The organism is Citrobacter sp. Cpo071 (assembly GCF_030332765.1).
Lineage (GTDB): Bacteria > Pseudomonadota > Gammaproteobacteria > Enterobacterales > Enterobacteriaceae > Citrobacter > Citrobacter portucalensis.
In genome coordinates, this window is the sequence record NZ_JAOWHE010000087.1 from 274,027 (window position 1) to 331,697 (window position 57,671).

General features: G+C 51.4%; 43 protein-coding genes and 2 pseudogenes (2 of these 45 only partly in view). 25 read left to right on the forward strand and 20 right to left on the reverse strand.

Annotation, left to right across the window (positions count from 1 at the left end):
- The 3 genes in view from torC to torD are tightly spaced (each overlapping or abutting the next) and all read left to right on the forward strand, a layout consistent with a single transcriptional unit that may run on beyond the window.
- Window positions 1-977, forward strand: partial view of a pentaheme c-type cytochrome TorC gene (gene torC / locus OGY09_RS24200; protein ID WP_003831126.1) — the 3' portion only. The gene continues 202 nt to the left of window position 1, outside the view; the window shows 977 of its 1,179 coding nt (coding positions 203-1,179); its start codon lies beyond the left edge, outside the window; its stop codon occupies window positions 975-977.
- The gene (gene torA / locus OGY09_RS24205) at window positions 967-3,507 is read left to right on the forward strand and encodes a trimethylamine-N-oxide reductase TorA (RefSeq protein ID WP_032942595.1); all 2,541 of its coding nucleotides are present in this window, start codon (window positions 967-969) and stop codon (window positions 3,505-3,507) included. Before torC ends, torA begins: the two co-directional genes overlap by 11 nt.
- Window positions 3,504-4,118 carry a molecular chaperone TorD gene (gene torD / locus OGY09_RS24210; protein ID WP_032942598.1) on the forward strand — a complete coding sequence of 205 codons (615 nt, stop codon included), beginning with the start codon at window positions 3,504-3,506 and terminating at the stop codon, window positions 4,116-4,118. The genes torA and torD overlap by 4 nt, the downstream gene beginning before the upstream one ends.
- Before the next feature lie 55 nt (window positions 4,119-4,173).
- On the opposite strand, the gene uspF is transcribed toward torD, so the two are convergent.
- Complete coding sequence (gene uspF / locus OGY09_RS24215; protein WP_003831130.1) at window positions 4,174-4,602, reverse strand: universal stress protein UspF; 429 nt, start codon at window positions 4,600-4,602, stop codon at window positions 4,174-4,176.
- Window positions 4,603-5,132: 530 nt separating this feature from the next.
- Here uspF and OGY09_RS24220 point away from each other — a divergent pair.
- The gene (locus OGY09_RS24220; protein ID WP_032942600.1) at window positions 5,133-6,227 is read left to right on the forward strand and encodes a NapC/NirT family cytochrome c; all 1,095 of its coding nucleotides are present in this window, start codon (window positions 5,133-5,135) and stop codon (window positions 6,225-6,227) included.
- A 20-nt stretch (window positions 6,228-6,247) separates the two neighbouring features.
- Complete coding sequence (locus tag OGY09_RS24225; RefSeq protein ID WP_032942601.1) at window positions 6,248-8,692, forward strand: trimethylamine-N-oxide reductase 2; 2,445 nt, start codon at window positions 6,248-6,250, stop codon at window positions 8,690-8,692.
- Between the two features lie 69 nt (window positions 8,693-8,761).
- Here OGY09_RS24225 and OGY09_RS24230 read toward each other — a convergent pair whose 3' ends face one another.
- The 5 genes from OGY09_RS24230 to cusR form a co-directional block, all read right to left on the reverse strand.
- The gene (locus OGY09_RS24230) at window positions 8,762-9,565 is read right to left on the reverse strand and encodes an MBL fold metallo-hydrolase (protein ID WP_275399114.1); all 804 of its coding nucleotides are present in this window, start codon (window positions 9,563-9,565) and stop codon (window positions 8,762-8,764) included.
- A gap of 83 nt (window positions 9,566-9,648) precedes the next feature.
- Window positions 9,649-10,152 (reverse strand): hypothetical protein, encoded by a 504-nt coding sequence (locus OGY09_RS24235; RefSeq protein ID WP_032942605.1) that lies wholly within the window; start codon window positions 10,150-10,152, stop codon window positions 9,649-9,651.
- 372 nt (window positions 10,153-10,524) lie between these two features.
- Window positions 10,525-10,851: a PcoE/SilE family metal-binding protein gene (locus tag OGY09_RS24240; protein WP_020996562.1), complete on the reverse strand. Its 327-nt coding sequence runs from the start codon at window positions 10,849-10,851 to the stop codon at window positions 10,525-10,527.
- Between the two features lie 125 nt (window positions 10,852-10,976).
- On the reverse strand, window positions 10,977-12,428 hold the full coding sequence (locus OGY09_RS24245; protein ID WP_032942607.1) for a Cu(+)/Ag(+) sensor histidine kinase: 1,452 nt from the start codon (window positions 12,426-12,428) through the stop codon (window positions 10,977-10,979).
- Window positions 12,418-13,101, reverse strand: coding sequence for a copper response regulator transcription factor CusR (gene cusR, locus OGY09_RS24250; RefSeq protein WP_003831137.1), 684 nt, complete (start codon window positions 13,099-13,101; stop codon window positions 12,418-12,420). Before cusR ends, OGY09_RS24245 begins: the two co-directional genes overlap by 11 nt.
- Before the next feature lie 195 nt (window positions 13,102-13,296).
- Here cusR and OGY09_RS24255 point away from each other — a divergent pair, with 195 nt between their 5' ends.
- From OGY09_RS24255 to OGY09_RS24270, 4 genes are all read left to right on the forward strand, one after another.
- Window positions 13,297-14,679, forward strand: coding sequence for an efflux transporter outer membrane subunit (locus tag OGY09_RS24255; RefSeq protein ID WP_008784022.1), 1,383 nt, complete (start codon window positions 13,297-13,299; stop codon window positions 14,677-14,679).
- 32 nt (window positions 14,680-14,711) lie between these two features.
- On the forward strand, window positions 14,712-15,059 hold the full coding sequence (gene cusF, locus OGY09_RS24260) for a cation efflux system protein CusF (protein ID WP_032942611.1): 348 nt from the start codon (window positions 14,712-14,714) through the stop codon (window positions 15,057-15,059).
- A 75-nt stretch (window positions 15,060-15,134) separates the two neighbouring features.
- The gene (locus OGY09_RS24265; protein WP_008784024.1) at window positions 15,135-16,427 is read left to right on the forward strand and encodes an efflux RND transporter periplasmic adaptor subunit; all 1,293 of its coding nucleotides are present in this window, start codon (window positions 15,135-15,137) and stop codon (window positions 16,425-16,427) included.
- Window positions 16,428-16,438: 11 nt separating this feature from the next.
- The gene (locus OGY09_RS24270) at window positions 16,439-19,582 is read left to right on the forward strand and encodes a CusA/CzcA family heavy metal efflux RND transporter (protein ID WP_032942612.1); all 3,144 of its coding nucleotides are present in this window, start codon (window positions 16,439-16,441) and stop codon (window positions 19,580-19,582) included.
- A 52-nt stretch (window positions 19,583-19,634) separates the two neighbouring features.
- On the opposite strand, the gene rclR is transcribed toward OGY09_RS24270, so the two are convergent.
- Window positions 19,635-20,489: a reactive chlorine-specific transcriptional regulator RclR gene (rclR, locus tag OGY09_RS24275; protein ID WP_032942614.1), complete on the reverse strand. Its 855-nt coding sequence runs from the start codon at window positions 20,487-20,489 to the stop codon at window positions 19,635-19,637.
- 237 nt (window positions 20,490-20,726) lie between these two features.
- Here rclR and rclA point away from each other — a divergent pair, with 237 nt between their 5' ends.
- The 6 genes from rclA to OGY09_RS24305 all read left to right on the forward strand — a co-directional run bounded on the left by rclA (window position 20,727) and on the right by OGY09_RS24305 (window position 25,764).
- Complete coding sequence (gene rclA, locus OGY09_RS24280) at window positions 20,727-22,052, forward strand: reactive chlorine resistance oxidoreductase RclA (protein ID WP_032942615.1); 1,326 nt, start codon at window positions 20,727-20,729, stop codon at window positions 22,050-22,052.
- 172 nt (window positions 22,053-22,224) lie between these two features.
- On the forward strand, window positions 22,225-22,455 hold the full coding sequence (gene rclB / locus OGY09_RS24285) for a reactive chlorine resistance periplasmic protein RclB (RefSeq protein ID WP_032944326.1): 231 nt from the start codon (window positions 22,225-22,227) through the stop codon (window positions 22,453-22,455).
- 11 nt (window positions 22,456-22,466) lie between these two features.
- Entirely contained in the window at window positions 22,467-23,027 is a 561-nt protein-coding gene (gene rclC / locus OGY09_RS24290) for a reactive chlorine resistance membrane protein RclC (RefSeq protein ID WP_032942617.1), read from the forward strand.
- A 570-nt stretch (window positions 23,028-23,597) separates the two neighbouring features.
- Window positions 23,598-24,293: a flagellar brake protein gene (locus OGY09_RS24295; protein WP_008784030.1), complete on the forward strand. Its 696-nt coding sequence runs from the start codon at window positions 23,598-23,600 to the stop codon at window positions 24,291-24,293.
- A 21-nt stretch (window positions 24,294-24,314) separates the two neighbouring features.
- Entirely contained in the window at window positions 24,315-24,896 is a 582-nt protein-coding gene (locus OGY09_RS24300; RefSeq protein WP_003831148.1) for a helix-turn-helix transcriptional regulator, read from the forward strand.
- Window positions 24,897-24,996: 100 nt separating this feature from the next.
- A complete protein-coding gene (locus OGY09_RS24305) occupies window positions 24,997-25,764 on the forward strand; it encodes a putative bifunctional diguanylate cyclase/phosphodiesterase (RefSeq protein WP_003831149.1) in 768 nt (255 codons plus the stop codon).
- A gap of 144 nt (window positions 25,765-25,908) precedes the next feature.
- On the opposite strand, the gene OGY09_RS24310 is transcribed toward OGY09_RS24305, so the two are convergent.
- The 3 genes from OGY09_RS24310 to OGY09_RS24320 form a co-directional block, all read right to left on the reverse strand.
- On the reverse strand, window positions 25,909-35,253 hold the full coding sequence (locus OGY09_RS24310; protein WP_032942618.1) for an autotransporter outer membrane beta-barrel domain-containing protein: 9,345 nt from the start codon (window positions 35,251-35,253) through the stop codon (window positions 25,909-25,911).
- A gap of 197 nt (window positions 35,254-35,450) precedes the next feature.
- A complete protein-coding gene (locus OGY09_RS24315) occupies window positions 35,451-36,029 on the reverse strand; it encodes a helix-turn-helix transcriptional regulator (RefSeq protein WP_008784033.1) in 579 nt (192 codons plus the stop codon).
- A 617-nt stretch (window positions 36,030-36,646) separates the two neighbouring features.
- On the reverse strand, window positions 36,647-37,822 hold the full coding sequence (locus OGY09_RS24320) for a coiled-coil domain-containing protein (protein ID WP_032942620.1): 1,176 nt from the start codon (window positions 37,820-37,822) through the stop codon (window positions 36,647-36,649).
- A 299-nt stretch (window positions 37,823-38,121) separates the two neighbouring features.
- Between OGY09_RS24320 and OGY09_RS24325 the strand changes: the two genes are divergently transcribed.
- The 6 genes from OGY09_RS24325 to OGY09_RS24350 all read left to right on the forward strand — a co-directional run bounded on the left by OGY09_RS24325 (window position 38,122) and on the right by OGY09_RS24350 (window position 45,420).
- Entirely contained in the window at window positions 38,122-39,207 is a 1,086-nt protein-coding gene (locus tag OGY09_RS24325) for a YncE family protein (RefSeq protein WP_032942622.1), read from the forward strand.
- A gap of 146 nt (window positions 39,208-39,353) precedes the next feature.
- Window positions 39,354-40,748 carry a phenylalanine transporter gene (gene pheP / locus OGY09_RS24330; RefSeq protein ID WP_008784036.1) on the forward strand — a complete coding sequence of 465 codons (1,395 nt, stop codon included), beginning with the start codon at window positions 39,354-39,356 and terminating at the stop codon, window positions 40,746-40,748.
- A 180-nt stretch (window positions 40,749-40,928) separates the two neighbouring features.
- The gene (locus OGY09_RS24335) at window positions 40,929-42,170 is read left to right on the forward strand and encodes an MFS transporter (protein WP_032942623.1); all 1,242 of its coding nucleotides are present in this window, start codon (window positions 40,929-40,931) and stop codon (window positions 42,168-42,170) included.
- Between the two features lie 15 nt (window positions 42,171-42,185).
- The gene (locus OGY09_RS24340) at window positions 42,186-43,214 is read left to right on the forward strand and encodes a sugar phosphate isomerase/epimerase family protein (RefSeq protein ID WP_032942624.1); all 1,029 of its coding nucleotides are present in this window, start codon (window positions 42,186-42,188) and stop codon (window positions 43,212-43,214) included.
- Complete coding sequence (locus OGY09_RS24345; RefSeq protein ID WP_111465954.1) at window positions 43,211-44,362, forward strand: Gfo/Idh/MocA family protein; 1,152 nt, start codon at window positions 43,211-43,213, stop codon at window positions 44,360-44,362. Before OGY09_RS24340 ends, OGY09_RS24345 begins: the two co-directional genes overlap by 4 nt.
- A gap of 77 nt (window positions 44,363-44,439) precedes the next feature.
- Window positions 44,440-45,420, forward strand: a complete 981-nt coding sequence (locus OGY09_RS24350; RefSeq protein WP_003831159.1) for a LacI family DNA-binding transcriptional regulator — start codon at window positions 44,440-44,442, stop codon at window positions 45,418-45,420.
- A 3-nt stretch (window positions 45,421-45,423) separates the two neighbouring features.
- On the opposite strand, the gene OGY09_RS24355 is transcribed toward OGY09_RS24350, so the two are convergent.
- The 4 genes from OGY09_RS24355 to OGY09_RS24370 form a co-directional block, all read right to left on the reverse strand.
- Complete coding sequence (locus OGY09_RS24355; RefSeq protein ID WP_032942630.1) at window positions 45,424-46,668, reverse strand: mechanosensitive ion channel family protein; 1,245 nt, start codon at window positions 46,666-46,668, stop codon at window positions 45,424-45,426.
- Between the two features lie 65 nt (window positions 46,669-46,733).
- Window positions 46,734-47,387, reverse strand: a complete 654-nt coding sequence (gene nfsB / locus OGY09_RS24360; protein ID WP_003831162.1) for an oxygen-insensitive NAD(P)H nitroreductase — start codon at window positions 47,385-47,387, stop codon at window positions 46,734-46,736.
- A 119-nt stretch (window positions 47,388-47,506) separates the two neighbouring features.
- The gene (locus OGY09_RS24365; RefSeq protein ID WP_008784040.1) at window positions 47,507-47,875 is read right to left on the reverse strand and encodes an MmcQ/YjbR family DNA-binding protein; all 369 of its coding nucleotides are present in this window, start codon (window positions 47,873-47,875) and stop codon (window positions 47,507-47,509) included.
- Entirely contained in the window at window positions 47,875-48,456 is a 582-nt protein-coding gene (locus tag OGY09_RS24370) for a TetR/AcrR family transcriptional regulator (protein WP_032942632.1), read from the reverse strand. The genes OGY09_RS24365 and OGY09_RS24370 overlap by 1 nt, the downstream gene beginning before the upstream one ends.
- Window positions 48,457-48,646: 190 nt before the next feature.
- On the opposite strand from OGY09_RS24370, the gene OGY09_RS24375 reads away from it, so the two are divergent.
- Window positions 48,647-49,759, forward strand: a complete 1,113-nt coding sequence (locus tag OGY09_RS24375; protein WP_008784042.1) for an MBL fold metallo-hydrolase — start codon at window positions 48,647-48,649, stop codon at window positions 49,757-49,759.
- A gap of 17 nt (window positions 49,760-49,776) precedes the next feature.
- On the forward strand, window positions 49,777-50,118 hold the full coding sequence (locus OGY09_RS24380; protein WP_003021996.1) for a RamA family antibiotic efflux transcriptional regulator: 342 nt from the start codon (window positions 49,777-49,779) through the stop codon (window positions 50,116-50,118).
- A 21-nt stretch (window positions 50,119-50,139) separates the two neighbouring features.
- Here the strand turns inward: OGY09_RS24380 and OGY09_RS24385 are convergent, their stop codons facing one another.
- Entirely contained in the window at window positions 50,140-50,388 is a 249-nt protein-coding gene (locus tag OGY09_RS24385) for a DUF1158 domain-containing protein (RefSeq protein ID WP_032942634.1), read from the reverse strand.
- 67 nt (window positions 50,389-50,455) lie between these two features.
- Window positions 50,456-51,574 carry a YbdK family carboxylate-amine ligase gene (locus OGY09_RS24390; RefSeq protein ID WP_008784045.1) on the reverse strand — a complete coding sequence of 373 codons (1,119 nt, stop codon included), beginning with the start codon at window positions 51,572-51,574 and terminating at the stop codon, window positions 50,456-50,458.
- A 142-nt stretch (window positions 51,575-51,716) separates the two neighbouring features.
- Between OGY09_RS24390 and OGY09_RS24395 the strand changes: the two are divergent.
- Window positions 51,717-52,406: pseudogene (locus OGY09_RS24395) on the forward strand (GNAT family N-acetyltransferase); the annotation flags it as partial.
- A 294-nt stretch (window positions 52,407-52,700) separates the two neighbouring features.
- Window positions 52,701-53,414 (forward strand): annotated as a pseudogene (locus OGY09_RS24400) (alpha/beta hydrolase); the annotation flags it as partial.
- 51 nt (window positions 53,415-53,465) lie between these two features.
- On the opposite strand, the gene OGY09_RS24405 reads toward OGY09_RS24400, so the two are convergent.
- The 4 genes in view from OGY09_RS24405 to OGY09_RS24420 are tightly spaced (at most 32 nt apart) and all read right to left on the reverse strand, a layout consistent with a single transcriptional unit that may run on beyond the window.
- Window positions 53,466-54,974, reverse strand: a complete 1,509-nt coding sequence (locus tag OGY09_RS24405) for an FGGY family carbohydrate kinase (RefSeq protein WP_150388334.1) — start codon at window positions 54,972-54,974, stop codon at window positions 53,466-53,468.
- 32 nt (window positions 54,975-55,006) lie between these two features.
- Entirely contained in the window at window positions 55,007-56,425 is a 1,419-nt protein-coding gene (locus tag OGY09_RS24410) for an L-fucose/L-arabinose isomerase family protein (RefSeq protein WP_032942637.1), read from the reverse strand.
- A gap of 26 nt (window positions 56,426-56,451) precedes the next feature.
- The gene (locus OGY09_RS24415) at window positions 56,452-57,408 is read right to left on the reverse strand and encodes a transketolase family protein (RefSeq protein WP_032942639.1); all 957 of its coding nucleotides are present in this window, start codon (window positions 57,406-57,408) and stop codon (window positions 56,452-56,454) included.
- Window positions 57,401-57,671, reverse strand: partial view of a transketolase gene (locus tag OGY09_RS24420; RefSeq protein WP_032942640.1) — the final stretch only. Its footprint extends 560 nt past the window's final position; 271 of the gene's 831 nt are visible here — the last part of the coding sequence; the start codon falls outside the window, past its right edge — the gene reads right to left on this strand; the stop codon is at window positions 57,401-57,403. Before OGY09_RS24420 ends, OGY09_RS24415 begins: the two co-directional genes overlap by 8 nt.

Sequence of the window (57,671 nt, forward strand, 5' to 3'; positions counted from 1 at the left end):
AGAATGCCTCCGGGGTGCGCGCAGAATGCCATGACTGCCACATTCCATCTGATATTCCAGGCATGGTGAAACGTAAGCTGGAGGCCAGCAACGATATTTACCAAACCTTTGTTGCCCACTCTATTGATACTCCAGAGAAATTCGAAGCTAAACGCGCAGAGCTGGCGGAGCGCGAATGGGCGCGAATGAAGGAAAACAACTCCGCGACCTGTCGTTCTTGTCATGACTATGATGCGATGGACCACGCGAAACAACATCCTGAAGCTGCGCGCCAGATGAAGATTGCGGCCAAGGACAACCAATCCTGTATCGACTGCCATAAAGGTATTGCGCACCAGCTTCCCGATATGAGCAGCGGTTTCCGCAAGCAGTTTGATGAGTTACGCGCCAGGGCGAACGACGATGGCGAGACGCTCTACTCTCTGGACATCAAACCTATTTATGCCGCCAAAGGTGATAAAGAACCTGCAGGCTCACTGCTGCCCGCTTCTGAAGTGAAAGTGTTAAAGCGTGACGGTGACTGGCTGCAAATTGAAATTGTGGGCTGGACCGAGAGTAATGGGCGTCAGCGCGTGTTGGCGCAACTGCCTGGCAAGCGCATTTTTGTGGCTTCCATTCGTGGCGACATCCAGCAGCACGTGAAGACGCTGGAGCAAACCACCGTTGCGGAAACGAATACGCCATGGAGTAAATTGCAGGCCACTGCCTGGATGCAGAAGGGCGATATGGTCAACGATATCAAACCTATCTGGGCTTATGCCGACTCGCTCTATAACGGAACCTGTAACCAATGCCACGGTGCACCAGAGAAAGAACACTTTGATGCTAACGGTTGGATTGGCACGTTGAACGGCATGATTGGATTTACCAGTCTGGATAAACGTGAAGAACGTACCTTGCTGAAATATCTGCAAATGAATGCCTCTGACACTACGGATAAGCCGCATGGCGATAAGGGAGAAAGCAATGAAAAATAACGTTCTCTTTCAGGCATCGCGCCGACGTTTTTTGCTGCAACTGGGCGGCTTGACCGTAGCTGGTATGTTAGGGCCTTCGCTGCTCACGCCGCGTAACGCTAATGCCGCAGAGGTGCAGGGGGCAGGCGTCAAAGAGGGGATTCTGACCGGTTCTCACTGGGGGGCCATTCGTGCCACCGTGGTTGACGGTCGTTTCATTGAAGCCAGGCCGTTCGAGCGCGATAAATACCCGTCAAAAATGATCGCCGGACTCCCGGATCACGTACATGGTGGAGCGCGTATTCGCTACCCGATGGTCCGCGTGGACTGGTTGCGTAAACGCCATCAGAGCGATACCTCGCAACGTGGAGATAACCGCTTTGTGCGCGTTTCGTGGGATGAAGCGCTGGATTTCTTCTATCAGGAGCTGGAGCGCATTCAGAAGACTTATGGTCCGAGCGCGCTGCTAACGGCCAGCGGCTGGCAATCGACCGGGATGTTCCACAATGCTTCCGGGATGCTGGCGCGTGCCATTGCGCTGCATGGCAACAGTGTGAGTACGGGGGGCGACTATTCCACCGGTGCCGCTCAGGTCATTCTGCCGCGCGTGGTGGGTTCAATGGAGGTATATGAACAGCAGACCTCCTGGCCACTGGTACTCGAAAACAGCAAAACCATTGTGCTGTGGGGTTCTGACCTCATCAAAAACCAGCAGGCGAACTGGTGGTGCCCGGATCATGATGTCTACGAATACTACGAGCAACTGAAGGATAAAGTGGCGCGGGGCGAGATTTCGGTCATCAGCGTTGACCCGGTCGTCACCTCGACTCATGACTACCTGGGCCGCGACAAGGTTAAGCACATCGCCGTAAACCCGCAGGCTGATGTGCCACTACAGCTGGCGCTGGCACACACGCTGTATACCGAGAAGCTCTACGATAAGCATTTCCTCGAGAACTACTGCGTTGGGTTTGAGCAATTTCTGCCTTATCTGCTGGGAGAAAGTGACGGACAGCCTAAAGATGCTCAGTGGGCGGAAAAAATCTGCGGGATTGATGCTGAGGCAATCCGTGAACTGGCTCGGCAGATGGCGGGGGGCAGAACGCAAATTATTGCTGGCTGGTGCGTGCAGCGTATGCAGCATGGGGAACAGTGGGCGTGGATGATCGTAGTGCTGGCCTCAATGCTTGGGCAAATTGGCTTACCCGGGGGGGGATTTGGCTTTGGCTGGCATTACAACGGCGCGGGCACCCCAGGTCGTAAAGGCGTTATCCTGAGCGGATTTTCTGGTTCTACCACCGTTCCACCGGTACATGACAGCACCGATTATAAGGGCTACAGCAGTACCATTCCAATCGCGCGTTTTATCGATGCGATTCTGGAGCCGGGCAAGAGCATTAACTGGAACGGTAAAACCGTCAAGCTGCCACCGTTGAAGATGTGCGTTTTTGCCGGGACCAATCCGTTCCATCGTCACCAGCAGATCAACCGTATTATTGAGGGCTGGCGGAAGCTGGAAACCGTTATCGCCATCGACAATCAGTGGACCTCGACCTGTCGATTCGCTGATATCGTATTGCCGGCGACGACCCAGTTTGAACGTAACGATCTCGACCAATATGGCAACCACTCCAACCGCGGCATTATCGCTATGAAGCAGCTGGTGCAGCCGCAGTTTGAAGCGCGTAATGATTTCGATATTTTCCGCGATCTTTGCCGCCGCTTTAACCGTGAAGAAGCGTTCACAGAAGGGTTGGATGAGATGGGCTGGTTGAAGCGCATCTGGCAGGAAGGAAGCCAGCAAGGGAAGGGACGCGGTGTTCATCTTCCGGCTTTCGACGTTTTCTGGAATCAGCAAGAGTACGTTGAATTCGAACATCCGCAGATGTTTGTCCGTCATCAGGCCTTCCGCGAAGATCCCGACCTTGAGCCTCTGGGGACGCCGAGCGGTTTGATCGAGATCTATTCGAAAACTATTGCCGATATGCAATATGACGATTGTCAGGGGCATCCGATGTGGTTTGAGAAAATCGAACGTTCACACGGTGGGCCTGGATCGCAACGTTGGCCGCTGCATCTGCAATCCGTCCACCCGGATTTCCGTCTGCATTCACAGCTCTGCGAGTCCGAAGCGCTGCGTAAGCATTACGCGGTAGGTGGCAAAGAACCGGTGTTTATTAACCCGCAGGATGCCAGCGCCAGGGGGATCCGCAACGGCGATATAGTTCGTGTATTTAACGCGCGTGGACAAGTGCTGGCCGGAGCGGTTGTCTCCGATCTCTACTCGCCGGGCGTGGCGCGCATCCATGAAGGTGCCTGGTACGATCCTGATAACGGCGGAGAAATCGGAGCGCTGTGTAAATACGGCAATCCGAACGTGTTAACCCTAGATATCGGCACGTCTCAGCTGGCGCAGGCGACCAGTGCGCATACTACGCTGGTGGAAATTGAGAAATATACCGGTAAGGTGGATAACGTGACGGCGTTCAGCGGCCCGATAAAAATGGTGGCGCAGTGTGAATATGTCCCGGCACAGAAGGTGACGTCATGATGAAACACACCTCCCTGACGACAGAACAGATGGCCTGTGTTTATGCATGGTTGGCGCAAATGTTTTCCCGGGAGCGTGACGGTGAGGGATTAGCGCAATTGCAGTCCAGCGAAATGACTGAGTGGTTCACCGTACTCAAAGGTGAACCGTCGCTTGAGGCGGATGTTCTTTTGCTGGAAGCGAAAATTGCCGCGCTCAAGGTACGTGAAGACGCTACCCTGGAACTGGCGGCTGATTTTTGCAGCCTGTTCCTGATGTCGGATAAACACGCCGCGTTACCCTATGCGTCGGCTCATCTTGAAGAAGGGCCAAACTACGGGGTCATTAAACAACTGTTATCTGATGCGGGCATGCAGGTAAGCGATACGTTTAGCGAATCAGCCGATCATCTGGCGATTTTTATCGAATTGCTGAGTCATCTGCATTTTTCTCTTGGTGAGCCAGGGGGTAGCCGTCAGCGTATTGATGCGTTGCGCAGAGAAACGCTGGAGGGGCTGTTACGCTGGTTACCGGAGTTCACCGCTAAATGCCGCCGATATGATGACTTTGGTTTCTACGGTGTGTTGAGCCAGCTACTGCTGGCATTTGTCAGGCTGGATCATCAGAACTGAGTGATGGCCTGAGCCATAGAAAAACGGGAGCACATTCGCTCCCGTTTTAACCTTATCACCGCACAACCAGCACCGGGCATTTCGCGTGGCGGACTACGGCTGCCGCCGTTGAACCCAGTAAATAAGTGCTAAACCCCGGCTTGTGTGAGGCGATGACGATAAGCTCGGCGTCAACCGCCTCCGCCAGCTTGAGGATCTGATCCTTCGGCGGGCCGTAAACAACGTGGGTCTGAGTCCTGCCGGCAGGAATATTGAACTGCTTAATAATCTCTTCGAGTTTTTCGCTGGCCTTGGCCTGCAGACCACTTCTGTCCGGAAATTCGGTAGAGTAGGCCAGTCCCAGCGAGGCATAGAACGGAACGGTAGGAATAACTGCTAAAAAGTGGACCTTCGCGGTTTTGGCATGCGCCTGGACCTGCGGCACAACATGACGAGTGAGATCGGCTTCAGAGATATCAATGGGCACCAGAATTGAGCGATACATATTCACTACCTCCTGTTTGTTTTACCTCTACCCTGAGTGTAGCGAAAGTTGTTTCTGTATAATAAGTGACCAGATCAAGGATGTGTGCATCAGTGCGGGCCAATGAAATGTGTGTGTGTCGTATGTCTGGCCGTAATGTATATGTGAGCGAAATAGTAAGACAGGTATCTTCATTAATACGTGTAATCGCAAAATAGAAAAGGGTTCTTTTTTATATGCTTTCATTGTATATTTAATTATATAGCGAGTGTTAACGCGGGATTAACTTCAGCGACTTTTACTGTTTATAGAATTTTTATTCTGAAGTTTGTGTGGTTAATGGATAATCAAACCTTGCATGTAGAATAAAACTCTAATTTTAAACGAAATTTGATATTTACATTTCATTCTCACTAATTATGCGAGCCCCTTCAAACTTACCCATTGGCTGATTCTTATTTCTCTCTTTGCTTGATGAATATCAATAAATAGCTGCTTTAGGATATTTATTGTCTACCTCTAAAAGGGTATTCGTCTGATGGAAATAAAAGATGAGAAAAATAAATAAAACTATCCTATGGACGATGCTGCTGTGCATTGTTCTTGGCGCAGTTATTGTTTTGGCGGGGCAATGGACATTACATAAAACCTCGAGTACAGAATTCTGTTTGTCTTGTCATACGATGCAGGCGTCCTACGAAGAATATACCGGCTCGGTTCACTTCCAGAATCAGAAAGGCATTCGCGCAGAGTGCGCGGACTGTCATATCCCGGAGGGCGGTCTGGATTTTCTGGTGGCTAAGCTGCGGGCCTCAAAAGATGTTTATCATCAGTTCATAACCAAAAAAATCGATACCCCGGAAAAATTTGAAGAACACCGTCTGGAGATGGCGCAAACCGTTTGGGCACAGCTCAAGGCTAATGATTCTGCGACCTGCCGTAGCTGCCACAGTATGGACGCCATGGATCTTGCCGAACAAAGCGCGGATGCTCAGAAGATGCACAAAATGGGCATCGCGGAAAAGCAAACCTGTATTGATTGCCATAAAGGCGTCGCCCATTTCCCACCTGAAATAAAAATGGATGACAGTGCGCTTAAAGGACTTGAAGCGCAGTCAGCCTCCACCCCAGCTTCAGCAACTGAACTTTATGCTGTAAGCAACACCGCGTTGGGCGATCTGGGAACTGTTTACCCGGCAACCAAAATGCAGGTCCTGAAAACAACGGACAATGCGCGACTGGTCGAGATTCGCGGTAGCCAGATGCAAGGAAGTGAACAGGTTATTTACTACGCAGCAGGGCAGCGTTTGATTCTTGCCAGCCTGAGTGAAAAAGGTCAACAGTCGCTGAAGATCCTCTCCGACTGGAAAAAAGATGACTACGGCAATGCGTGGCGAGATGTCGTGCTGCAGGGCGAATGGAGCGGTTCCGCACTCGCCAGCCGTGAACCTATGTGGGATTACGCGCGCAAACTCGACAATGTTTACTGCGCGGGCTGTCATGCGCCAATTCCGGCGAATCACTTCACGCTCAACGCCTGGCCTTCAGTAGCCAAAGGGATGGGCGCTCGCACCAATATCAGTGAAACCGAACTGGATATCCTGAGCCGTTACTTCCAGTACAACGCTAAAGACATGAATAAATAAGCGATCAATCAGGAGAAATCATGAAACTCACAAGACGTGACTTTATTAAGACGGCTGGCGCGGCAACCGGGACAATGGCGATTTCTTCGGTGATCCCAATGCCAGCCTGGGCCGAAGGCCAGAATGGCGGAGCAATCCTGACGGCAGCACGTTGGGGTGCGGTATACGTGGAAGTAAAAGACGGAAAAGTGGTTTCCTCAAAAGGCGCGTTGCCGAAAACGGTGCCGAACTCATTACAGCAAACCGCGCCAGATCAGGTTCATACCAATATCCGCGTTAAGTATCCGATGGTGCGCAAAAGCTATCTGGAAAACCCGGGTAAAGCGGATGGCAAGCGCGGTAACGATCCCTTCGTGCGGGTCAGCTGGGAGCAAGCGCTGAAGCTCATTCATGAACAGCACAGCCGGATCCGCAGCAGCTATGGTCCGGCTTCGATATTTGCCGGTTCTTATGGCTGGCGATCCAGCGGCGTTCTGCATAAGGCGCAAACCTTACTGCAACGCTATATGAGCATGGCCGGTGGCTACGCTGGGCATACCGGAGATTATTCAACCGGTGCCGCGCAGGTGATCATGCCTTATGTTGTGGGATCGGTTGAGGTTTATGAGCAGCAAACCACCTGGCCGATGGTGCTTGAGCACAGTCAGGTCGTGGTGCTGTGGGGGATGAACCCGCTCAACACCCTTAAGATTGCCTGGAGCAGCACGGATGAACAAGGGATCGAATACTTTAATCTGCTGAAGAAATCAGGGAAAAGCGTCATCGCCATCGATCCGATGCGTTCTGAAACCATCGAGTTCTTTGGTGATAATGCGACCTGGATTGCGCCACATATGGGGACCGATGTGGCAATGATGTTAGGGATCGCCCATACGCTGGTGAAGAAAAACCTTCACGACAAAGCCTTCCTGGAAAAATACACCACCGGATATCCGCAGTTTGAAGAGTACCTGCTCGGCAAGAGCGATAAAGTAGAGAAAACCGCCGAATGGGCATCTGGCGTGTGTGGCGTGCCTGCTGAGCAACTGGAAAAGCTGGCGGAAATTTTCTCCAGCAACAAAACCATGCTCATGGCAGGTTGGGGGATTCAGCGCCAGCAATACGGTGAGCAAAAACACTGGATGCTGGTGACTCTGGCGGCGATGCTGGGGCAAATTGGTACCGAAGGCGGCGGCTTCGGGTTCTCTTATCACTATTCCAACGGCGGTAATCCAACGCGCATCGGTGGGGTCTTACCGGCGATCTCCGCCAAAATTGAGGGTGGGTCATCGGCAGGTAATGACTGGGCGGTTTCCGATGCGGTGACCAGCCTGCCGGTAGCGCGAATTGTCGAAGCGCTGGAAAACCCAGGCGGCAAATATCAACATAACGGTAAAGAGCAAACCTTCCCGGATATCAAAATGATCTGGTGGGCGGGCGGCGCTAACTTTACCCATCATCAGGATACCAACCGCTTAATCAAAGCCTGGCAGAAGCCTGAACTGGTTGTCATCTCTGAATGCTACTGGACCGCTGCGGCCAAACACGCCGATATCGTTCTGCCAATCACCACCTCGTTTGAGCGTAACGATCTGACCATGACCGGTGATTACAGTAACCAGCATCTGGTACCGATGAAGCAGGTCATTGAGCCGCAGTTTGAAGCGCGTAGTGATTTTGACGTATTTGCCGATCTGGCTGAGATGCTCAAGCCGGGGGGGAAAGCTGTCTACACCGAAGGCAAAGACGAAATGGCGTGGCTGAAGCAGTTCTATGACGTCGCGCAAAAAGCCGCCCGCGCCCAGCGTGTCGCCATGCCTCAGTTCAACGCGTTCTGGCAGCAGAATAAACTGATCGAAATGCGTGAGAATGAAAAGAATAACAAATATGTGCGCTACGCGGATTTCCGCAGCGATCCGGTGATGAACGCACTCGGAACGCCGAGCGGCAAGATAGAAATCTACTCGAAAACGATTGAAGGCTATCAGTATAAAGACTGTCCGCCGCATGCGTCCTGGATTGAACCGGATGAATGGAAAGGAACTGCGGATAAAGATCAGCTGCAGCTACTGACGGCGCACCCGGCACATCGTCTGCATAGCCAGCTGAACTACGCGTCGCTACGTAAAGAGTACGCAATTGCCAATCGTGAACCGGTGACGATTCATCCGGATGACGCAAAAGCCAGAGGGATTGCCGAGGGCGATCTGGTCCGCGTATGGAATGCTCGTGGACAGGTTCTGGTTGGGGCGCACGTCAGCGACGGCATCAAACCGGGCATCATCTGTATTCATGAAGGCGCATGGCCGGATATTGAAAACGGTATCTGTAAAAATGGCGGCGCGAACGTGCTGACGGCGGATATCCCGACTTCAAGACTGGCGAACGGCTGTGCCGGGAATACCAGCCTGGTATACGCAGAAAAATACACCGGTGAAGCGCCAAAACTCACCGTCTTTGATGAGCCAGCAATTGTCACCATGTAATGATGACTGATAAACGGGGGCCGTAAGGCTCCCGTTTTTTATTGCTGTTTGGGCAACGTTTTACTGTTGTTACTCAGCCAGCACTATCACATCTCCCGTTGCCGGGGCGTCAGTTCCCGGTAGCCACAATCGCCCCCACGAACCGGTGCAATGACAGCCGAGCAGTTTTTCGGGTTGCTGTTGCTGAATAAATTGTCGGGTCCGCCATAGCTTAGCGGGGGAGGCGGCGCGTAAATGAAAGCCACCGATCAGGGCGTGAATTTTGGTAACCCCGGTGATTTTCTGGCAATGGCGTACGATGTTCTCTATTCCCCGATGCCCGCAACCGGTAATGATGACTAACCCGCGTGCAGATTTATAGATCAATACGCCTTCGTCACTGATGTAATCTGGCTGGAGTGTTTTCTCGCTAATCACGCCATAGGACTGTGGCGTGGGGACACTGATTTCCCCGGACCACAAAAAACGATCGCTGATAGCCAGCGGCTCGCGGGTGTATTCCATTATGAATCGAGAGTAGTTGTTATCACGCGAGAGTTTTTTAATTTTTCGTGGTATTCCCGCAACCGTTATCGATGCGTAACGCTCGCAGGCCAGTTGAGGATGGCAAATGATACGGCTGTTATCCGCAAGCCACGGCACGCCGCTGCAGTGATCATAATGACCGTGCGACAGCACTACGGCGGTTAATTGGGTCAGGTCCACGCCCATTTGTGCAGCGTTATGCATGAAGCTGCCGTCCGGCCCGGTATCAAACAATATTGTGGTTGTTTCATCCTGAACTAACAGACTTAATCCAGGCTTGGCCAGTATTGATTTTTCTGCGCCAGCAGCGCGTCGGTTTTCAAGCAGCACTGTGAGGGTTAAAGCCATGCCTGACTCCCGTATTAAAACGGCATACTGTAATGCATCGCTTTTGAGAGCGCTGTGATCGCAGCGCTCTTTAGCGTTATCCGTTATTCACGCACAATTTTGCCTGCGTTTCCTGCATCGCTGTCATTCCAGCTACCGTGACCATTTGTTTTAATGGTGTAAGTGGCATAACCGACGCGGAAGGTCATCGTATCCTTATAGGTATTTACGTCACGCACTTCATTACCATTGACGTAAACGCCGGAATCTTCGACGTGAATATCAACGCTGCGTTGACCACTGGCAAATTTGGCTATGTAATTTCCGCTGAATTTGCCATCAATACCGGCATTATCGTGGTTATCCGTGTTAGTGGTATTTTGCTGTTTTTCACCATGATGATGACGATTCTGCTGGCCGTTACTGTTCTCAATAAAGCCATGATCGCGGTTCCACTGATAGGATTTATTCACATCGCAGCCATTGAGTTCACTCATCTGCGTACAACCTGAACGTTCATACTTTTTCTGCATTGCCGGGGTAATTGCACATGCTGTTGTGGCAGTTGTCAGGCCAAGGACAAGGAGGGTTAGCAGACGTTTATTCATTTTTTACTCACTATCATCATTAAATTTATTTATAGGAATGCGAACTTTTTGACTGTCATGTTTACGACGACGGCAGTCTCCCATTAAATATTAATGAAGCATACCAGGGGGAATCCTAATTTATAATTAGGGTGGGGTGGTGAATGCTGTAATACGCAACATAATAAGCTGTTTATTTACTTATTTTATACAATCCGGGTAGAGAGCTAAGATGTATTTACTTTTAGAAGAAGGATTTAATGAGTTATTAATATTGACATTAACGATGAAGTGGGACGCGGGCTTGTATATAAACAGGCCCGCGTGGGGAGAGTAGTCCACAATATTCAAACTTCGCGTATTTATGGATGTCGTTGTCAATATAGTTCGTCTTTACCCCTGAGTGGAGATCTGCGCGCGGTGCTGCTCGGCCTGTACCTCATGAGCAAATGAATGGCCGTTGTTTACCGATTGGTGAACAACCATCGCTTTTTCATGTTCATTCATTTGTGAAAATGATTGCGCATTGGTTGATGTTGACGATGAATTATTTGCCTGCGCGGCGTGTGCTTGTGCCATTTGTTGATGTGCAGGAGCGTCGCTGTTATTCATCATTTCATGAGCCATTGCGGCCTGCTGATGCATTTTGGGTGTTTCTGCCGCATTAACGCCAGCTGAAATAAAAAACGCGATAGCTAAAAAAGAGGACATCTTATTCATCATATTTCTCCTGTTTGGGTTTACGAAAGAAAGTATAATTAATAGGGGCTGTCAGTGGCGTGACAGGATTATGACGGTTGTGTCAGACAACAGGTGATGACGGGTATAAGCGTCATCACCATAAATTAAATCGCGTGCTTGGGCAGCGTCAGAATAAAGCGAGTGGCATGAGGGTCGGAAGTCACCGAGACTTTTCCTTGATGGGCAGTCACAATTGATTTCACAATCGCCAGACCAATGCCGCTGCCTTCGCCCTTACGCTGTCGTGAAGGGTCCACTCGATAAAAGCGGTCAAAGAGTCGCGGAAGATGTTGCGGGGGAATGGGGTTTCCGGGATTCTCAACGACTATCTGCACCTGGCCATCCGCCTCTTTCACCCGCACGGTTACCGACTCGCCTTTTGGCGTATAGCGCATGGCATTTGACAGCAGATTACTCATTGCCCGGCGTAACATTAATGGGTCGCCTGAAACCCAGCATGCGCGTCCTTCAAACCGTAAACCAACCTCACGCTCTTCAGCCCAGGCTTCGAAAAAGTCGAACACTTTACCGACCTCATCAGCCAGATTGAGCGCTTTTTTTTCTGGGATCAGCTGATTGTTATCCGCCTGCGCCAGAAACAGCATATCACTCACCATCTTCGACATACGGCCAAACTCTTCGAGATTGGAATACAGCACATCTTCCAGCTCTTTTTGGCTGCGGGTCTGGCTGAGCGCAATCTCCGTTTGGGTGACGAGGTTAGTTATTGGCGTGCGGATCTCATGGGCAATATCCGCTGAGAAGTTCGACTGGCGTTTAAATACGTCTTCGATGCGTTCGATCATATGATTAAACGAACTCACCAGTTGTTCCAGTTCAATAGGAACAGCTTGCGGATCGAGGCGTACATCGAGATCTTTCGAGGTGATATTTTGGATGCGACGACTGACGTTACGAATCGGTTCATGACCTTTGTATACGGCGAACAACACGATAAAAACAATCATCATGCTAATCAGCGATGCTGTCATAATCAGCTTGTTTTTCAGATCGTTAATATAGTGCAGATGAAAGTCGATCGATAATGCCAGATACAGCGTATACGCTGGTTTTCCATCGGCAAGTTGTCCTACCGGCAGGCGAATCATTCGCCAGTTAGACGATGTTTTCTGTCCGTGGATATGTTTGGAGGTTTGCAGTGTGGGGCCTGAGATAATAAAAACATCGCTGGCATGAGCATTTTTATCCGGCCTTGCACTGGCGATAAACTGCCGGAGATCCGGCGCATTGGGCGAATGGAAAATGGCCTTTTGGTTGTTATCTTCCAGAGAAATAATGACGTTCGAATAACCCGCCACCACATTTTTTAGCGTTTCCAGGCGGCGTGATTCTGGCTCGTTGGGTTGGTTAATAATCCTCTCCAATGTGGCGCTAATCTCTTGTAAATCGTTGATGTCCTGCTCGGCGAAGTGGACTTTCACGGAGTGGATCATTATCCATGCAAAGGCGAAAAATGAAGCAATTGTCGCCAGGCTGATAAAAAAGGTCAGTCGTGTCGCCAGTGAAAAAGGGCGCCGCCATCGTTTACTGGTCATCAGGAACCTCAAGCATATATCCCACACCGCGCACGGTCTGAATCAGTTTCGGCTCAAAATCGTTATCAATTTTGGCGCGCAGACGCTTAACGGCGACGTCGATGGCATTAGTATCGCTGTCAAAATTCATATCCCAGACCTGGGAGGCGATCAGTGAGCGGGGTAAAACTTCCCCCTGATGGCGCAGGAAAAACTCAAGCAGCGTAAACTCTTTGCTGGTCAGGGTGATGCGCGTACCGCTGCGGGTGACTTTCCTGCTGACCAGATCGACCATTAAATCCGCGACCTGAAACTGGCTTTCAACAATCACCGCAGCGCCCCGGCGCAGCAGCGTTCTGACCCGTGCCAGCAGTTCGGCGAAGGCAAACGGTTTAACCAGGTAATCATCAGCACCTAATTCCAGACCTTTAACCCGATGTTCAATGGTACCCAGTGCGGTGAGGAGAAGAATGGGCATTCCTTTGTTGGCGGAACGCAGCATCCGCACGATATCCCAGCCGTTTACATCCGGCAGCATGATGTCGAGTATGAGCAGGTCGTAATCGCCGGTCATCGCCAGGTGATACCCGTTCAGGCCGTTATCCGCCAAATCCACAACAAAACCCGCTTCCGTCAGGCCTTTCGTCAGGTATTCACCGGTTTTTTTCTCATCTTCGACTATCAAAACCTTCATCGCATTCTCCTTCTCGCACTGGTTGTGCGGACTTTCAATTCTAGGGAAGCGGGATCGGATAGCAATCTGTTATTGGGAAAATGACAGTATTGTCATTTTCCTGTCACCGGTTAAACAGAGTCACTTCGTTAAAGTACAAGACTATAAATTCCTACTTATTTTAGGGACATCAGTCCGGTCAGGACGAGAAGAACTATGAGCAAATTTAAGCTTCTTACTCTCAGCGCTATATTCGTGCTCGCTGGTTGTTCATTGGCGCCGGACTATCAGCGCCCGGCCTTGCCGGTGCCACAGCAATTTTCTTTAAGCCAGAATTCCCTGGTGTCGGCTCCTGGTGAATACCAGGACACGGGGTGGCGAACCTTTTTTGTTGACGACCAGGTGAAGGCGTTGATTGGTGAGGCGCTGATCAATAACCGCGATTTACGCATGGCGACGCTGAAGGTTCAGGAAGCGCGAGCGCAGTATGGCGTCACGGACGCTGACCGTTATCCGCAAATCACGGCAGGCTCCAGCGGTACCTACAGCGGTAAATTAAAAGGTGATAGCAGCACCGATCGTGAATTCGAGGCCGGGCTGAATCTCAGTTTCGACCTGGATTTCTTTGGGCGGCTTAAAAATATGAGTGAAGCCGAACGGCAGAACTTCTTCGCCAGCGAAGAGGCGCGTCGGGCGGTGCATATCTTATTAATTTCCAACGTGTCGCAAAGCTATTTCAACCAGCGTCTGGCTTACGCGCAGTTGCAAGTTGCCGAAGAAACGCTGCAAAACTATCAGCGCTCTTATGCTTTTGTAGAGAAGCAACTGATAACCGGTAGCACCAACGTACTGGCGTTGGAACAAGCGCGCGGTGTGATTGAAAGTACGCGTAGCGAAATTGCCAAGCGTAAAGGTGAGTTGGCACAGGCCAATAACGCGCTGCAACTGTTGCTGGGTACATACGGGAAATTACCCGATGACCAGGCGCGCAGCCGTGGGGATATTAAACCGGTAACGCTGCCGCCATCGCTTTCGTCGCAAATACTGTTGCAGCGCCCGGATATTATGGAAGCTGAGCACGGATTATTGGCGGCAAATGCCAATATTGGTGCTGCGCGGGCGGCATTTTTTCCGTCGATAACGTTGACCAGTTCCGTGTCCAGTAGCAGTAGCGATCTTTCCAATTTATTTAATGCCTCCAGCGGCATGTGGAATTTTGTCCCCAAAATAGATATTCCAATCTTCAATGCCGGACGTAATCAGTCCAATCTCGACCTGGCAGAAATTCGCCAGCAACAGTCGGTAGTGAATTACGAACAAAAAATTCAGAACGCGTTTAAAGAAGTGGCGGATGCACTGGTGTTACGCCAAAGCATTGCCGATCAAATTAGTGGGCAGCAGCGTTATCTGGATTCATTGCAAATCACACTACAGCGCGCCAGAGCGCTTTATCAGAATGGCGCAGTTAGCTATATCGAAGTATTAGACGCAGAACGTTCTTTATTCGCTACGCGGCAATCGCTGCTCGATCTTAATTACGCCCAACAGGTTAATGAAATTAAACTGTTTGCTGCCTTAGGCGGCGGTTGGGTGGAGTAATCCTTAATATTAACTTTTCAGGAGCATGATGTATGAATACTACCGCCAAAGCCGTACTGTTTAGCCTTTTCTCTGTGGTTATGTTTAACGCTCAGGCCAGTGAGAATCAGCATGGTGAGATGATGAATATGCAGCCAGCGGCTCAACAGGAACAACGCATTAGCGCTACCGGGGTGATTGAAGCTGTTGATATGGAGAGTAAAAAAATCACGATTAAGCATGACCCTATTCCAGCGGTGAACTGGCCGGCCATGACGATGCGCTTTACGCTGGTTGCTGATACGAAGGCTGATGATATTAAGCCAGGCGATAAGGTCGCGTTTACGTTTGTTCAGCAGGGAAATCTCTCTGTGTTACGCGATATTCACATCAGTAAATAACGTTCTCGCTGGTCTCTTTTATTCTTGCCCAGGTTTTTGCGAACGCGGGCAAGACATCGCGCAATGGAAATCACTATGGCGTCTTTAAATATTAAAAATACCGCGCTTATTCTCGGTAGCATGATTGCCGGCGGGATTATTTCTGTCGGTGTTTATACTTATTATTCATCGGCAAAAATATCGTCTGTAGCCGGGCCAGTTCAGCAAAAAGAAGCCAGAAAAGTGTTGTTCTGGTATGACCCCATGTATCCGAACACGCGCTTTGATAAACCGGGTAAATCGCCGTTTATGGATATGGATCTGATCCCGAAATATGCCGATGAAGAGACCGCGAACGCGTCATCGCCTGGCGTGCGCATCGATCCTACACAGACCCAGAACCTGGGGCTGAAAACAGAGCCAGTGCGTCGTGGACCACTGCACTACGCGCAAACTTTCCCGGCCAACGTTAGTTATAACGAATACCAGTTTGTTATTGTCCAGGCACGCTCTGCGGGCTTTATCGAGAAGGTTTACCCGCTGACCGTGGGGGACAAAATTAAGAAGGGTTCGCCGCTGATCGACCTGACTATTCCTGATTGGGTTGAGGCGCAGAGCGAATATTTATTGCTGCGGGAAACGGGTGGTAGCGCGACGCAGGTGGAAGGGATTCTGGAGAGATTACGTCTGGCTGGAATGCCTGAAGCAGATATCCAGCGCTTAAAATCGACGCGTAAAATTCAGACTCGCTTTACCCTGAAAGCGCCTATCGATGGGGTGATCACCGCATTCGATTTGCGTACCGGTATGAACATTTCCAAAGACAATGTGGTCGCGAAAATTCAGGGTATGGACCCGGTATGGGTTAGCGCGTCGGTCCCGGAATCTATCGCCTGGCTGATTAAAGATGCCTCGCAATTTACCATCACCGTGCCCGCCTGGCCGGATAAGCCTTTCACCATCAGCAAGTGGAGTATCTTACCAAGCGTTGATGCTACCACGCGTACGCTCCAGCTCCGTTTACAGGTCGATAACCCCGACGAGGCGCTCAAGCCCGGGATGAATGCTTACCTGCAACTGAAAACACAAAGCGAGCCAATGCTGCTGATCCCGTCTAAAGCACTGATTGATACGGGTACCGAGCAGCGGGTCATCACCGTTGATAACGAAGGCCGATTTGTGCCGAAACAGGTTGCGGTATTCCATGAATCCCAGGGGCTGACGGCTATCCGCTCCGGCCTGACCGAAGGCGAAAAAGTGGTGTCCAGTGGCCTGTTCCTGATTGATTCCGAAGCGAATATCTCTGGCGCACTGGACCGTATGCGCGCCCAGAACAGTAAGGCGCAAGACGCAGCCGCCATGCCAGCCCAGGCGACCCATTCACACTGAGGACATGATAAATGATTGAATGGATTATCCGTCGTTCGGTGGCAAACCGTTTTCTGGTGATGATGGGGGCGCTGTTTCTTAGCGTCTGGGGAACCTGGACCATCATCAATACGCCGGTTGATGCGCTGCCCGATCTCTCTGATGTTCAGGTGATCGTCAAAACCAGCTATCCGGGGCAGGCGCCGCAAATTGTTGAAAATCAGGTGACCTACCCGCTGACCACCACCATGCTGTCGGTACCGGGTGCGAAAACCGTGCGCGGTTTCTCGCAGTTTGGTGATTCCTACGTGTACGTCATTTTCGAAGATGGTACCGATCCTTACTGGGCGCGCTCGCGCGTACTGGAGTATCTCAACCAGGTTCAGGGAAAATTACCGGCTGGCGTTAGCGCGGAAATGGGACCGGACGCCACGGGCGTCGGCTGGATATTTGAGTACGCGCTGGTGGATCGCAGTGGGAAACATGATCTGGCGGAATTACGCTCTCTTCAGGACTGGTTTTTAAAGTATGAGTTAAAAACGATTCCTAACGTGGCGGAGGTCGCTTCGGTAGGCGGCGTGGTTAAACAGTATCAGGTCGTTATCGATCCGATGAAGCTGACGCAATATGGCATCAGCCTGGCGGACGTGAAATCGGCGCTGGATACGTCGAATCAGGAAGCGGGCGGCTCATCTGTTGAGATGGCTGAAGCGGAATATATGGTCCGCGCCAGTGGATATCTGCAAACTCTCGATGATTTCAATAACATCGTCCTGAAAACAGAGGCCGACGGTGTACCTGTTTACCTGCGCGATGTGGCGCGCGTACAGATTGGGCCGGAAATGCGCCGTGGGATCGCCGAACTGAATGGCGAAGGCGAAGTCGCGGGCGGGGTGGTTATCCTGCGTTCCGGTAAAAATGCGCGTGAGGTGATCTCTGCCGTTAAAGCCAAACTCGACACGCTGAAAAGCAGCCTGCCGGAAGGCGTAGAGGTAGTTACAACATACGATCGCAGTCAGCTCATCGATCGCGCCATTGATAACCTCAGCTACAAGCTGTTGGAAGAGTTTATCGTCGTGGCGCTGGTGTGCGCACTGTTCCTGTGGCATCTGCGTTCGGCGCTGGTGGCGATTATTTCCCTGCCGCTGGGGCTGTGTATCGCGTTTATCGTGATGCATTTCCAGGGTTTGAACGCCAACATCATGTCGCTAGGGGGAATTGCCATTGCCGTCGGGGCGATGGTTGATGCCGCAATCGTGATGATTGAAAACGCCCATAAGCGGCTGGAAGAGTGGGGGCATCAGCATCCGAATGAAAAGCTCGATAACGCAACGCGCTGGAAGGTTATTACTGACGCCTCGGTAGAAGTCGGCCCGGCATTGTTCATCAGCCTGTTGATCATCACGTTGTCGTTTATCCCCATTTTCACGCTTGAGGGGCAAGAGGGGCGACTGTTCGGCCCGCTGGCGTTCACCAAAACGTATGCCATGGCAGGGGCGGCATTTCTGGCGATTGTGGTTATTCCTATCCTGATGGGATTCTGGATCCGTGGAAAAATACCGGCCGAAAGCAGCAACCCGCTTAACCGTTTTCTGATCCGTATTTACCATCCGTTGTTGCTGAAGGTGTTGCACTGGCCCAAGACCACCATTCTGGTGGCGGTGCTTTCAATACTGACGGTTGTCTACCCGCTGAATAAAGTCGGTGGTGAATTCCTGCCGCAGATTAACGAAGGCGATCTGCTGTATATGCCTTCGACATTGCCGGGGATCTCAGCGGCGCAGGCAGCGGATATGCTGCAGAAAACCGACAAGCTGATCATGACCGTTCCGGAAGTGGCGCGCGTGTTTGGTAAAACCGGTAAGGCAGAAACCGCAACAGACTCCGCGCCGCTGGAAATGGTTGAAACGACGATCCAACTGAAGCCGCAGGACCAGTGGCGTCCGGGGATGACAATGGACAAAATCATCGCCGAGCTGGACAAAACCGTACGCTTGCCGGGGCTGGCGAATCTGTGGGTTCCACCGATTCGTAACCGTATCGACATGCTCTCTACGGGGATCAAAAGCCCAATTGGCATTAAGGTGTCGGGTAATGTTCTGGCAGATATCGACGCCACGGCGGAGCAAATTGAAGAGGTGGCCAGAACCGTGCCGGGTGTCTCTTCGGCGCTGGCCGAGCGTCTGGTGGGCGGACGCTATCTCAACGTAGATATTAATCGTGAAAGAGCGGCCCGGTACGGCATGACCGTAGGTGCTGTGCAGCTGTTTGTCACTTCAGCGGTAGGAGGGGCAATGGTGGGCGAAACGGTGGAAGGGATTGCACGCTATCCTATCAACCTGCGCTATGCGCAGAGCTATCGTGATAGCCCGGAAGCATTGCGTAATCTGCCGATTCTGACGCCCATGAAACAGCAAATTACGCTGGCGGATGTCGCCGATGTGACGGTGGTTTCGGGGCCTTCGATGCTGAAAACCGAAGATGCGCGACCAACCAGTTGGATTTACATCGACGCCCGAGATCGTGACATGGTCTCAGTGGTGAACGATCTGAAAAAGGCTATTGCTGAAAAGGTCCAGTTAAAGCCGGGGACCAGTGTGGCGTTTTCGGGGCAATTCGAGCTGCTTGAGCGCGCCAGCCATAAGCTCAAGTTGATGGTGCCAATGACGCTGATGATTATCTTCGTCTTGCTTTATCTGGCCTTCCGTCGCTTTGGCGAAGCGCTGCTGATTATCACCAGTGTGCCTTTTGCGCTGGTGGGCGGCATCTGGTTCCTTTACTGGATGGGGTTCCATATGTCGGTTGCAACCGGAACCGGATTTATCGCCCTGGCAGGTGTTGCTGCGGAGTTTGGCGTGGTGATGCTGATGTACTTGCGCCACGCTATTGAAGCCGAACCCGCGCTGGAAAATCCGCAAACCTTTACGGCGGACAAGCTGGATGAAGCGTTATATCACGGTGCCGTGCTGCGCGTGCGGCCAAAAGCGATGACCGTGGCGGTGATTATCGCGGGTCTGTTACCTATCTTGTGGGGGACGGGAGCAGGCTCAGAAGTCATGAGCCGCATAGCCGCGCCGATGATTGGCGGCATGATCACCGCGCCATTGCTGTCGCTATTCATTATTCCGGCTGCGTATAAGCTGATGTGGTTGCACAGACACCGCGGTCAAAAATAATGCTCTAAAGCGCGCGCCTGCATTCGGATTTGTTGCCGAAGCAGGCGCCGCGTTATACCTCCAGTGCCTTCACGCGTTTGCGGTACTCACCCGGCGTGCAGCCAAATTCCCGTAAAAAGACTTTATGGAATGACGATTCGCTGGCGTAGCCTACCGACTCGGCCACCACAACCAATGGCTGCGACCCGCGAGACAGCATCTGGGCAGCGAATTGCAGGCGTAAAGTGGTTAATACTGCGAGCGGCGTGGAGTTTGAGACTTCACGAAATAACTGCGCGAAGCTGGCCCGTGACATATGCGCACGTTTCGCCAGTTCTTCGACGGTCCAGGCAAACGCCGGTGACTCCAGCATCATGAAGACGACAGCCCCTAGTTTGGGATGAAGCAGTAGATTCAACACGTTTTGAACGGGGGTCGCCCTGGTTAACCATTCGCGAACGGCTAAGGCAAACAGTGTGGCGCATTGTTGACTGCAGACTACACTGGAACCTGGTAGCGTACTCATGGATTCCTGTTGCATCAGCTCAATCATAGCCTTAAGCCAATGGCCGACAGGGCTATTTTCATCAGGTGCCAGAACTAATACTTCCGGTAATGCAGTTAAAAAATAGCGTGAGGAAGCGTGCAATCGAAGGCTGCCACAAACAATGTGTGTTTGTTCATCGCCAGACTGGCAGAGCCGATGTGCGGAGTTTTGCGGCAAGAGCATGATAGTACCGGGCAGCAGAGTAAAAGATGTCCCATCGGGCATGTCCAGTTGGGCTGCCCCTTGTGTGACCGTATGCCAGCGGATAATGGACAATTCACCTGCTGCGTGCGGCAGTTGCCAGTCCCTGCTCAGCAGGCAATTTTGATCGATCGAGCCTTGTGGGTCGTTAAGCATCAGTAATCGGCTAAGGGCATCCATGGAGACTCCTGAACATTTTTTGTTGTCGTTTATTGAAACGATATTATCTCTTTATTTTATTATTATATTAATACCTTCAAAGTGTTAGTGTAATAATTCATTCTCGAAATGTTAGTCATCTTTAAGGCTAATTTAGACGATCTGACAGTTATTGGCGAGTTGTGGATACATTGTTCTGGCAGAGTTAGAGCTATATTTCAGTTCATCAAACGAACAGTGACTTGGCGGAGAGACAGCATGAATCAGTATCAGGCGATTATTATTGGATTTGGCAAAGCGGGTAAAACGCTGGCGGCAACACTGGCCAAAACGGGTTGGCGGGTAGCGATTATTGAACAGTCAAACACCATGTATGGCGGGACATGCATCAACATCGGCTGTATCCCAACCAAAACCCTGGTACATGATGCTGAACTTCAGCATGACTTTGCCGAAGCAATGCAACGCAAGGCCTCTGTTGTCAGTTTTCTGCGCGATAAAAATTTCCATAATCTTGCCGATCTGGAAAACGTGGATGTGATTGAAGGTCGTGCTGAATTCGTTGATAACCATACTGTGCGAGTCGTGCAGTCAACAGGCGAGATTGAGCTGAGCGGCGAGAAAATCTTTATTAATACTGGCGCCCAGTCAACGATTCCAAACGTTGAGGGATTAACCACGACACCTGGCGTATTTGACAGCACCGGGCTGTTGAATTTGGCGCAACGTCCAGAGCGTCTGGGCATTTTGGGCGGTGGGTATATCGGCGTTGAATTCGCATCGATGTTTGCCAACTTTGGTAGCAAAGTCACTATTTATGAAGCAGCTCCGCAGTTTTTGCCTCGTGAGGACCGGGATATTGCTGACGCTATCGCCAACATTTTACGCGACAAAGGCGTCGAGCTGATCCTCAATGCCAACGTGCAGTCGGTCTCCTCTCATGATGGTGCAGTACAGCTGCACATGCCGGAGGGTGCCCAGACGGTGGATGCGCTGTTGGTAGCATCAGGTCGCAAACCGGCGACAGAAAACCTGCAATTGCAGAAAGCGGGTGTGGATGTAAACGATCGTGGTGCCATTGTTGTGAATAAATATTTGCGTACATCGGAAGATAACATTTGGGCAATGGGCGATGTCACTGGTGGATTACAATTTACCTATATCTCACTGGATGACTTCCGTATTGTGCGTGACAACCTGCTAGGCGAGGGGTTACGTAATACGGGCGATCGCCAAAACGTACCGTATTCCGTCTTTATGACGCCGCCGCTTTCCCGCGTCGGAATGACTGAAGAACAGGCTCGCGCCAGCGGTGCGGCGGTGCAAGTCGTGACGTTGCCGGTAGCGGCTATCCCGCGAGCGCGGGTGATGAATGATACGCGTGGTGTTCTTAAAGCGGTGGTGGATAGCGAAACGAAACAAATATTAGGCGTGTCGCTGCTGTGCGTGGATTCTCATGAAATGATTAATATCATCAAGACGGTTATGGATGCGGGGTTACCTTATACCACATTGCGTGACCAGATATTTACCCATCCAAGTATGAGCGAATCATTAAACGATCTCTTTTCTCTCATAAAATGATAATAGCGTAGTCTGCATATTTGCCCCACCCGTGTGGGGCTTTTTTTTATTTGTTTTTTATATTCCTGATACTAATTGACAGTTATTCTGGCGTTACGGATGAAATAAAATAAGGTGGCATGTTTTATTATATTCCCACTGAAATAACTCGTTAATGGAAATAGAAATGAACATGTTTAAAACTACGTTACTAATGACTGCGTTACTGACTGCTCCGGTGACATTTTCCGCGTTAGCGCAAACCGAGGTTGCCCACGTTAGCGTATCAGCCGTGTCTGGATCTCCTTCCGTGGTGGAAGATGCCATTGCGAAACTGGCGCAGGAAAAGAATGCGACTTCCTGGAAAATTACCTCAATGCGCATTGATAGCAGTACTCACGCAACGGCAATTTTGTACAAGTAAGGAGAGCCGGGATGGAAAAGTATCTTCGTATATTGGGCAAAGGCGATAGAGTTGGATTAACCTTGATTCGCCTGAGTATCGCGATTGTTTTTATCTGGATTGGTTTATTAAAATTTGTACCTTACGAAGCCGACAGCATTACGCCGTTTGTCGCCAATAGTCCGGTAATGTCATTTTTTTATGAGCATCCAGAAGAATACAAACAACATTTAACCCACGAAGGTGAATTCAAACCGCAGGCTCGTGAATGGCAGACAGTGAATAACACGTATACGTTCTCAAATGGCCTGGGCGTAGTCGAAGTTCTTATCGCTTTGCTGGTGCTGGCTAATCCTGTTAGCCGTTGGTTGGGATTAATTGGCGGCGTTCTGGCATTTGCCACACCAATTGTTACCTTATCATTTTTAATAACCACACCAGAAGCGTGGGTAATGCCTCTGGGTGATTTACACCACGGATTTCCGTACTTGTCAGGCGCCGGGCGGTTGGTGTTAAAAGATACGTTAATGTTGGCGGGAGCAGTGATGATTATCGCAGATTCATCCCGATCAATAATTAAGCAGCGGTATTGAATTTTTAACGTTGTGCCCTCTGTAAGATAGCAAGCCACTATAGTTCGATTCGGTACTTACCGGGCCAGCAGGATGCTGGCTTTTTTTCTGACTTAAGGTAAATTTATTAAGCTATATAAATTGCAATTATTCAATTTAGAAGCATAACGAGTCAGGGCTATATTTTTAGTTAATGATAGAGTGCAGTAAACATCTTCTCTTATCCCCCGCGATAGCACGCCAACCCGCATGTTGCTTAGCCCCTCCATCATGATAGCTTTATTTTTTTTCTGTACAATTCTTGCTATTTGTTATCTCAAAACCTCATTTTAAAAATTTTGTTATTCGCTTTTGTTATAGCCAGTACGCAAGTTCGCGTGGTTTTAGGCCTGGCTTGAGCTAGAATTAATCCTGATTAAATGTTTTTACGTATCAATAACTGACTAAAGATAGTTAAAAACTTAATTTTTAACCAACTGTTTGACATGGAATCCACTATGGTAATTAAGCACCAGGGGTGGATGCTGATCTCGCGTTTTGTGAGTAACCAAAGGCGGGACATATCTTAAATATGGAAATAAGGGTTTTAGAATGAGCTTTGGCTTAGCAAAGGAAGACAAGTTTGAAATCATCGCTATCCTTCGTGAAGAGCTTCATAAGAAAACGAAACTGGAAATCCTGTGTGGAGACAGTAGCGTTATCACGCAGTTAGAGAAGATTGATTTCGAACGGTTTGTCATCTCCGGACACGGAGACATTGTTCCTGAAAAGGTCCAATACTTTATCCTGCACAGTGAAAGCGGGATTGTAAAATTTAGTGCCAGGTTCGAACAAACCTCGTCAGCAGGTGCGGAAGCTGGATTATCCTACTTCATCCCGGATATGATTTTCTTTGCCCAGCAGAGACAAAATCAGCGTTTTTCATTCCTGAAGGGCTATGACTTTTTCTGTTTTGGTCGTTACAAAAATGGAGAAAACTACTCTCTCAAGATTAAAAATATCTCGCAGGGTGGTTGTGCGTTAATCGTTAAAGATGTAAATGCCCGTTTTCTTTATAAAGATGCGGTGATTAAAAATGCATCTCTGGATTTCGATACATTTGGCAGTTTACAACTGGACTTAAAAGTGATCGATGTCGTCCCGATCAATGAATTTGATGAGGATAACCAGTTGTATTCCTGTCATCAGATCTCATGTGAGTTCGACTTTAAAAATCGTCGTGAAGAGACTGAAGTCGAGAAAATCATTATTAAATTTTTAATGAGTAACAAGATTAGAAGCTTATAAGGAACGGTGAACAGGATGTTGATGTGTGGCAGTGATAATTTTGTGGGCAATGGTATGTTTGCCTACCTGACCAGCAAACATGTACCGATACAAACATTCCAGTTTGAGGATATGTTGCATCAGTCATCATTATGCCAGCATCAAACCATGGTTTTTAATATCATTGATAATGAACAAGCGTGTTCAGACATTGTTCAGTTTTTGAATAAAAACCGATTCAAATTTTATAATAACGTCGTGGTGATTGTTGCTGATAGTTTGGTGGCGAAATTATGCGTAGAGTTATTATATGTCGAAAAAACAATAGTTTTGACTGAAAAATCTTCACTGCGCGATTTTGGTCAATTGGCGAAATTATCAGTCGGGAAATGGAACCCCCGACTGTATCGTTCGCAGAAGAGATTAACCGAAAGAGAACAGCAGATCCTGAACTTACTGGTAAGTGGTTATACAGCCAAAGAAATTTCTGAGTTAGTTAGCCTGAACTATAAAACGATTCAGGCACATAAGATGAGAGTCGTCGCCAAACTTGGCCTGACCAATACCTCTGATTTAAATAAGTTAATTGTCAGATTTACCCATCGTATGTCTTTTTTACCCTAACCTGACCATTCTTTTCTGATGTAATACACCTAATAGTAGATACAATTTGGGAGTGATTTTGACTGGTTTTTAATTTTATGATTTGTAGAGGGAGAGGGGAATGTTTAATTCCAATGAGGTGCTAACTGCGCTTGAAAAGGCTTTGAATACCAGTCAACTTTATATGGTTTATCAGCCTATTTTCAATTTGCATGCCCAGCGTATAAGCGGATTTGAAGCATTAATGCGTTGGAATAGTCCTCAGATGGGTATGATCTCTCCCGATGTTTTTATTACCTTACTGGAAGATAGCGGCAATATTATTTCCATTGAAGATATGGTTACTCACTCTCCGTGGGATGTTGCAACTTCCTGGCCTGACCCCATTGTATTATCCGTCAATATTTCCGCGCTTGAATTCTGCGATCCTCTGCTACCCCAACGCGTCAGACAAAATCTTGCCACTTCCGGACTGCCGGTCCATCGATGCCAAATAGAGGTCACGGAAACGTCACCGCTGTGTGACAGCCAGATTGCGGCTAAAAATATGACGGAATTAAAGGCGATAGGGGTCAAGCTTGCACTTGATGATTTTGGAACCGGCCATGCTAATCTTAATTACCTGTTGAAATATCCTTTTGACACCTTAAAAATTGATAAGGAATTTGTCACCGGTATTGAGCCCGACACCCGATCAACAAAGATTGTTGAGGGTATTATTTCACTGGCGCATAATTTTGGCATTGAAGTTCTTGCCGAAGGGGTGGAAACCCAGTCCCAGCTGGAGCGGTTGATGCAGATTGGTTGTGACAAAATTCAAGGCTTTTTCATTTCTCCCCCAGTGCTGGCAGAAGAGATCCCTTCACTCTTAGCACAATATAATCGTTAATCCCTCCTTTTCACGTTTCCCAAATCCTTGGTTGTTCCGCGTTGCTGTTCAGTCTGTAGGCCTGATAAGCGTAGCGCATCAGGCGGCTTTGAACGGCAAAAAAAAGCCCCCTGCAGAACAGGGGGCTGGTGAGTTTATGTCAGCTTAGAACGATTTCTTAAACCCGATAGAGGCATTGACCGGCGCTTCTACCTGCGATTTACTGCCGCCGTTGCTGAATTGCGTACCCAGCTCACCGTAGACCTGCAGGTTTCTGTCGATGGACCATGACAGGCCGGCTGCAACTTCAGTGCTGGAGTACTGCTGTGAAGATTCCAGCGTGGTGGTGGCTACCGCATTGGTAAAGTGCGTTTTGTCTTTTGAACCCAGACCCTGCCAGACGTTTACCCTGCCATACGGCTGGAATTTGCCATGGTTGGTGTCATAGTCAGCGACCAGACGCACGCCCAGACGCGCGGTAAAGGAATCCGCAGTATCCATTTTCACTTTCGTTGGGGTCACACCATCCAGCGTGCTGTTATCAAAGTCGCTGTACTGGTAGATCAACTGAGCCTGAGGTTCCAGACTCCATGCGCTGGCACCTAAACGGAACGATTTACCTACCTCTGTCGACGCCGTCAGCGTGTTGCCTCTGACCGTATACGAGCCGTTGTTACCGGTCGCCTCCAGGCGGGATTTATGGTTACCGTACTGCAGGACGTTATCAACATACATACCGTCACCCGAGAACCAGGTAGCATAGCCGCCGACGTAAAATGCGTTGTCGTCGATGTTACCGCCTTTGCCATCGCTGCCTGTCTTCGTGCCTTTCACGTTGCTGTCGATATCAAGGATGCTGGTATACATCCCGGCTTTCCAGCTTTCGTTAGCATACATATCAACGCCGACCTGAATGCCCATGGTATGGGAGCTGGTTTGCGTACCGGCCGCGTCATCCAGTTTGGTTTTACCGGAGTAGCCAATCATTCTTGCCCACGCGCGATTGTCTTCATCAATGCCCGGTTTAACCTCGTCACCCATACGTTGGTGCATGTTACCCAACAGGCTAAGATCACCCTGACGTACGACGCTGGCGAGGCCAGAATACAGCATGGTTTCTGGACGGTATTCACTTCTCAGATACCAGTTTTCACCCTGACCTTGAGCATTACCCGCATGCAGTTGATACTCAAATGCGCCAGCAGCCATACGGTCGGCGGCAAGATGGAAGGCATCCCGCGACGTTTGTGCGGTGGTGGTTGCGCCATTGAGCGCTGTCACCACTTCGATACCATCCCCAATGGTCGGCGCGCCGAGACCAGAACCATCGACATCCAGCAGCGTGCTACCGCTGGCTTTACCGCCATCGATAATCAGACGGTCGGCAATGCCTGAGCCGCTACCATTCTGGATAGCCGCCATGTTGATAGTCCCTTTTTCGCCGGTGTAATCCCCTTTGACGGTTAAGGTTGTGCCAGTCTGCTGACCGATGAGCGAGACATCGCCACCGTTGCTCAGGCCCGCTACCGTTTGGTTGTAACCCTGAGTGTTCAACGTGGTGTCTGCGACCACATAGTGGTGCGATGCGCTACTCAGGGTGTTGGCATTACCCGCTTGCAACACGCCGTTGGCGATCAACGTCGCGCCGCTGTAGCTGTTTTCGCCTTGCAGCTCGGTAATGCCGCTACCGGTCTGATGCAACTGGCCTTTACCACTGATATTGCCGGTCAGCGCCAGGGTATCGCCACGATTGACGTTGAGTACGCCGTTATCAACGACATCCCCCTGAATGCTGCCGATATCACCGCCGTTACCCAGCTGTAAAACGCCTTGTTCGATGGTGGTGCCACCGGTGTAGGTGTTATCCAGCGTCAGGGTGAGGGAGCCTTTACCGGTTTTGGTCAGTTGACCGTTACCTTCGACTTCAGTCAGCAGAGAAACGTCATGTCCGTTGGTGTCGAATGTCCCGCCGCCGGATTCCAGCGTCACCTGACGGGCAGTATCAAACGCTTCGCCATACTTCAGCGTACCGCCATTAAAGGTAATTCCCGTATCTGCCGCACCCAGGTTGGTATCGCCCGCTACCTGCAGCGTCCCGGAGGTGATGGTCGTTCCGCCGCTGTAGGTGTTGTCGCCCGTGAGGATGAGGGTACCGAGATCGCCTTTATTCAGGCCGCCGGTACCGCGGATAACGCTGTCGATAGTCGCGGTGTAGTTGGCGCCGTCTACTGTGCCATCGCCAACGCGAATCAGGGTGTTGGCCGTATCGGTGGTAATGGCTTCGCCACCCACGCGATAACCATCGGTGGCGAACTGCGCGCCGCTGATGATGACGTCGCCTTTGCTGTTATCGACGGTCACGTTGCCTGCTTCACCCTGGAAGACGGCAAACGCGGCATCGGTAAACGGTGCGTTCAGCGCGCCTTCCGGCGTTGATTCATCGGTCGTCCAGTTGTCGTTACCCTGGCTGGATTGCCAGATACCGTCGCCGCCGTTGATGACGCCGTTGTTTTTCAGCTCGCCATTCTCACCGCCGGTGCCGTCCCAGAAGCGCAGCGTTAGTCCTGCGTGGTTGACCAGGTTGACCTGATTTTTCACCGATGTCTGCACGTACAGGCTGTCAGCCGCTTCCGGCGCGTTAGCAATATCCATCACATTGTTGGTCAATGTGCCGGTGTAGTTGATGACGCGATAGACGCCGACATCAAAGCTGCCGCCCGGTGAGGTTTCAATGTTGAGCTTACCGTCGAGCGTCAGATCGCCATTTACATCAATCAAGTCGTTGAAAGCACCGCCCGGGGTGTAAGCCTGACCAAACTGATAATCCAGCTGTGCGTTATCACTGAGCGTCAGCGAACCGGTAGTCAGTTTACCCACGCTGTTGATGGCCGCACCTGCGGTAATATGAGCGTCGTCCAGCACATCAACCGCGCCGCCAATAATCCCGTTACCGCCGAGCGTTGCCCCGGATTTCACTGTCACCTGGCCGGTAGCCGCAGACTGATTACCGTTGACCAGCAGTACGCCTTCATTGACGTCCGTGGTGCCGGTGTATGTGTTGTCGCCGGTCAGCGTTAACGTGCCGTCACCGATTTTCACCAGGCTGCCGTCGTTGCCGCTGATAATGCCGCTGATGGTGTCATCAAGATGCAGATTACCCAGCGACAGCTCTTTATTGCCCAGTTCGACATTACCCGCGCCGGACAACGAGCCGATCGATGTTGCGCTGTCGACTGCGCTGATATCGACCTTACCGCCCACCAGGTTTTTAACGACGGTATTTTCTGCCATCGCCAGGTCAGCAAAGGTCATCAGCCCGCTGTTGTTCACGGTGGCATTGCCGCCGCTGGCGTCTTCTTCCAGCGCCAGAGTACTGTCTTTTGACACGTTAACCGTCGCGTTGCCCGCGGTGGCGTTGTTGGTTAACACCGCTTTCGCCGTGCCCGTCAGGTTCAGCATTGCGCTCGCTGCGGTGACGTTATCTGCCAGCGTTAACAGGCTGTCGGCGATGTTCATAGTCAGGGATTTCAGGCTGGTATCTGTCCCGCTGACATTGAGCGTCGCGCCCTTATTGACGTTCACGGTGCTGCTTTCGTTACTGCCAAAGGCTCCGGTTTTGCTGACGTTGACCGTCACATTGTTGGCGTTTCCGGTACCGGCAATTTCTGTGTCGCCTTTGTAGCTGTTTGCGCGGTCGAGCGACAAGGTGCTGCCCGCATCGCTAGAGCTGCTGGTGACTTTCAGTTTACCGTCGCCAGTAATCTCACCGGTTGGCGTGAAGTGGTGCGAATTGAGATCGAACACCGCTGCGTTCTCATTCGCTCCCAGCTCGATGGTGCGATTGCTGGTCAGGTCCGCGCCCAGTTGCAGCGTTGAACCGTTATTGATTGCCAGGTCAGTTCCGCTCTGGCCGAGATTGCTGTCGGAGGAGATCTGCAACGTGCCGCCATCAATGCGCGTGCCGCCGCGATACTCGTTATCGCCGCTGAGGATCAGACGGCCAAGGTCGGTTTTCACCAGCGTCAGCTTGTCAGCAGTACTGGCTTCGCGGATAACAGACTCAATGGTCGCGGTATAGTTTTGCCCCGCGCCACCGGCGCCAACGCGCAGCAGCAGTTCGCCTGTTCCCGGCGTCTGGCCTGCGTGGGTCGCGTTTTCAGTGGTGGCATACGCGTTAAGCGCATCGCCTTTAACGACATAGCCATCGGCATCAAACTGTGCCCCGGAGAAGTTAACTTCTCCCGCGGCGTTGTCCACGGTAACTGTACCGCCTTTGGTGGTGAAGACGGCGAAGGACTTCTGTGCCCAAGGGGCGTTACCTTCACCGGTTGCGGTGGTCCAGTTGTTATCACCCTGGCTGCCGATTGCCATCCATTTGCCATCGCCACCGTCAATTTTGCTGTCGCCTTCAATACCCGACGCGCCGTGGCTCTGATTGACGGTTGCGCCGTCCCAGAACTGCAGGGTAACGCCGTTGGCGTTCACCAGGTTGACCTGTTTGTCGATGGAGGTCTGGACAAAAATATTGCTCTTATCCTGACTGTCCGGTATTGCGCCTAATTCCAGCGTCTGGTTATCCAGCGTGCCGCCGTAGTTATAGATACGGTACACGCCCGGTCCGAAGTTACCGCCCTGTGAAGTGGTGACATCCAGAGTCCCGTCCAGTTGCAGATCGCCCGCGACGTTAATCAGATCGTTTAGCGCGCCGCCTGGCGTATAGGCCTGACCCAGTTCGAAAGCGGAAGTCGTTTTGCTACCAAGCTGCAGATTACCGTTAATGGATAACGTACCCGCACCACCGTCACCGGCGCTGAGGGTCGTGGCATCGTTCATCAGCACGTTGCCGCCGATAGTGCCATTACCGCCAAGTGTGGACGTGCCGCTAACGGTGGTGGCACCGCGCGCCGCGCTTTGATCGCCATTCACCAGCAGCGTGCCGTTGGTAACGGTGGTGTCGCCGGTATAGGTGTTATTGCCGTTCAGACGGGTAATGCCGCCGCCGATTTGCTGTAGCGCGCCAATACCTGAGATCACGCCGTTGAGCAGCACGGTGTTGGCGCGATTAATCGCCAATATGCCGTTGTCGATAATGTCTGACACGGCGCTGACTTCGCCTGTATTTCCGCCGTCACCCAACTGCAGCGTACCGGTTTGAGCGATAGTGGTAGAGCCGGTGTAGGTATTGTTAGCGGTGAAGATCGTGGTACCGCCCGCCGCACGTTCGAACTTCCCGTCACCGCTGATGATACCGCGATAAATTTGCGCCGCTGAAGCATCACCCTGGGTATCGAAGATAACTCGGCTGCCTGTGCCCTGGGTCGTAACATTGTAATCGCCAATGCTTGCGGCAGTACTGGTCGGCTCGACGTGGTCGCCGGTGCTCAGGGTTGCGCCATTGTTTACGGCAATGGTTTTGCTTGCCAGCGTCAGGTTTTCTACGACGCGGACATCCGCGTTTGAGCCGCTGATGGTCAGCGAATCCCAGCCGGTGCCGATGTTGGTGCCAGTGGTCAGATTGTCGCTCGCCAGCGTACCAATCTTCGCACCTTTTGTATCGGTGAAGGTGAGGGCGTTGCCGCTACCAGCTTCAGTAGTGATGTGGCGTGTTTTATCCAGCGTCACATTGCCGATGTTGGCTTTATTGTTACCGCCAGTACCGGCGAAATTCACTTCACCCGCATAGGAGCCACTACGCCAGTTAAAGATGTCCGCACCTTCGCCGGTATTGATTACGCCGCTGGTTACACCGCCGCTGATATCAATGGTGTCATTGCCTTTGCCGGACTGAATGGCCACGGCCGTGTCGTTGATGGCCTGCAGGGTTCCCGTGTTGGTAATGGTTTTACTGCTGTCGCCGCTGGCGTCAATTACCGGTGAGGTGGTGCTGGCAGAGATAATCTTGCCGCTGTTGGTCAAGGCGCTGACGTTTTTCGCGATGATCGCCGAACCGCCTGCGTCGTTATGCACGTTAATGTCGGCATTGGTGGTGACATTACCGTCGGTATTAGCGCGAATCCCGCTGCCTTCGCTGTTCAGCACCTCAATGGTGTAGCCTTTGCCGATGGTCAGATCGCCCGTCACCGAGCCGCCATCGCGTTGTTCAAAAGCGAAGCCGGTACCTTTCCCGTTGACGTTGAGGATATTTCCAGCGCTGTCTTTATCGGTCATGGTCAACGCCACGCTGGTGCGGATGCCTGCGCCATCGTTGGAGTTTATGGTGACGTTTCGTAACAGGATATTGTTATTGTTAGCATCGTTTTGAATGCCAGCACCGTCACCCTTTGCACTGATCTCCACATTTTGCGCGGACAGAGCGCCAGCGCCTTCGGCCAGACGAATACCGTCAGCGGTGCCATCGGTAGTAATACTGTCGCCAGAAATACCGTTAATTAGCAGGCTGGCTCCTTGGGTGAGCAGAACCCCGGCAGTACCATTATCAACCTGAACTTTGCCCAGTGTATTGATCTGTGCGCTGGCACCTGAAGCTCTAACACCGATGCCGTTGCTGACATGCAGAGCGCTGGAAGAGTTATTGGTTAAGCTCCCGCCTTGTTGAACATCAACACCGATGCTGTCGACGCTGGCCAGATCAATAATCGAGTTGGTATCCAGGATCAGGTTGCCCTGATTCCTCGCCACATAGGCGATAACCTCATTGCCGCTAGCTTCAGAGGTAATCTTCGCGTTCGAGGTGAGGGTGGTGCTAGTAGGATCACCCTGCGTGCGACCATTCAACTGGTGAGCCTGACCATCCACAACCCCGGCAATGGTTCTTTCGCCGGTTAAATTGATGGTGGTTTTATCACTGATGGTCCCTTTCGCGCCGCCTTCGATTACCAGTGCCGCTGAGTCGCTGCCCTTAACGGCAAACGTTGCTTCACCAGTATCTACGCTACTGCCAGCGCCGGTGGCGAGAACGCCCACGGAATTCTTACCGTTGAGGGTAAGATCAAGGTTGGAACTGGACTGATCTTTCGGGTTAGTCGTGTTACCGGCCAGCAATGCGCCATTGGCGATACGGAAAATGGTGGTGCGATCCTGACCATTGTCATTCATCACCGCCTGACCAATGTTGGCGGTAGCGCCTTTACCAAACAGGTAATAACCAATCTGATCGGTGTTGTTGAATGTCGGGCTACTAAGACTGTCAACGTTAGCGATGGCGTTATCACGTACGTGCACACCGATGTTACCGGCTTTATCCAGCGTAATGTTGGAGTAAACGTTGACCACTGCCTGGCCGCTGCTGCCACCTTCAGCCCAAATAGCGTAGTTACGGTTACCGACGCCGCCTTCTCCGTCCACCACGATAGAGCCCGCAGCGCTGGTGGTGACTTCGGCATTTTTGTTATTGGCGCTAACGTGGATCCCCACGTTGTTGGTGCCATTTACGTTAATCTTGCCGTCGTTGCGGATTTCCTGATTATTTTCCGCGCCGCTGTCGCGTACGGAGATGCCGTAGTTTTTACTGCTGCCCCCGTCAGAACCTCCATTGATCACGATATTGCCGGTATTGAGAACGTTGCCCGTGGCATTTCCGACCAGAATCCCCGCGGCGTTGCGTATGCCGGTTCCCAGCGTGATCAGACCGTTGTTAATCACCTCTTTGGCACTCTTGGTCATGATCCCGGCGCTCAGACTAGAGCCGCCAGCCATCGTGACATCTTTAGACGGATCGCTTGCGTCGCGACCAAGATAAATTGAGGCATCCTGAGCGTTAGTGAAAGTGGCATTCCCGGCAACTTCTACGCCATAAGCGGTGCCTTTGGCAAAGGATGCACCGTTTTTGCGCCCGTCCACGACGTTGATATCGCCGTTGTTGACGCCTTGCGATTCGTCAGACAGTTGCATGCCAATAGCCAGCGTCAGCGAAGAATCTGGCTCATCCTTACTCCAGGGATCTGCTGCCGACGCGGTACCAAAGTTATCGGTGGTGATCGCCTGGTTAATGGTGCCGTTGTTTGCTATCTGGCTGGCGCCTTGCCCCTGCATGCCAAATGCGCCATAGCTGTTGACGTTTTGATTGCCGTCTTTGTCGATAAACAGCCCGGAGTTGATGATCCCGTTGTTGGTTGCCGTTGCGTCTTTTGCCAGCATGCCAATCGCCAGACTCTGCCCGGTAGACGTGCGTAATGCGTTCAGCTCGCCAAGGTTAGTGATAACCCCGCCATTAAGGGATTTCATGACACCGTTAATACTGCCGTCAACGGCAATAATCGCATCTTTGTTCAGGGTGCCGGAGGTGCCTGCACCGTTGGCGTAAATAGCATGCAGCTCACCGCGGCCAGCGGTCGCGTTATTGCTATGCGACAAGCCGTCGGTCCAGACGTCGTAATCCCAGGTAAGCACGTCTGAAGACTTGCTGGAGTTGATCAAGCCATCAATCAGCTCCGCGTATTTTGTCTGCGCGGCGGTGACGGTTGTGATATCACCGTTTTCAACATCCAGCCACAACTGCAGTTGGCTGACCTTTTGCCCTTCAGGGTTTTCTGCTGCGTCGCTGCTTTTACCCAACAGCCAGTCGTTAAAATCGGCCAGCTCCTGCGTGCTGGTAATGTTAAATGTGCGCGTACCCGTTTCGACTACTTTACCGTCTGCATCATAGCCGTAGGACATGAGTGTTACATCATCGCCAAACACGGAGGTTTGCGCTGAACCGGCGAACGTTTTTTCAGGGATAACTGGGGCGGCGTTAAATTTTATATAGTTATCGGATTGCCAGTTAACCTGGCTACCTGCGTCCTGAGCCTCCAGCAAGGAGGAGTCTTTAGCCAGCAACTCGATAGTATTGGCTTTGTCACGGACATTGAGCGTGTCGTTGCCAATATCCAGATTGGCTATGGAGCCATTTGTCGCCAGCGCGATGCCAAATTGTTTATAGATTTTAGACAACGTTGGATCGAAGGTGTTTAATACCGAATCGCCGATCTGTGATTCGGTAAGAAAACTACTTAACTCCTGGGTATCAAAGACTTTAATTGATGCTGGCTCACCAGGAAATGCCGGGTCGTTAATAGAGAATTCTGTGCTCTGTGAAGGCGTCGACGACCGGTTGTACGTCAGGTATTCCGCCAGCTCTTCAGCATTAGTAATCGTTTTTACGCTCTGGTCAGGGCTGGTGGCCTTAAGAGTGATTTTGCCGGTTTGCAGCAGCTCTCTGATGGTCGTTGATTCAACAACGCCACTTTGACCCGGACTGATCGTTGGGATCGCGCCGCTGATATTGAGCGCCTGACCAGCAGTGATATCTTTATATAAGAATCCGTAGTCGTGGATACCCGCATAATCCCCAACGGAAATACCTGCCTGGTAGTCGGTGAAAATATTGTGATCACCGATATCGATAATCGGATCAGCGGAAACCTGCATTGAAGCAGCGCTTAATGCACCCGCTGCTAATACCGCAACCGTTTTACGCGAGCTGCTTTTTTTCTTTCCTTTGGTTAATTCAGAAACGACCACCCAGATACCGAGCGCCGCGTTCCAAATAATGCTGTAAACTTTGTTCATATATAACCCTCGTCTACATTCCTGTTATGCATGTGTTAATACATTGAGTTGTTGGCTATGGTTGGCACGCGGATGTGCTACCCGGTAATAGATTTTTGGGAATAGGGTTTCCTTCCGTGCGATGCGGAATTAAAAAGCGAGTCGAAAGAAAACTTTTTTTAAATAATAACCGTGATAATTGTCCTTAAATAAGTCAGTTACGGCTGGCTATAGTGAGAAATGGTGTACTTGAGCCGGGTGTTATTTTTGCCGAGTTTTCTGGCAATATTGCTTTTGTACGCCCCGATGGTTTTTTCACTTTTTTGTGATGCCCCGGCGATTTGTGTCAGTGACCATCCTCGTGCAAGCATCATCATTACGTTGAATTCGTTTGCTGTGATCTTGTTGTGTAATGCTTTGATATTTTGTTGGTTATTGTTTTTTGTGATACGTGTAACGGCATGGTGTAGCCGATCAAGACTGGCATCTTGATCAAGAAACAGCATGTTCTTCCCACAAACGGTTTGAAAAAGAGTAAAAGTAGCTTCATCTGCCAAAACAATAATTTTGGTGACAGGTCGTAAAGCCATGTTGCGGATAATCCTGGCATATTTTAAAAAATCTGATTTGTCAGGATTAATGATGATGCAATCCGTTTCATAAGGAAGCATTTTGACAGCAGAGAGCGTCTGGGAGGAGTAATACGCGATATCAATATATAATGATGAGCCACGTAGGATTTCTCGCATGCCTAGCCAAGGGTAAATTGAGTCACCCAAAAAAATAGCCTTTGACATAACGATCTCCTTGAAATTTTGGTGCAAGCAGCCGCCTCTTTTTGTAGGTTAAAAAAGAGTTTCTTGCGACGCGTGAAATGTTAATTAAATCTCGTATTACGTTCTGTGTTGTGAACGTATCCTTATTAATTCCAGATTAAACAGATATTCTCTGTATTTATTAGAATCATTAACTATTCTTAAAGTAGATATTACACTTTGTTAAAATTTAAGATAAATCGTTTATTTCAGCTCTGCGTAAATGATTGATAGATTTCGCTTATGAATCGCATGAATAATGATTGAGTGGTTTCTATAAAGACAGGGTATTCCTATCTGTTTTGGAGGGAATTTACATGAAAAACATTATATTTCAGATGGATATACGTTTTTCTTAATGGGCTTACTGGTGGGTAGGAGAATTCTTAATCAAGACCAGGATAAAGAGAAGGGACGTCGAGGGGAAGAGAGAAATATCGCTAAATTTGCAGTTATCGACCTGAAACTCGAGTATCCAGGTTGATAATTCTTAGCGTTGTGAGGTTTTTAGGGAATTATCCTATTTTTAGCTTTTTGTGCTTAATTTTAAAAACTCACTTGAAGAGGTTGTTTTTTCTGATTGCTATTGCTGATAGGGCTTAGCCTGCCAACAGTTCCTGTTCAACCTGATGTACCTGCTGTTCCAGCGTATTGCGGATTTCCGTAAGCGCCCGTTGTTGATCGGAGAAGTAGGCTTCTTTATCAGTCACGGAGGTGGCAAGCCGCCAGGCGTTCTCGGCTTCCAGTTCGGTAATCTCTTTGAGCAGCGCGTTAATTTGTTCTCTGAGCTGCTGTATTTTGCTGCGTAAATGCTGCAAATCGTTCAATCGGTCACTCGCCATCATCGGTTCGAGGCCGCTTTGCAATTGAGTCAGTAGCGCCCGGACGGCGGCAAGATCGGCATTTTGGCGCGCCTGGTTAAGCTGCACCATCATCTGATGCGCTTTCTCTTTCAGATCATCGGCTACCACGTCCGGGTGGCAAAGACGGCTTGCCTGACGCCACAGGCGTTTTAACTCATTACGTTCATCAGAGGAAAGCCGCTGGTCACGGCTAAAACGATGCTGTGCATCCTGCTGCTGCTCCTGATATTCATCATATTCATGGCTGGCCTCTTCCTGTGCCTGACGGGTTGCGCTGTCGTCCTGGCGAGAAAAGTCGTTTTCCAGCTCACGAATCTCCGCCAGCAGGGCGGTAATCAGTTCAGTTTGCTGCTGAATACGTTGGCGTGTTTCCACCGATTCGCGCGAATCTGAATTCTGGTTCATCCAGTGCTGCTTGAGCCTGGCCAGTTGATCAACAGCCTGGGAAATATAGTGCTGACAGGATTGATAGTCTTTTTCCCGGCGTTTTCGCTCCGCTTCCTGTTTGCGCTGGGCACTGGCGGCGAGCTGTTTACGCAGTTCGAGAATGCGGCTCATCAGCGGTCCAAGACGAAGGTGATACAGATCGTTGAAATCATCGAGGATTTGAATGCGCGTGTTGCGCTTATCTATCAGGTCACGCAGCTGTGTTTCGAGTGCTTTGAGTTCCAGCTTACTGGCGGCAATGGCGGGATCCTGCCACGTAGAGACTGCCCGTTGAGATTGCAGCCAGGCCGAGATTTCACGCAGGGCATCACCAAAGCGTCGTTCTTCGATCGCCTGCACAATGGTGCCAGGTACGACTGACAAAGGCTCATTTTTAAGATGCGCCACCTGCTGGAAAATAATCTCCTCATCTTCCAGTTCAATAGCGCTTTTGACGATTTCCAGTCGTTTGATGATCTTATTCATGACAGTCGTTGCCTGGCCTGGCTAAAAAACGAGTGGCTGAAGTACAACAGGTTCACCCGTTTGAAAATGTTAGAAAAACAGTAAAGCGCATTCTGTGGCCTGCGATGCCTTTTCGTCCAGAATAATTCACTGTAATTATGAAAAACCGGAAGTCGCGCGCACCTGTCTGCATCTTCAAACCTCTGTTTCATGTTTTTTACTCTCGGGTAATTATTCTTGATTCAGTAAAGATAATGCGTATAGTTCTCATTCTCTTTTGTTATTAACTCCCTGTATTACTTCTGGTAAGGATCCCGACAATGAAAAAAACAACATCCGCGCTGGCATTGCTTATTGCTGCGGCGTTAAGCGGTTGTGCGGCGCATACCACGCCAGCCAGCAACGACAGCGTTACGGAAAAAACAGCGCAACCTGCCGTCAGTGATGTGCAACAACGCGCGCTGGCGGATGGGTTATATGAAATGGCGCTTAGCCCGGCAGGGGATGCGTTGTACGTTGCCAGCGCCGAAGGATTTAAAGATGTGCAGGGCGGCGTGGTTTACAAGCTGGATCCAAAAACGCTTAAAACGCTCGGCTTGAGTCATACCGATATGAAAAACTTTGGTATGGCTATCTCGCCGGACGGTAAAACAGTGTATGTCACCAACTCACTGGATGGTGGCCTGAGCGCGCTGAATACCGCTGACGGCAAAGTGAAAAATCGCGTACTGTTCCCGGAACGTAACCCAGAAGGTTTCCCGTATGGTGCGCGCCAGGTGCTGCTGCATAACGGTTTGCTCTATATTGGTGCCGTGGCGGATCCGGCGGTGATTTGGGTGGTTGACGCTGAAACCCTGAAGCTAAAAACCCGCATTAAAAATACGGGCAAATGGATGACCGGACTGCATTATTCAGAAGTGACGCAGCGAATTTATGCAGCTAACGGCGGCGGTGAAATTCTTGTTATCAACCCGCGTAATCAGCGCGTAGAAAAACGCTGGCAACCGCTGGGGGAACAACCTGCGCTGTTGCTGAATATGGCGGAGGACGCACAAACGGGTCGCCTGTTTGTCACCGACAACTCGAAAGCGAAAACTACCCTGGTGCTGGATATCCATACCGGTAAGCTGCTGAAAAAATTGGATGTGGGTGATTCGCTGGCAGTGAAATTTAACGCAAAACGCAACGAAATCTATATTACCCAGCGTGATTCAGGGAAATTGCTCAGCCTGAATGCGACCGATTACAGCGTGAAGAAAAGCTGGGATTTACCACCTAACCCTAACAGCTTGCTGCTCTCGGCGGATGGGCAAACCCTGTTTGTCACCGTGAAACAGAAATTTAATAAAGACCACTCTACATCTGCGCCAGATAACGTGGTACGTATTGACCTGAATAAACAATAACAGCTCGCCTTCTTTCTATTGTTTTTCTCCCGAGCCTCGGTGCGTTGGGCAAGGAAGCCCGGCGTATCCAATCGATTGCGCCTTGCGACAACCAGGTTGAAATGTTAAAAGAAGCCCCTTCAATAAAAACCACACAGGGGAAGGGCGTGAAAAACGCGTCAACTGCATCTGACACCAGCGTGTCTGATGCCGCGTCGACGAACGAGCCGACGCTTCAACGAGGGTTGCAAAACCGCCATATTCAGTTAATTGCGCTGGGCGGCGCAATTGGTACCGGCCTGTTTTTGGGCATTGGCCCGGCTATTCAGATGGCGGGACCTGCGGTGTTACTGGGTTACGGCGTTGCCGGGATCATCGCTTTTTTGATTATGCGTCAACTGGGCGAAATGGTGGTCGAAGAACCCGTTTCCGGATCGTTTGCCCATTTTGCCTATAAATACTGGGGACCGTTCGCGGGTTTTCTGTCCGGCTGGAACTACTGGGTGATGTTTGTGCTGGTCGGCATGGCAGAACTGACAGCGGCAGGGATCTACATGCAGTACTGGTTGCCCGATGTTCCGACCTGGATTTGGGCCGCGGCATTCTTCGTGATCATCAACGCCGTCAATCTGGTCAACGTACGTCTGTATGGCGAAACGGAATTCTGGTTTGCGCTGATTAAAGTACTGGCCATTATCGGCATGATTGGTTTTGGCGTGTGGATGCTGTTTTCCGGTAATGGCGGGGAACATGCAAGCATCGATAACCTTTGGCGTTACAACGGCTTTTTTGCTACCGGCTGGAACGGATTAATTCTGTCGCTGGCAGTGATTATGTTCTCCTTTGGCGGGCTGGAGCTTATCGGGATTACTGCCGCGGAAGCGCAGGATCCACAGAAAAGCATTCCAAAGGCGGTAAACCAGGTGGTGTACCGTATTCTGCTGTTTTATATCGGTTCTCTGGTGGTGCTGTTGGCGCTGTACCCGTGGGTGGAAGTGAAATCCAACAGCAGCCCGTTCGTAATGATTTTCCATAATCTCGACAGCAACGTAGTGGCTTCTGCGCTGAACTTTGTCATCCTGGTGGCTTCGCTGTCGGTGTATAACAGTGGCGTCTACTCTAACAGCCGTATGCTATTTGGTCTCTCGGTTCAGGGTAACGCGCCGAAGTTCTTAACCCGCGTCAGCCGTCGCGGCGTACCGGTGAACTCACTGATCCTTTCCGGTGCTATTACGTCGCTGGTGGTACTCATCAACTATGTGCTGCCGCAAAAGGCCTTTAGCCTGCTGATGGCGCTGGTGGTGGCGACGCTGCTGCTGAACTGGATTATGATCTGCCTGGCACATCTGCGATTCCGGGCGGCGATGCGTCGTAAGGGACGTGACACGCAGTTTAAAGCGCTGCTGTATCCGGCAGGGAACTACCTGTGTATTGCTTTCCTTGGCATGATTCTGGTGCTGATGTGTACGATGGATGAGATGCGCCTGTCAGCTATCCTGCTGCCAGTGTGGATCCTGTTCCTGTTTGTTGCCTTCAAACTGCTGCGTCGTAAGTCCCGCTAAGTTTCTACCGATCTTGTTATTACCGATCCCATCGTCAGGGTGGGATCGGATCCTCACTCAACGTTTATCGTGACCGTTCTCGCAATTTTGCTGCTGCTGACAGGATCTTTATTTTGTAATCGATTACTTTTCTATTGAATCTAATTTGTAATCGATTACTTTTTAAGGGTGGGGCAAAAAATGGTGTCAACAACCGAAAGTAGTGGAAAACAGAGCGTACAGTACCGGCTGCTGGTCCCCCGGCTGTCGCTAATGATGTTCTTACAGTTCTTTATCTGGGGAAGTTGGTCCGTCACGCTGGGGCTGGTGATGAGCCAGCACAACATGTCGCTGTTGATTGGCGATGCGTTCTCAGCCGGGCCCATTGCCTCTATTCTGTCGCCATTCGTCTTAGGGATGCTGGTAGACCGCTTTTTTGCCTCGCAAAAGGTGATGGCGGTGATGCACCTTGCTGGCGCGGCAATCCTGTGGTTTGTTCCGCAGGCATTGGTGGCGCAAAACGGTGCACTGTTGATTGGTCTGCTGTTTGGCTACACGTTGTGCTACATGCCAACGCTGGCGCTTACCAACAATATTGCTTTTCATAGCCTGTCGGATAAGGACAAAACCTTCCCGGTGGTGCGGGTGTTTGGCACCATTGGCTGGATTGTCGCGGGGATCTTTATCGGTGTAACCGGAATTTCGGACACCACCGGCATCTTTACGCTGGCGGCGATTATCTCTGTGATTCTGGCGCTCTACAGCCTGACGCTGCCCAACACGCCTGCACCGGCGAAAGGACTGCCGGTGAAAGTTCGTGATCTGTTTTGTGCGGATGCTTTTGCCTTACTCAAGGTCCGTCACTTTTTTGTCTTCTCGCTCTGCGCGACGCTTATCTCTGTACCGTTGGGAACCTATTACGCGTATACCGCGTCGTTTCTTGCTGATGCGGGCGTCGGCGACGTCAGTACGGCGATGTCGTTTGGTCAGATGTCTGAAATATTCTTCATGCTGGTGATCCCGTTCCTGTTCAGACGTTTGGGCGTGAAATACATGCTGTTAATCGGGATGTGCGCCTGGTTCGTGCGCTACGCATTTTTTGCCCTCGGCATCAGCGAAGAGGGGCGATTCCTGCTGTATCTCGGCATTCTGCTGCACGGCGTGTGCTACGACTTCTTCTTCGTGGTCGGCTTTATTTACACCGATCGTATCGCCGGGGAAAAAGTAAAAGGTCAGGCGCAAAGCATGATCGTCATGTTTACCTATGGGATCGGTATGCTGCTGGGCTCGCAAATTTCAGGCGCACTTTACAACCGGCTGGTGGCGGGGCAAACCGTGCCTCAGGCGTGGACCACATTCTGGTGGATCCCGGCAGTCGCTGCCGCAGTGATTGCCCTGATTTTCCTTTTCTCTTTCAAGTATGACGACAAAGAGCAGGCGTAATTTTCAGGAGGGGTTATGAAAACCATCAAGGGGCCTGGCATTTTTCTGGCGCAATTTATTGGGGATCGCCCGCCATTTAACACTCTGGAAGGCGTGGCAAAATGGGCGGCGGAGCTGGGCTATAAGGCATTACAAATCCCGTGTAATCACAAGTCGCTGTTTGATGTCGAACAAGCTGCTGTAAGTCAGGCCTATTGTGATGATATTCGCGGGATGCTGGCCGGATATGGGTTAGTGATTAGCGAATTATCTACCCATCTTGAAGGTCAACTGGTTGCCGTCCATCCGGCTTACGATGACGCTTTTGACGGATTTGCTCCGCCGTCTGTACGCGCTAATCCGCAGGCCAGACAGGCGTGGGCCATCGAAACCTTACACCAGGCCGCTGCGGCTTCGCAAAGACTGGGGCTGACGGCACATGCCACGTTTTCAGGTTCGCTTGCCTGGCCTTTCTTTTATCCGTGGCCACCGCATAATCGTCAGCGCTTTGAAGAGGCTTTTCTGGAGCTGGCGCGCCGCTGGAGACCGATTCTCGATCGCTTTGATCAGCATGGGGTGGATGTTTGCTTTGAGATCCATCCCGGCGAAGATCTGCACGATGGCGTGACGTTCGAGCGTTTTCTTGCGCTGGTTGATAATCATCCTCGCTGCAACATTCTCTATGACCCGAGCCATCTGTTATTGCAGCAGATGGATTATCTTGGGTTTATCGATGTCTATCACTCGCGTATTAAAGCGTTCCACGTCAAGGACGCTGAGTACCATGCCAGTAGCCGCAGCGGTGTCTATGGCGGTTATCAGCCGTGGCTCGATCGCGCCGGGCGCTTCCGTTCTTTGGGGGACGGGCAGGTCGATTTCAAAACGATCTTCAGCAAGCTCACACAATATGATTTCCCTGGCTGGGCGGTGCTGGAATGGGAGTGTTGCCTGAAAGACGCGCAAACCGGGGCGCGTGAGGGGAGTGATTTTATACGCCGCCATATTATTCCGGTTTCTGCACGTGCATTTGATGATTTCGCCGCTGGCGATGAGGTACGCAAATGATACAGGTTGGCATTATTGGCAGCGGATTTATTGGGCCTGCACATATTGAGGCGTTGCGTCGACTCGGCGGTGTGAACGTGGTGGCGCTCTGTGATAGCTCGCTGGCGGTTGCCCAGGAACGCGCAGATGCTCTTCATATTCCTCATGCGTACGGCAGCGTTGAAGCGCTGCTGGCGCATCCCGGACTGCAGGTAGTGCATAACTGTACACCGAATCATCTGCATGCCGACATCAATCGGCAGATTTTACGCGCGGGTATGCACGTGTTTTCAGAAAAGCCGCTGTGTATGACGCCGGATGAGGCTCGTGAACTGGAAACGCTGGCACAGCAGGCTGGAGTGGTGCACGGCGTGAGCTTTGTCTATCGCCAGTTTGCAATGGTGCAGCAGGCGGCCAGTATGGTCAGAAGCGGCAGCGTGGGCAGTCTGTTTGCCGTACAGGGGAGCTACCTGCAGGACTGGATGCTGCTGGAGACTGACTACAACTGGCGGGTCGACGCCGCACAGGGCGGCGATTCACGGGCGGTAGCGGATATCGGTTCGCACTGGTGTGATACGGTGCAATTCGTGACTGGAAAACGTATTGTCGAGGTGATGGCCGATTTGGCTATCGTCTGGCCGGTACGTAAAGCCAGCATTGCCAGTAACGCTACGTTTGGCCAGCAAACGGCTGATGTGCAATTTGAGGATAAAGCGGTTACGACGGAAGATCGTGGATCGGTGCTGGTACGTTTTGATGATGGCAGCAAAGGCTGCTTTAGCGTTTCGCAGGTGAGTGCAGGGCGCAAGAATCACCTGAGCTTTGAAATTAACGGTAGCCACTGTTCACTGCACTGGGATCAGGAAACGCCGCAACAGCTTTGGGTTGGGCATCGTCAGCAGGCGAACCAGATCCTGACGGACGACCCTGGATTGATGAATGCTGATGTAGCTGCCAGTGCGCACTTTCCGGGTGGGCATATTGAAGGCTGGCCGGATGCGTTCAAGAATATGATGCAGCAGTTTTATCAGGCGGTGTTGGCAGGCAAAATGCCCGCGACGGCGGAGCGTCGATTTGCGTCTTTTTCTGATGGTGCGGATGTGATGTATATCATTGATGCAATTATAAAAAGCCATCAGCAGCAGCGTTGGATATCAGTACAGCGCTAAACACGCATCCGGTTCGCCAGTCGGCGATTTTATGGTAGCCTCAACGCAAAGCGTAAACCGCAGGATGTGTCGTCGTTATGTCTATTCAAAAAATCGCCCAGCTTGCCGGTGTGTCGGTGGCGACGGTATCGCGTGTGCTGAATCACAGTGATACCGTCAAAGCCAAAAATCGCGAGCGCGTGCTACAGGCTATTAAAGAAAGCAATTATCAGCCCAACCTGCTGGCGCGTCAGCTGCGTACGGCACGTAGTTCGATGATTCTGGTGATGGTTTCCAACATCGCCAACCCTTTTTGTGCAGAGGTTGTTAAAGGCATTGAAGAGGAGGCGGAGAAGAATGGCTATCGCATTTTACTGTGTAATTCCGGCTCGGATACAGCCCGCTCAAAATCAGCGTTGAAGCTCCTGTCGGGGAAAATCGTCGATGGCATTATCACCATGGATGCATTCTCCAAATTACCGGAACTGACTACGCTGATTGGCGATGCGCCCTGGGTTCAGTGCGCGGAATATGCTGACAAAGGCGCGGTTTCCTGCGTGGGGATTAACGATGTTGACGCCGCACAGTCGGTAATATCTCACCTGGTGGATAAGGGCTACCGACGAATTGCCTTAATCAATCATGACCTGAGTTATAAATATGCTCGTTTGCGCGAACGCGGCTATAAAGCGGCGCTGCATGCGCTGTCGCTTGAATATCAGGCTGTGGAATATGCCAGTGAATTAAGTTCCAGTGCAGGAATTGCGGCGATGAAAACACTACTTGCCGCAGAGGTGAAACCCGACGCGGTGTTTGCCGTATCGGACACGCTAGCCGCTGGTGCGATGCGCGCTATTTTCGATGCCGGATTACAGATCCCGCAGGATATCGCCGTTGTTGGTTTCGACGGTACGGAACTGGCAGAAATGGTTTCTCCACAGCTTTCGACCATTGAGCAGCCCTCACGGGATATAGGCCGCAAAGCGGTAGGATTATTGCTGAATAAAATAGAAAATCCTGACGCGCAGACGGAAAGGGTGATGATGGACTGGCGCTATATTTCACGCGCCAGTACCTGAGCTTTATCGCTGAAACGCGCCAGACAGCGCACGAATATCGTTTCCGGTAGGCGACTGATGAATGCGCAAGCCAAACTCTTCGACTACGGCAAATATATGGTCGAAGATATCAGCCTGAATACTTTCATATTCAAGCCAGACCACCGTATTGGTAAAGGCATAAATTTCAATCGGTAAACCATGATCGTCTGGCGCAAGCTGGCGCACCATTAACGTCATATCTTTGCGAATACGCGGATGATGACGCAAATACTCGTTCAGATAAGCGCGGAAGGTACCAATATTGGTCATCCGGCGGTGATTCAATACCGATTCAGGCGCATCTAATTGCTGATTCCACTCGCTGATTTCCTGGTTACGTGTGGTTAAATACGGTTTCAGCAGGTGGGCTTTATGCAGCCGCTGACGTTCATCCTCATCAAGAAAATGGATGCTGGTGGCATCAATGCTGATGCTGCGTTTAATTCTCCGACCGCCTGAAGCCGACATTCCGCTCCAGTTTTTAAAAGAGTCTGATACCAGGGACCAGGTGGGGATCGTGGTGATGGTGTTATCCCAGTTGCGCACTTTGACGGTGGTTAAGCCAATATCAATGACCGCGCCATCGGCACCGTATTTCGGCATTTCGAGCCAGTCGCCAAGCTTTAACATATCGTTGGCGGAGAGCTGTATTCCGGCCACCAGACCGAGAATAGGGTCTTTAAACACCAGCATTAGCACGGCGGCCATTGCACCCAAACCGCTTATCAGTATTGCCGGTGACTGGCCAATCAGCAGGGAAATCATCAATATTCCGACGAGGATTGCGCTGATTAGCTTGATGCCCTGAAATATGCCTTTTAGCGGCAATTGCGACGCAGCAGGGAGTTTTTGCGACAGATTGAGAATAACGTCCAGCAGAGAAAACAGTGACAGCAGGGCGTACATCATGATCCACAGCTGTGCGCAGTTCACCAATATTTCTGCGGCTTCGCTGCCTTTCTGTAGCCAGAGTGCGGCCTGTATATTGACAATGATACCCTGCAGGGTGAATGCCAGCCGGTGAAATAACTTGTTCTGCGTGATGATTTGTAGCCACAGGCGGGAGCTGGCGTTGGCGCGCTTTTCAAATGCGCGTAATACCACCCAGTGCAAAATAACGTGAACAATAATGGCGGTGATAAAAATAATGCCAAAAATCATCACCAGCGAGGTGGTGTGATTTATTTCAATGCCGAGTTCTTCTACCTGAGATATCAATTCCTGCATAATGTCTCCTTAATAAACAGCGGTCTATGATGACCGCTGTGCGGAGCTTATGCAAATGCGGAGGATTAGACTTCCGTCAGCGTCGTTTCCAGCGGTAGACGAGATTTCGGCAGCGCGGCGTTGAAATCTTCTACGCTGTGATGACCCACAGGAACCACCACTACGCTGGTGAAACCTTTTTCTTTCAGGCCAAATTCTGCATCCATGACAGCTGAATCAAAGCCTTCGATCGGCACAGCATCCAGGCCCATCGCCGCAACGCCCAGCAGGAAGTTACCGACGTTCAGGTACACCTGTTTTGCCATCCAGTGGTTGTCATCTTTCAGTTCTTTGCGATGCATGTCGGCAAAGAAGGTGCGGCCTTTGTGGTTTGCGGCTTTCGCTTCAGGCGTGGCGAAACGACCATCGCTTTCTTCTTGATCCACCACGCGTTCCAGCCATGCATCATCCATCGCCGTTTTGGCGCAGAACACCACAACGTGGGAAGCATCCAGCATTTTACGTTCGTTGAATACAAAGCCGCCGGCTGCGGATTTAGCCACACGCGCCTTACCTTCGTCAGTGCTGGCGACAATAAAGTGCCATGGCTGAGAGTTGGTGCTGGACGGGCTAAACTGCAGCAGCGTTTTTAATTTTTCGGCCTGCTCAGCGGTCAGTTTTTTATTCGGATCAAATGCCTTAGTGGAGTAACGTTTTAAGGCGACAGAAACAATATCCATAACTACTCCTGGTGATTTTCCATACCCTGCGGGTGCGTTTTGTTTCAGCAGGGTACAGGGTTAGCAGGAAAAAGATAAGACAGGAAAATGCAAAAACACTTATCGGGGTTAGCGATAAATCAACCTGGACGCAGGCGTTTTTGATCCCGCTTCGGCAAGCCGTCGACGACGCGGTGCCAGGAATCATTCACCAGCTCTGCCAGTAATGACTCGGTAATATCGTCACCAGGATAGACCGAGATCCAGTGCTTTTTATTCATGTGATAGCCGGGCTTAATGCTGGGGTAGATCTGCTGGTTTAACAGTGATTTTTGCGGATCGGATTTCAGGTTAATAAGCGGCCGTCCGCGAAGCTCCGTGACCAGCATAAAAATTTTACCGCCAACCTTGAAGACATCGTATTCCGGGCCGAAAGGCCAGCAGTGTTCGGTAAAAGGCAATTCAAGCGCAAGGCGTTTCGCACAGGCAGGTAGGGTCTGGCCGTCCATTATTGTTCCTCGCGGGTCAGGGCGCGCCACATGGCTTCAAACCCCATCGAAATATATTCATTTGCGCGGGCAGCGTCGCGGGCGGCGAACTCCATGGTGGTTTCTGCCAGAGAAAGGAATAGCGCGTCGCCAAAGGCGCGATATTCGTCAGACATAAACTCGGGTCGTACGGAACGATGACAAAGATCGCGCAGTTCCGGGAACATATCGTCAGCCTGTTGTTCGGTTTCTTTGCTTATTTTCTCGCTGACGGCCAACTGACGAATCGTGCGATGCCCGCAGGTGTGGTTCAGGCCCCAGCTAATGTAGCTGTTCCAGATGTAGTGAGTCATGGTTTTGGCATCGGTCACTGAACGATCCAGGTTTGCCATCATCGACTGACAAAGGTCTTGCTTCAAAAAGAGGTAAAGCTCGTTGATCAAATCATCTTTGGTCGCGAAATAGCGAAACAACGTTCCCTCCGCAACCCCTGCATTACGGGCTATCACGGCGGTCGAAGCCGCAACACCTGATTGTGCAAATGCTGTGGTTGCAGCTTCCAGTAATGCCAGTTTTTTGTCTTCACTCTTCGGACGAGCCACTACACTTTACCCTTAAGTCTGTAAAAAACATGATTGAATCACGGCGTTTGCTGCGCCGCAACGGCGAATGTCAAAGATTGAAAATCATCTTGACGGAGAACTTTCGATTTCTATAATGAGTGCTTACTCACTCATAATCAAGAGTCAGTCGCGCAAACCAGCGGAAAGGGGGCGCGTTTAAGGTCAGGATATGAAGCGTCTCACAGTTTGTGTGGTTGTTATTATGCTTATTGCTGCAGCTGCAAGTTTACCGTTTGTACTCAATGCCGGGTTTGGTCAGGCGCCGCAAGGGGCACAACTAAGTCAGGTTGAACAGTCACCGCACTATCGTGATGGACAGTTTCATAACCAGGTGCCGACACCGGGCTATACCGGCAACAAAGGCATGCTGGCGGCCTGGTGGGAGTTTCTGGTCGCTAAGCGTGAAAATGCACGACCAGCACAACCGTTACCTATGGTCGCGACCGATCTCGCCGGGCTTTCGCCGCAGCAGGATACCCTGGTCTGGCTGGGCCATTCTTCGTGGTATTTACAGCTGGCGGGTCAGCGTATCCTGATTGATCCGGTTTTCAGCAATTATGCCGCACCGTTCTCGTTCCTGAACAAGGCCTTTGCCGGTGATTATCCGTGGACCGCACAGACGATGCCGGAGATAGACCTGCTCATCATCTCGCACGATCACTATGACCATCTGGATCTCGCCACTATCAAGGCGCTAATGCCGAAAATTAAGCGGGTGATTACGCCGCTCGGCGTGGGATCGCATTTGCGTTACTGGGGGATGCGCAGCGAGATAATCGAAGAACGGGACTGGAATCAGTCCGTCAGAGTGACGGATTCTCTGATCGTTCATGTGCTGCCTGCTCGTCATTTCTCGGGACGTGGTATCAAACGCAACCAAACGCTATGGGCGAGCTTCATGTTCGAAACGCCGGAGCAGAACGTTTATTACAGCGGCGATTCCGGCTATGGACCGCATTTTAAAGCCATCGGCGAGCAATTTGGCTCTGTCGATTTGGCGATTATGGAGAACGGTCAGTATGACCAGGACTGGAAGTTTATTCACATGATGCCGGAAGAAACGGCGCAGGCTGCGGCAGATCTGCATGCGAAAGCCGTGTTGCCAGGGCATGCCGGCCGTTTCGTTCTGGCGAAACATACCTGGGATGATCCTTACAAACGACTGGCGCTTGCCAGCCGTCATCAGGATTACCGACTGCTGACGCCAATGCTGGGTGAACCGGTAATACTGTCCGAACCGGACCAACCGTTTACGGCCTGGTGGCAACAGGTGACTCAATGAATACAGGGGAGAGCATGATGACGATTTCTGCTCAGGTAATTGATACGATTGTTGAATGGATTGATGATAATTTGAATCAGCCATTGCGCATTGATGATATTGCACGCCATGCGGGATATTCCAAATGGCACCTGCAGCGTCTTTTTATGCAGTACAAAGGCGAAAGTCTTGGGCGTTACATCCGCGAGCGCAAGCTGCTGCTGGCGGCGCGCGATCTACGCGATACCGACCAGAAAGTGTACGACATCTGTTTGAAATACGGATTCGATTCGCAGCAGACCTTTACGCGTATTTTCACCCGTACGTTCAGCCAGCCGCCGGGAGCTTATCGCAAAGAAAATCATAGCCGAACGCATTAACAGCAGAGGGTTCTCGCGGGCCTAATCCGCCAGCGAGAACCAGCGCCGCCAGATGAAGCGCAGCACCAAATATTCAATCACGCCCAGCAGTAAAAACCACAGGCAAAACAGTAAAGTATAAAACTGATTGAGATCCATCAGATGAAAAATGGCGACGAGTTTTTGTGCCAGCATCAGGCCAAGTGAGGGGGCAGGTAGCAGCAGGCAAGACAAAAAAGCCAGTAGCAGGATCCCTGCGACAGTCATCAGTGATTCAAGCGGGTGTTTCATGACATTGTTAAACTTGAGTTAAAAAGCTATTGTCCGGGATCTCAGCGGGCAACGCAAATTCCCACGCTTACAACCCCGCCCAAATCTCACAATGTTTTTTCACCAGACCACTTAGTGACCCGCCTTCGGCGACAAAATCACGCATGTTTTGTGCTTCATCATGACCATTTTTAACCTGCAGATGTATAGCTTCAATCGCGCTGGTTGCGCCTACTTTATCTGCAGAGGTAGCGATATTCTCCAGGAGTCGCAATGTGTCTTCTGACAGGCGGCAACCGTCGCCGGTATTGACGTCGGTGACGATTCCCGCCATACCAAAGCGACAGGCCTGAAAACGATTGAATTTATACAACAGGTAATCACGCTCCTGGTGCTTGAATGGACGTTTGGTGAGTAACCAGTGGGCGGTAGCCTGAATAAGTCCTGCCATATTGACCGCATGATCAAGGGTCAGCGGCGTATCCATGACCCGAACCTCTACCGTGCCAAAGTGCGGGCTGGGGCGGATATCCCAGTGTAAATCTTTAATGCTATCAATCATGCTGGTGTAAGCCAGTCGACGGAATAGCCCCTCGAATTCTTGCCAGTTATTCACCCATGGCATCGGGCCATTATCGGGAAATCCGGAGAATATATTCAGTCGCGCGCAGGCAAACCGCGTGTCGGAGGTCTGCATATAAGGTGAGGCGGCCGAGAGCGCAATAAAATGGGGAACAAATCGCGACAGGCCGTGTAGCAGGTAAATGGCATCATCGCCGTTTGCGCAGCCGATATGCACATGCTGGCCGAATACCGTCGCCTGCTGGATAAGATAGCCAAAATTTTCCAGGTTGCGCCGATAGCGTTCGTCATCGCAGACTTCCTGACGTTGCCATTTTTGAAATGGATGTGTGCCGCCGCCACAAATGGCGAGGTGATGCTCTGCAGCAACTCGCATAATTATCTGCTGCATAGCGGACAATTCAGCATCAGCCTGGTCGATATTTCGGCAAACTCCGGTCGCCATCTCCAGCATACTTTCGGTGATATCGTGCTTCACTTCTCCGGCGGTGAGCTGCGGTTTTACGGCATCAATCAGCCGGGAAGAATCCTGGCTCAGGTCGTAGCCTGGCGGATTGACCACCTGCATTTCCAGTTCAATGCCTAACGTAAAAGGGTCGGAAACATGAAAATCGGGTAGTGGCATAAGGCTCTCTTCCGCGTTGATTTTTAATCAGTATAGAAGGACTGCTGATTTTCTGTTTGTTGTCAAAATCGCCCTGGTGACGCTTTGAAGGTGTAATGGCCGGTGTTATAACTATTTTTTTCTTCGCAACTGGGGTTGAATCGTGCCGGAAATAAATCTTTATGGGCAGACCGTCGGCGATGTCGTGCCGGACTGGAATGGCGCTGCCGTACTGCCACGGGAAACGCTGATAGGGCAATATTGTCGACTGGTTCCCCTGGATGCCGACAGCCATGCCGCCGATCTGTTTGATGCCTACGCGCAGGCGCCGGACGATCGCGACTGGACCTGGCTTGCAAGCTCTCGCCCCACAAGCGTCGAGGCCGCAGCTTGCTGGGTGCAGGGGAAAGTTACTGATGCATCTCTGGTTCCCTATGCCGTCATTGAACAGCGTTCAGGACGAGCTGTCGGACTGGTGTGCTTTATGGCGATTGAACGAGAGCACGGTTCGGTCGAAATTGGTCATGTGACCTGGTCACCGCGTATGAAAAATACGGTTCTCGGCACCGAAAGCATCTGGCTGCTGTTACGCCAGGCATTTGCGTTGGGCTATCGTCGCGTGGAGTGGAAATGCGATTCTCTGAACACCGCTTCTCGACGGGCAGCGGAACGCCTTGGGTTTATCTTCGAAGGTCGCTTTCGCCAGAAGATTGTGCGCAAGGGGCGTAATCGCGACAGCGACTGGTTATCAATGATTGATAGCGAATGGCCCCAGTGTGACGCCGTGTTACAGCGCTGGTTGGCCACGGAGAACTTTGATGAAAACGGACAGCAACGCCAGTCGATGGCAGAGTGCTTTTCCTGTGAGACTGCCAACGTTGAGACTGTGCAGACGCAACAGCAAGGTTATCAACAGCGCTGGCAACAGGAACACGGCTCGCTGACGCAAACACCGCCTGCGCTTCTGGCTGATTTACTCGCAGCACAACCTCGCAATCCCAACCTTTGCTACGACACGCTCAGCTCAAGAGCAGGGTTAGCAGCACTGACAAAAGCAAATGTGTCCACCTCAGAACCGATGGCGGCAATTATCAATACGGAAGTGGATACCGGAGAGCGTCGCATCCCGGTACGGATTTATCGCCCGGCACTGACCGGAGAGCCGAAGGTGGTGGTGTTTATCCATGGCGGTGGGCATCTGAGCGGTTCGGTGGACGTGTATGACCCGGTTGCCCGTCATCTGGCGATGGCGACAGGGAATATCGTTGTGTCGGTTGATTATCGACTTGCGCCAGAAAACCCGTATCCGGCTGGTCTTTCTGATGCTAAAGCCGTAACAGAAAACGTCTGGTCGCTGCTCGACAGTCAGCATATTCCTTACACTCGCCAACTCACGCTTATCGGCGACAGCGGTGGCGGCGCATTTAGCGCGACGCTGGCGGCCTACTTTTCCCGCGAGCAGCCAGGATTTATTCATCGACTGGTGCTGATTTATCCGAGCCTGGACTACACGCTGAACTGGCCATCGGTGCAGGAGAACGGTACCGGAAAGCTACTGGATGAAAGCAAAATACGCTGGTATTTTCAGCAATATTTTCGCAATGAAGAAGATCGTAAACAGACGTCTCCGCTTTACCTGCCGTTGAGCCAGGATTTTCCACCCACTCTGGTAGTCAGTGGTGGGTTGGATCCTTTACGGGATGAGAATTTTGCTTTTGTCGCCAGACTGCAAGCTGAGGGGATACCCGTACAGCATGTTCACTTTCCTGGGATGACGCATGCTTATCTGATGCTGGAGGACAAAGTCCTGCAGGAAGCAAAAGCCACCTATCTGGCGATTGGTGACTTTGTTCGCGATTAGCGCCCGCACTCAGTCGTGGCTGCGGGCGGATTTATCATGATTGCTGACTCGCTAAGGTGTTTGCCAACGCGTACGCTCAACGGCGCTTTGCCACTCGTGCCAGCGTTTTTGCAATCGACCGTGACGCTCTGCGTTTGGCTGAAATGATATGTGGTCGGGCAAAAAATGGCGTAGCTGAGCGGTTTCTGTACCGAGCAGCGCCTTGCGTGCCAGCAGCCCGGCGCCAATGGCTGAAAGCTCGGGAATGTCGCTGCGCATCACCGGGCAACCCAGCAGATCGGACTGGTACTGCATCAGCCAATCATTTTTTGTTGGCCCGCCATCAACCATCAGCGCGCTGAGGCTGAAACCGCTGTGCTGGTGCATCGCTTGCACCACATCGGCAATTTGATAGGTAATAGACTCCAGCGCGGCGCGCACCAGATGCGCGCGTTTCACGCCGCGGCTGAGGCCATGAATTAACCCCCGGGCGCTTTCATCCCACCAGGGTGCGCCCAGCCCGGTAAGTGCCGGAACAAAATAGACGCCCAGCGTCGAGTTGACCGTGGCGGGCAGAGTATTGAGTTCATGTAACAGTTGCTCCTCCGGCAGTTCGCTTAAGCCGGTACTGTCGGCCATCCAGGCCACAGCATCGCCGGTATGGGGAATATTGCCTTCCAGACCATAGACCCGGGTATCGCCATCATGCCAGGCAATAGTTGTTGCCAGCGCATTCACCGCAGACTGCGTTGAAGATACCGGAGCCATCACCGATGAGCCGGTGCCATAGGTCGCTTTAACACAACCTTCAGCACCTAGCCCGTGGGCAAAGAGCGCGGCATGAGAATCGCCAATCATCGCCAGAATGGGGATCCCATCGGGGATGGTCGCCAGACCTTTCGTCACGCCAAAATGATGACTGGAAGGGCAAACTTCTGGCAGCGCCTGTTGCGGGATACCAAACAGCGCCAGCATCTCGCTATCCCATTGGCCGCTATGTAGATTGAGCAACTGCGTGCGCGAAGCGTTGGAGGCGTCACAACGAAACGCCGCACCGCCGGTAAGATTCCACAGTAACCAGCTATCGATAGTGCCGAGGCAAATTTCGCCTTGCTGCGCGAGCGCCATGCCGTTGGGGACGGACTCCAGAAGCCAGCGCATTTTAGAGGCGGAAAAGAGCGGGGCGACGGGCAATCCGGTGATGGATTTTATTTTCGCCTCATGACCTTGCTCGCGCAACGCCCGGCAAAAGTCAGCCGTGCGCGAGCATTGCCAGGTAATGGCGGGGCCGAGCGGACGCCCGCTTGCGCGATACCAGCCGATTGCCGTTTCTCGCTGATTACTGATCGCCAGCGCCGCCACCCGCTGCGTACCTACGGCGGCAACTGCTTGCGCCATTACAGCCAGAGAGGCCTCCAGCAGCGCGTCGCCGGACTGTTCAACCCAGCCTTCGCGAGGCGTGTGGATCGCCAGCGCGCGGGAGAACTTCGCGACCACATTTCCCCGACCGTCCAGCGCAACGGCTTTGGCATTGGTGGTGCCTTCATCAAGCGCAATAATAATGTCTTTCGTTGCTGACATCGTTTTCTCCAGCCTCTCTGTTTCCCTGAGTATTAGCGATGGAACAACGTATCCACCCCGAGATAGCGGGTGAAGGCTTCATGCAGCACCTCGGCGCTGGCGGAATGGTTCATTGCCACGTGATGTTCAAAACCGTTACGACAGATCCACGCCAGTAAATTCTCCAGATGCGGCACCTGGATTACTGCACGACAGCCAACCGTATCCAGCGGATCGTCTACCGATTGGCCTTCTCCGACGTACGCTTTGATTTCACCGGTTAAATCGTCGGTGCTCAGGCGGAAATAGGTCAGTGTGCCGCTTTTCATGCGTCCATGTACTGCACCGCAGGTGTTCTCTTTCCCAACGGTGGTACCGATGATGTCCGCTGTACCCATTTTGGGGCTCTCCAGACTGGCTGATGCAAAGTTTCCGCAGTGAAAAAGCACACATTTATCACGATCGTCGCCGAAATTGTTATTCCAGTCGGCAATGGAAGCCGGGCTTAAATTACTGCTGGCGAGGGCGTACATTGACAGCGCGCCCATCACATCCACTTCGCATGCGCTGGGCATTAACTGCCCGGACATCACGCTCATGATTGAACATACGTTGATGCCTAAATTTTCCTGCAGCGAAGTCCAGCACTGGATCGCAGTGGTATCTATATCGTTAGCGATGACCCATTCGCTGATGACGACAAACAGTTTTGCCATTGTGACGAGTTTGTCGGCGGGAATGGCGCTGGCATCGGCGTTATCCAGCAGCAGACGACGTTTTTCATCCACACGGATATCGTCATCGCGCAGACATTTGATGCGGGTAAAGACTTCAGACAGATCCAGCGTTTCAACGGCGATACCCAGTCTTTCGAGTAATTTTTCGCTGTAGCGAACGGTATTGAATCCAGCCGGGCGAGCACCGATAGCGCCGACGCGTACGCCACGCATGCTGCTGACAACACGGCAAATCTGTTCGAAACGTTTCAGATCCTGAGCAAAAACCTCACCGGCCAGATCGCAGACATGCTGGGTGGTGAGCGTAAATGGAATGCCGTACTGACGCAGGTTATTGCACAGGGAGATTTTTCCACAGAAGCTGTCACGGCGAGTGGCAAGCCCCATTTTATCAAGGTTATCTTCCTGCGCCTGAACCAGTACCGGGACATTCAGACCAGACAGGCGCAGCGTTTCCGCTATTGCTTTTTCATCGCCAAAGTTCGGCAACAGCACTACCACGCCGTGAATGTCGTCGCGGTGAGCGCGGAAAAGTTCGGCGCACACTTTCGCATCCTGGCGGGTTTCTACCCCGCCGAGTTCCGTTTGCGTATCGTCGAGCATAATGGTTTTAATACCCAGTCGCGCAAAGAGCACGCTGGCTTGTTCGCGGGCTTCAGCAACCAGATAGCTTGGGAAAAATCCCCGATTGCCAATAATCACCGCCATGGTCAACTGTTGAGGAATTCGTGACATCGCTTTCTCCAGTAAGTGTTCTGTTGTTATTGTTTTATCGTGTGTTGCTGCAACAGCGCGGCGGCGTTTTTCACGACGCCAGCGGCGTCAATTTCGTGGCGGGCACGCGTTGCCGCGCGATCGGCCGCGATAGCATATTGACCATCGCCAATGCCGAGTCGGCGCAGCGGAATGGCACAGCCAGCTTCTGCCAGTACCTCGGCCACCAGGCTTCCCACGCCGCCATTAATGTTATGCTCTTCCACACTGACCACGGCCTTGCAGTGGGCTAATGCCGCCAACAGTTGTTGGGTATCGCAGGGACGAATTGACGGTACACTGATTACGCTTGCATCAATACCCGCCTGTTCCAGCACTGTGGCAGCCTCGACAATTTCATGGACGGTTGAGCCCATCGCGACCAGAGCGACATCTTTTCCTTTCCGCAGAATATCGATATTACCCGGAGTGAACTGGTAATTTTCGTCGTGTAGTTCCGGTAAGGCTTTTCCGTCGAGGCGAACATAAACCGGGCCGACGTGGCTTAAGGCATAGTCGATAATCTGCCGGCATTCCACTGGGCAGGACGGGGCGTAAATTTCAATATTGCCAAAACCGCGCAGAACGGAAATGTCATCAATACTGTGATGTGTGCTGGCGAGGGGGCCGTAGCTGGCGCCCGCGTTCAGGCCGATCAGCTTTACGTTGGTGTTGTTGTAGCAAATGTCGACTTTGATTTGCTCATTGGCCCGCGAAATAAGGAACGGAGCGGCATTACAGGTGACGGCGATTTTGCCCCCCAGCGCCAGGCCGGCGGCGGCGCCAACCAGCGTCTGTTCGGCGATACCCACGTTGACCAGACGACCGGGAAATTCCTTCATAAACGGGGCGATTTTCGCCGTAGATGTGGAGTCAGCAACGACGGGTACAACGTCCATTCCGCGCTCGACTGCGGCAATTAAGGTATTCACCATCACGGTGGCGAGGTGTTCACTATTACGCATCTTTCAGTTCCTCCAGCGCCAGTTCAACTTCTTCCCCTTTTGGCACGCGGTGATGCCATTCCGGGCGGCCTTGAATAAAGGAGATCCCGGCCCCTTTGGTGGTGTGGGCAATGACGACGTGCGGTTTACCTTCCGGGGTTAACCCTTCCAGCGTGCGCACCACATCACTCATATCATTACCGCGGCACTCTGTGACCTGCATACCGAAGGCGCGCCATTTCTCATCCAGTGGATCGGTGTTCATGATCTCTTTGGTTGCGCCG

What these genes read in the sequence shown, in the direction of transcription:
- torA (WP_032942595.1), top strand. Translation starts at nt 967, where the DNA reads ATGAAAAATAACGTTCTCTTTCAGGCATCGCGCCGACGTTTTTTGCTG.
- torD (WP_032942598.1), top strand. Translation starts at nt 3,504, where the DNA reads ATGATGAAACACACCTCCCTGACGACAGAACAGATGGCCTGTGTTTAT.
- uspF (WP_003831130.1), bottom strand. Translation starts at nt 4,602, where the DNA reads ATGTATCGCTCAATTCTGGTGCCCATTGATATCTCTGAAGCCGATCTC.
- OGY09_RS24220 (WP_032942600.1), top strand. Translation starts at nt 5,133, where the DNA reads ATGAGAAAAATAAATAAAACTATCCTATGGACGATGCTGCTGTGCATT.
- OGY09_RS24225 (WP_032942601.1), top strand. Translation starts at nt 6,248, where the DNA reads ATGAAACTCACAAGACGTGACTTTATTAAGACGGCTGGCGCGGCAACC.
- OGY09_RS24230 (WP_275399114.1), bottom strand. Translation starts at nt 9,565, where the DNA reads ATGGCTTTAACCCTCACAGTGCTGCTTGAAAACCGACGCGCTGCTGGC.
- OGY09_RS24235 (WP_032942605.1), bottom strand. Translation starts at nt 10,152, where the DNA reads ATGAATAAACGTCTGCTAACCCTCCTTGTCCTTGGCCTGACAACTGCC.
- OGY09_RS24240 (WP_020996562.1), bottom strand. Translation starts at nt 10,851, where the DNA reads ATGAATAAGATGTCCTCTTTTTTAGCTATCGCGTTTTTTATTTCAGCT.
- OGY09_RS24245 (WP_032942607.1), bottom strand. Translation starts at nt 12,428, where the DNA reads ATGACCAGTAAACGATGGCGGCGCCCTTTTTCACTGGCGACACGACTG.
- cusR (WP_003831137.1), bottom strand. Translation starts at nt 13,101, where the DNA reads ATGAAGGTTTTGATAGTCGAAGATGAGAAAAAAACCGGTGAATACCTG.
- OGY09_RS24255 (WP_008784022.1), top strand. Translation starts at nt 13,297, where the DNA reads ATGAGCAAATTTAAGCTTCTTACTCTCAGCGCTATATTCGTGCTCGCT.
- cusF (WP_032942611.1), top strand. Translation starts at nt 14,712, where the DNA reads ATGAATACTACCGCCAAAGCCGTACTGTTTAGCCTTTTCTCTGTGGTT.
- OGY09_RS24265 (WP_008784024.1), top strand. Translation starts at nt 15,135, where the DNA reads ATGGCGTCTTTAAATATTAAAAATACCGCGCTTATTCTCGGTAGCATG.
- OGY09_RS24270 (WP_032942612.1), top strand. Translation starts at nt 16,439, where the DNA reads ATGATTGAATGGATTATCCGTCGTTCGGTGGCAAACCGTTTTCTGGTG.
- rclR (WP_032942614.1), bottom strand. Translation starts at nt 20,489, where the DNA reads ATGGATGCCCTTAGCCGATTACTGATGCTTAACGACCCACAAGGCTCG.
- rclA (WP_032942615.1), top strand. Translation starts at nt 20,727, where the DNA reads ATGAATCAGTATCAGGCGATTATTATTGGATTTGGCAAAGCGGGTAAA.
- rclB (WP_032944326.1), top strand. Translation starts at nt 22,225, where the DNA reads ATGTTTAAAACTACGTTACTAATGACTGCGTTACTGACTGCTCCGGTG.
- rclC (WP_032942617.1), top strand. Translation starts at nt 22,467, where the DNA reads ATGGAAAAGTATCTTCGTATATTGGGCAAAGGCGATAGAGTTGGATTA.
- OGY09_RS24295 (WP_008784030.1), top strand. Translation starts at nt 23,598, where the DNA reads ATGAGCTTTGGCTTAGCAAAGGAAGACAAGTTTGAAATCATCGCTATC.
- OGY09_RS24300 (WP_003831148.1), top strand. Translation starts at nt 24,315, where the DNA reads ATGTGTGGCAGTGATAATTTTGTGGGCAATGGTATGTTTGCCTACCTG.
- OGY09_RS24305 (WP_003831149.1), top strand. Translation starts at nt 24,997, where the DNA reads ATGTTTAATTCCAATGAGGTGCTAACTGCGCTTGAAAAGGCTTTGAAT.
- OGY09_RS24310 (WP_032942618.1), bottom strand. Translation starts at nt 35,253, where the DNA reads ATGAACAAAGTTTACAGCATTATTTGGAACGCGGCGCTCGGTATCTGG.
- OGY09_RS24315 (WP_008784033.1), bottom strand. Translation starts at nt 36,029, where the DNA reads ATGTCAAAGGCTATTTTTTTGGGTGACTCAATTTACCCTTGGCTAGGC.
- OGY09_RS24320 (WP_032942620.1), bottom strand. Translation starts at nt 37,822, where the DNA reads ATGAATAAGATCATCAAACGACTGGAAATCGTCAAAAGCGCTATTGAA.
- OGY09_RS24325 (WP_032942622.1), top strand. Translation starts at nt 38,122, where the DNA reads ATGAAAAAAACAACATCCGCGCTGGCATTGCTTATTGCTGCGGCGTTA.
- OGY09_RS24335 (WP_032942623.1), top strand. Translation starts at nt 40,929, where the DNA reads ATGGTGTCAACAACCGAAAGTAGTGGAAAACAGAGCGTACAGTACCGG.
- OGY09_RS24340 (WP_032942624.1), top strand. Translation starts at nt 42,186, where the DNA reads ATGAAAACCATCAAGGGGCCTGGCATTTTTCTGGCGCAATTTATTGGG.
- OGY09_RS24345 (WP_111465954.1), top strand. Translation starts at nt 43,211, where the DNA reads ATGATACAGGTTGGCATTATTGGCAGCGGATTTATTGGGCCTGCACAT.
- OGY09_RS24350 (WP_003831159.1), top strand. Translation starts at nt 44,440, where the DNA reads ATGTCTATTCAAAAAATCGCCCAGCTTGCCGGTGTGTCGGTGGCGACG.
- OGY09_RS24355 (WP_032942630.1), bottom strand. Translation starts at nt 46,668, where the DNA reads ATGCAGGAATTGATATCTCAGGTAGAAGAACTCGGCATTGAAATAAAT.
- nfsB (WP_003831162.1), bottom strand. Translation starts at nt 47,387, where the DNA reads ATGGATATTGTTTCTGTCGCCTTAAAACGTTACTCCACTAAGGCATTT.
- OGY09_RS24365 (WP_008784040.1), bottom strand. Translation starts at nt 47,875, where the DNA reads ATGGACGGCCAGACCCTACCTGCCTGTGCGAAACGCCTTGCGCTTGAA.
- OGY09_RS24375 (WP_008784042.1), top strand. Translation starts at nt 48,647, where the DNA reads ATGAAGCGTCTCACAGTTTGTGTGGTTGTTATTATGCTTATTGCTGCA.
- OGY09_RS24380 (WP_003021996.1), top strand. Translation starts at nt 49,777, where the DNA reads ATGACGATTTCTGCTCAGGTAATTGATACGATTGTTGAATGGATTGAT.
- OGY09_RS24385 (WP_032942634.1), bottom strand. Translation starts at nt 50,388, where the DNA reads ATGAAACACCCGCTTGAATCACTGATGACTGTCGCAGGGATCCTGCTA.
- OGY09_RS24390 (WP_008784045.1), bottom strand. Translation starts at nt 51,574, where the DNA reads ATGCCACTACCCGATTTTCATGTTTCCGACCCTTTTACGTTAGGCATT.
- OGY09_RS24405 (WP_150388334.1), bottom strand. Translation starts at nt 54,974, where the DNA reads ATGTCAGCAACGAAAGACATTATTATTGCGCTTGATGAAGGCACCACC.
- OGY09_RS24410 (WP_032942637.1), bottom strand. Translation starts at nt 56,425, where the DNA reads ATGTCACGAATTCCTCAACAGTTGACCATGGCGGTGATTATTGGCAAT.
- OGY09_RS24415 (WP_032942639.1), bottom strand. Translation starts at nt 57,408, where the DNA reads ATGCGTAATAGTGAACACCTCGCCACCGTGATGGTGAATACCTTAATT.